Origin of the sequence: Zobellella taiwanensis (assembly GCF_003012795.1) — a bacterium.
Lineage (GTDB): Bacteria > Pseudomonadota > Gammaproteobacteria > Enterobacterales > Aeromonadaceae > Oceanimonas > Oceanimonas taiwanensis.
The window spans coordinates 1-54,268 of the sequence record NZ_PXYH01000014.1 but is presented as its reverse complement, the minus strand read 5'-3'; the positions used below and the strand labels follow the sequence as shown (position 1 = coordinate 54,268).

General features: G+C 62.4%; 58 protein-coding genes (1 of these 58 cut by a window edge). 25 read left to right on the top strand and 33 right to left on the bottom strand.

The genetic code is table 11. The features are described 5' to 3' along the window. A protein-coding gene (locus C7I36_RS11070; RefSeq protein WP_106453774.1) for a bifunctional allantoicase/(S)-ureidoglycine aminohydrolase crosses the window boundary here: on the bottom strand, nucleotides 1-744 show its 5' portion. 108 nt of this gene lie to the left of the window's left edge; the window shows 744 of its 852 coding nt (coding positions 1-744); its start codon is at nucleotides 742-744; its stop codon lies beyond the left edge, outside the window. A 172-nt stretch (nucleotides 745-916) separates the two neighbouring features. Between C7I36_RS11070 and C7I36_RS11065 the strand changes: the two genes are divergently transcribed. Next, complete coding sequence (locus C7I36_RS11065; RefSeq protein WP_106453773.1) at nucleotides 917-1,810, top strand: LysR substrate-binding domain-containing protein; 894 nt, start codon at nucleotides 917-919, stop codon at nucleotides 1,808-1,810. Here the strand turns inward: C7I36_RS11065 and C7I36_RS11060 are convergent. The 7 genes from C7I36_RS11060 to bioH form a co-directional block, all read right to left on the bottom strand. After that, nucleotides 1,785-2,486, bottom strand: coding sequence for a GntR family transcriptional regulator (locus C7I36_RS11060; protein WP_106453772.1), 702 nt, complete (start codon nucleotides 2,484-2,486; stop codon nucleotides 1,785-1,787). The two genes, C7I36_RS11065 and C7I36_RS11060, sit on opposite strands and share 26 nt — an antisense overlap. 96 nt (nucleotides 2,487-2,582) lie before the next feature. Beyond that, nucleotides 2,583-3,257: an aspartate/glutamate racemase family protein gene (locus tag C7I36_RS11055; RefSeq protein ID WP_106453771.1), complete on the bottom strand. Its 675-nt coding sequence runs from the start codon at nucleotides 3,255-3,257 to the stop codon at nucleotides 2,583-2,585. Between the two features lie 111 nt (nucleotides 3,258-3,368). Further along, nucleotides 3,369-4,757, bottom strand: a complete 1,389-nt coding sequence (locus C7I36_RS11050) for an NCS1 family transporter (RefSeq protein WP_106453770.1) — start codon at nucleotides 4,755-4,757, stop codon at nucleotides 3,369-3,371. A 91-nt stretch (nucleotides 4,758-4,848) separates the two neighbouring features. Further along, on the bottom strand, nucleotides 4,849-5,583 hold the full coding sequence (locus C7I36_RS11045; protein ID WP_106453769.1) for an aspartate/glutamate racemase family protein: 735 nt from the start codon (nucleotides 5,581-5,583) through the stop codon (nucleotides 4,849-4,851). Between the two features lie 379 nt (nucleotides 5,584-5,962). Continuing rightward, nucleotides 5,963-6,679 (bottom strand): YebC/PmpR family DNA-binding transcriptional regulator, encoded by a 717-nt coding sequence (locus tag C7I36_RS11040; RefSeq protein WP_106453768.1) that lies wholly within the window; start codon nucleotides 6,677-6,679, stop codon nucleotides 5,963-5,965. A gap of 94 nt (nucleotides 6,680-6,773) precedes the next feature. Beyond that, entirely contained in the window at nucleotides 6,774-7,091 is a 318-nt protein-coding gene (locus C7I36_RS11035) for a hypothetical protein (RefSeq protein ID WP_106453767.1), read from the bottom strand. A gap of 61 nt (nucleotides 7,092-7,152) precedes the next feature. Then, entirely contained in the window at nucleotides 7,153-7,929 is a 777-nt protein-coding gene (gene bioH, locus C7I36_RS11030) for a pimeloyl-ACP methyl ester esterase BioH (RefSeq protein ID WP_106453820.1), read from the bottom strand. A gap of 27 nt (nucleotides 7,930-7,956) precedes the next feature. Between bioH and C7I36_RS11025 the strand changes: the two genes are divergently transcribed. Both C7I36_RS11025 and nfuA read left to right on the top strand, forming a co-directional pair. Then, nucleotides 7,957-8,652, top strand: a complete 696-nt coding sequence (locus tag C7I36_RS11025) for a phosphoribosyltransferase family protein (protein WP_106453766.1) — start codon at nucleotides 7,957-7,959, stop codon at nucleotides 8,650-8,652. 71 nt (nucleotides 8,653-8,723) lie between these two features. Next, entirely contained in the window at nucleotides 8,724-9,302 is a 579-nt protein-coding gene (nfuA, locus tag C7I36_RS11020; RefSeq protein ID WP_106453765.1) for a Fe-S biogenesis protein NfuA, read from the top strand. Between the two features lie 309 nt (nucleotides 9,303-9,611). Here the strand turns inward: nfuA and gpsA are convergent, their stop codons facing one another. The 3 genes from gpsA to C7I36_RS11005 are packed head-to-tail and all read right to left on the bottom strand — an operon-like array spanning nucleotide 9,612 to nucleotide 11,557. Beyond that, nucleotides 9,612-10,616: an NAD(P)H-dependent glycerol-3-phosphate dehydrogenase gene (gene gpsA, locus C7I36_RS11015; protein ID WP_106453764.1), complete on the bottom strand. Its 1,005-nt coding sequence runs from the start codon at nucleotides 10,614-10,616 to the stop codon at nucleotides 9,612-9,614. Further along, on the bottom strand, nucleotides 10,616-11,095 hold the full coding sequence (gene secB, locus C7I36_RS11010) for a protein-export chaperone SecB (protein WP_106453763.1): 480 nt from the start codon (nucleotides 11,093-11,095) through the stop codon (nucleotides 10,616-10,618). Before secB ends, gpsA begins: the two co-directional genes overlap by 1 nt. A gap of 33 nt (nucleotides 11,096-11,128) precedes the next feature. Beyond that, on the bottom strand, nucleotides 11,129-11,557 hold the full coding sequence (locus tag C7I36_RS11005) for a rhodanese-like domain-containing protein (protein WP_106453762.1): 429 nt from the start codon (nucleotides 11,555-11,557) through the stop codon (nucleotides 11,129-11,131). Between the two features lie 220 nt (nucleotides 11,558-11,777). Between C7I36_RS11005 and gpmM the strand changes: the two genes are divergently transcribed. Both gpmM and envC read left to right on the top strand, forming a co-directional pair. Then, nucleotides 11,778-13,310: a 2,3-bisphosphoglycerate-independent phosphoglycerate mutase gene (gene gpmM / locus C7I36_RS11000; protein WP_106453761.1), complete on the top strand. Its 1,533-nt coding sequence runs from the start codon at nucleotides 11,778-11,780 to the stop codon at nucleotides 13,308-13,310. Nucleotides 13,311-13,347: 37 nt separating this feature from the next. After that, nucleotides 13,348-14,580 (top strand): murein hydrolase activator EnvC, encoded by a 1,233-nt coding sequence (envC, locus tag C7I36_RS10995; RefSeq protein WP_245880099.1) that lies wholly within the window; start codon nucleotides 13,348-13,350, stop codon nucleotides 14,578-14,580. Here envC and C7I36_RS10990 read toward each other — a convergent pair. Both C7I36_RS10990 and C7I36_RS10985 read right to left on the bottom strand, forming a co-directional pair. Then, nucleotides 14,566-14,817: a hypothetical protein gene (locus tag C7I36_RS10990; protein ID WP_106453759.1), complete on the bottom strand. Its 252-nt coding sequence runs from the start codon at nucleotides 14,815-14,817 to the stop codon at nucleotides 14,566-14,568. The genes envC and C7I36_RS10990 overlap by 15 nt on opposite strands. 50 nt (nucleotides 14,818-14,867) lie before the next feature. Next, on the bottom strand, nucleotides 14,868-15,398 hold the full coding sequence (locus C7I36_RS10985) for a gamma-glutamylcyclotransferase (RefSeq protein WP_245880098.1): 531 nt from the start codon (nucleotides 15,396-15,398) through the stop codon (nucleotides 14,868-14,870). A 146-nt stretch (nucleotides 15,399-15,544) separates the two neighbouring features. On the opposite strand from C7I36_RS10985, the gene C7I36_RS10980 reads away from it, so the two are divergent. After that, nucleotides 15,545-15,922 (top strand): acetyl-CoA sensor PanZ family protein, encoded by a 378-nt coding sequence (locus C7I36_RS10980; RefSeq protein ID WP_106453757.1) that lies wholly within the window; start codon nucleotides 15,545-15,547, stop codon nucleotides 15,920-15,922. Between the two features lie 71 nt (nucleotides 15,923-15,993). Beyond that, nucleotides 15,994-17,370 (top strand): class II fumarate hydratase, encoded by a 1,377-nt coding sequence (locus C7I36_RS10975; protein ID WP_106453756.1) that lies wholly within the window; start codon nucleotides 15,994-15,996, stop codon nucleotides 17,368-17,370. Between the two features lie 107 nt (nucleotides 17,371-17,477). Here C7I36_RS10975 and glpX read toward each other — a convergent pair whose 3' ends face one another. The 6 genes from glpX to ftsY all read right to left on the bottom strand — a co-directional run bounded on the left by glpX (nucleotide 17,478) and on the right by ftsY (nucleotide 23,657). Next, nucleotides 17,478-18,485, bottom strand: a complete 1,008-nt coding sequence (glpX, locus tag C7I36_RS10970; RefSeq protein WP_106453755.1) for a class II fructose-bisphosphatase — start codon at nucleotides 18,483-18,485, stop codon at nucleotides 17,478-17,480. Between the two features lie 32 nt (nucleotides 18,486-18,517). Then, a complete protein-coding gene (gene can / locus C7I36_RS10965) occupies nucleotides 18,518-19,168 on the bottom strand; it encodes a carbonate dehydratase (protein WP_106453754.1) in 651 nt (216 codons plus the stop codon). A gap of 82 nt (nucleotides 19,169-19,250) precedes the next feature. Then, the gene (rpoH, locus tag C7I36_RS10960; RefSeq protein WP_106453819.1) at nucleotides 19,251-20,108 is read right to left on the bottom strand and encodes an RNA polymerase sigma factor RpoH; all 858 of its coding nucleotides are present in this window, start codon (nucleotides 20,106-20,108) and stop codon (nucleotides 19,251-19,253) included. A gap of 175 nt (nucleotides 20,109-20,283) precedes the next feature. Further along, nucleotides 20,284-21,237, bottom strand: coding sequence for a permease-like cell division protein FtsX (ftsX, locus tag C7I36_RS10955; protein ID WP_106453753.1), 954 nt, complete (start codon nucleotides 21,235-21,237; stop codon nucleotides 20,284-20,286). Next, nucleotides 21,234-21,899 carry a cell division ATP-binding protein FtsE gene (gene ftsE, locus C7I36_RS10950; protein WP_106453752.1) on the bottom strand — a complete coding sequence of 222 codons (666 nt, stop codon included), beginning with the start codon at nucleotides 21,897-21,899 and terminating at the stop codon, nucleotides 21,234-21,236. The genes ftsX and ftsE overlap by 4 nt, the downstream gene beginning before the upstream one ends. Continuing rightward, nucleotides 21,900-23,657: a signal recognition particle-docking protein FtsY gene (gene ftsY / locus C7I36_RS10945; RefSeq protein WP_106453751.1), complete on the bottom strand. Its 1,758-nt coding sequence runs from the start codon at nucleotides 23,655-23,657 to the stop codon at nucleotides 21,900-21,902. Nucleotides 23,658-23,789: 132 nt separating this feature from the next. Between ftsY and rsmD the strand changes: the two genes are divergently transcribed. Continuing rightward, complete coding sequence (rsmD, locus tag C7I36_RS10940; protein ID WP_106453750.1) at nucleotides 23,790-24,389, top strand: 16S rRNA (guanine(966)-N(2))-methyltransferase RsmD; 600 nt, start codon at nucleotides 23,790-23,792, stop codon at nucleotides 24,387-24,389. Then, entirely contained in the window at nucleotides 24,386-24,670 is a 285-nt protein-coding gene (locus C7I36_RS10935; protein ID WP_106453749.1) for a DUF1145 domain-containing protein, read from the top strand. The genes rsmD and C7I36_RS10935 overlap by 4 nt, the downstream gene beginning before the upstream one ends. Nucleotides 24,671-24,717: 47 nt before the next feature. Here the strand turns inward: C7I36_RS10935 and C7I36_RS10930 are convergent, their stop codons facing one another. Beyond that, the gene (locus C7I36_RS10930; protein WP_106453748.1) at nucleotides 24,718-25,038 is read right to left on the bottom strand and encodes a putative signal transducing protein; all 321 of its coding nucleotides are present in this window, start codon (nucleotides 25,036-25,038) and stop codon (nucleotides 24,718-24,720) included. A 573-nt stretch (nucleotides 25,039-25,611) separates the two neighbouring features. On the opposite strand from C7I36_RS10930, the gene sseA reads away from it, so the two are divergent. Then, on the top strand, nucleotides 25,612-26,472 hold the full coding sequence (sseA, locus tag C7I36_RS10925) for a 3-mercaptopyruvate sulfurtransferase (RefSeq protein ID WP_106453747.1): 861 nt from the start codon (nucleotides 25,612-25,614) through the stop codon (nucleotides 26,470-26,472). Between the two features lie 34 nt (nucleotides 26,473-26,506). Here sseA and C7I36_RS10920 read toward each other — a convergent pair whose 3' ends face one another. Both C7I36_RS10920 and fabR read right to left on the bottom strand, forming a co-directional pair. Beyond that, complete coding sequence (locus C7I36_RS10920) at nucleotides 26,507-26,872, bottom strand: YijD family membrane protein (protein WP_106453746.1); 366 nt, start codon at nucleotides 26,870-26,872, stop codon at nucleotides 26,507-26,509. A gap of 23 nt (nucleotides 26,873-26,895) precedes the next feature. Beyond that, nucleotides 26,896-27,507 (bottom strand): HTH-type transcriptional repressor FabR, encoded by a 612-nt coding sequence (fabR, locus tag C7I36_RS10915; RefSeq protein WP_106453745.1) that lies wholly within the window; start codon nucleotides 27,505-27,507, stop codon nucleotides 26,896-26,898. Nucleotides 27,508-27,650: 143 nt separating this feature from the next. On the opposite strand from fabR, the gene C7I36_RS10910 reads away from it, so the two are divergent. From C7I36_RS10910 to C7I36_RS10900, 3 genes are all read left to right on the top strand, one after another. Next, entirely contained in the window at nucleotides 27,651-28,769 is a 1,119-nt protein-coding gene (locus C7I36_RS10910) for a fatty acid desaturase (protein WP_106453818.1), read from the top strand. 169 nt (nucleotides 28,770-28,938) lie between these two features. Continuing rightward, complete coding sequence (locus C7I36_RS10905) at nucleotides 28,939-30,288, top strand: sodium-dependent transporter (RefSeq protein ID WP_106453744.1); 1,350 nt, start codon at nucleotides 28,939-28,941, stop codon at nucleotides 30,286-30,288. A gap of 38 nt (nucleotides 30,289-30,326) precedes the next feature. Continuing rightward, nucleotides 30,327-30,656: a DUF1820 family protein gene (locus tag C7I36_RS10900; RefSeq protein WP_106453743.1), complete on the top strand. Its 330-nt coding sequence runs from the start codon at nucleotides 30,327-30,329 to the stop codon at nucleotides 30,654-30,656. A gap of 30 nt (nucleotides 30,657-30,686) precedes the next feature. Here C7I36_RS10900 and C7I36_RS10895 read toward each other — a convergent pair whose 3' ends face one another. The 4 genes from C7I36_RS10895 to C7I36_RS10880 all read right to left on the bottom strand — a co-directional run bounded on the left by C7I36_RS10895 (nucleotide 30,687) and on the right by C7I36_RS10880 (nucleotide 35,120). Then, complete coding sequence (locus C7I36_RS10895) at nucleotides 30,687-32,759, bottom strand: S9 family peptidase (RefSeq protein ID WP_106453742.1); 2,073 nt, start codon at nucleotides 32,757-32,759, stop codon at nucleotides 30,687-30,689. Between the two features lie 69 nt (nucleotides 32,760-32,828). Further along, complete coding sequence (locus tag C7I36_RS10890) at nucleotides 32,829-33,143, bottom strand: YdbL family probable chaperone protein (protein ID WP_106453741.1); 315 nt, start codon at nucleotides 33,141-33,143, stop codon at nucleotides 32,829-32,831. 10 nt (nucleotides 33,144-33,153) lie between these two features. Continuing rightward, the gene (locus C7I36_RS10885; protein ID WP_106453740.1) at nucleotides 33,154-33,336 is read right to left on the bottom strand and encodes a YnbE family lipoprotein; all 183 of its coding nucleotides are present in this window, start codon (nucleotides 33,334-33,336) and stop codon (nucleotides 33,154-33,156) included. Beyond that, on the bottom strand, nucleotides 33,333-35,120 hold the full coding sequence (locus C7I36_RS10880; protein ID WP_106453739.1) for an intermembrane phospholipid transport protein YdbH family protein: 1,788 nt from the start codon (nucleotides 35,118-35,120) through the stop codon (nucleotides 33,333-33,335). Before C7I36_RS10880 ends, C7I36_RS10885 begins: the two co-directional genes overlap by 4 nt. Nucleotides 35,121-35,220: 100 nt before the next feature. Here C7I36_RS10880 and C7I36_RS10875 point away from each other — a divergent pair, with 100 nt between their 5' ends. After that, a complete protein-coding gene (locus C7I36_RS10875) occupies nucleotides 35,221-35,577 on the top strand; it encodes a DUF2500 domain-containing protein (RefSeq protein ID WP_106453738.1) in 357 nt (118 codons plus the stop codon). On the opposite strand, the gene C7I36_RS10870 is transcribed toward C7I36_RS10875, so the two are convergent. Continuing rightward, nucleotides 35,558-35,983 carry a DUF411 domain-containing protein gene (locus tag C7I36_RS10870; protein WP_106453737.1) on the bottom strand — a complete coding sequence of 142 codons (426 nt, stop codon included), beginning with the start codon at nucleotides 35,981-35,983 and terminating at the stop codon, nucleotides 35,558-35,560. The genes C7I36_RS10875 and C7I36_RS10870 overlap by 20 nt on opposite strands. Nucleotides 35,984-36,139: 156 nt before the next feature. Between C7I36_RS10870 and C7I36_RS10865 the strand changes: the two genes are divergently transcribed. Beyond that, on the top strand, nucleotides 36,140-36,529 hold the full coding sequence (locus C7I36_RS10865) for a SirB2 family protein (RefSeq protein WP_106453736.1): 390 nt from the start codon (nucleotides 36,140-36,142) through the stop codon (nucleotides 36,527-36,529). A gap of 6 nt (nucleotides 36,530-36,535) precedes the next feature. Here the strand turns inward: C7I36_RS10865 and C7I36_RS10860 are convergent, their stop codons facing one another. Beyond that, entirely contained in the window at nucleotides 36,536-38,068 is a 1,533-nt protein-coding gene (locus C7I36_RS10860) for a M14 family zinc carboxypeptidase (RefSeq protein WP_106453735.1), read from the bottom strand. 199 nt (nucleotides 38,069-38,267) lie between these two features. Between C7I36_RS10860 and C7I36_RS10855 the strand changes: the two genes are divergently transcribed. Then, entirely contained in the window at nucleotides 38,268-39,227 is a 960-nt protein-coding gene (locus C7I36_RS10855; protein ID WP_106453734.1) for a helix-turn-helix transcriptional regulator, read from the top strand. Between the two features lie 69 nt (nucleotides 39,228-39,296). Further along, nucleotides 39,297-40,388: a cell division protein FtsZ gene (ftsZ, locus tag C7I36_RS10850; RefSeq protein WP_106453733.1), complete on the top strand. Its 1,092-nt coding sequence runs from the start codon at nucleotides 39,297-39,299 to the stop codon at nucleotides 40,386-40,388. A 213-nt stretch (nucleotides 40,389-40,601) separates the two neighbouring features. On the opposite strand, the gene C7I36_RS10845 is transcribed toward ftsZ, so the two are convergent. Next, nucleotides 40,602-41,723, bottom strand: coding sequence for an endonuclease/exonuclease/phosphatase family protein (locus C7I36_RS10845; protein ID WP_245880097.1), 1,122 nt, complete (start codon nucleotides 41,721-41,723; stop codon nucleotides 40,602-40,604). 104 nt (nucleotides 41,724-41,827) lie between these two features. Here C7I36_RS10845 and C7I36_RS10840 point away from each other — a divergent pair, with 104 nt between their 5' ends. The 3 genes from C7I36_RS10840 to C7I36_RS10830 all read left to right on the top strand — a co-directional run bounded on the left by C7I36_RS10840 (nucleotide 41,828) and on the right by C7I36_RS10830 (nucleotide 43,718). After that, nucleotides 41,828-42,130 (top strand): DUF3634 family protein, encoded by a 303-nt coding sequence (locus C7I36_RS10840; RefSeq protein ID WP_106453732.1) that lies wholly within the window; start codon nucleotides 41,828-41,830, stop codon nucleotides 42,128-42,130. 89 nt (nucleotides 42,131-42,219) lie between these two features. Continuing rightward, on the top strand, nucleotides 42,220-42,891 hold the full coding sequence (locus C7I36_RS10835; protein ID WP_106453731.1) for a hypothetical protein: 672 nt from the start codon (nucleotides 42,220-42,222) through the stop codon (nucleotides 42,889-42,891). Between the two features lie 146 nt (nucleotides 42,892-43,037). After that, on the top strand, nucleotides 43,038-43,718 hold the full coding sequence (locus C7I36_RS10830) for a cytochrome b/b6 domain-containing protein (RefSeq protein ID WP_106453730.1): 681 nt from the start codon (nucleotides 43,038-43,040) through the stop codon (nucleotides 43,716-43,718). A 53-nt stretch (nucleotides 43,719-43,771) separates the two neighbouring features. On the opposite strand, the gene C7I36_RS10825 is transcribed toward C7I36_RS10830, so the two are convergent. Further along, nucleotides 43,772-44,233 (bottom strand): c-type cytochrome, encoded by a 462-nt coding sequence (locus C7I36_RS10825; RefSeq protein ID WP_106453729.1) that lies wholly within the window; start codon nucleotides 44,231-44,233, stop codon nucleotides 43,772-43,774. A gap of 401 nt (nucleotides 44,234-44,634) precedes the next feature. Between C7I36_RS10825 and betI the strand changes: the two genes are divergently transcribed. The 4 genes from betI to C7I36_RS10805 all read left to right on the top strand — a co-directional run bounded on the left by betI (nucleotide 44,635) and on the right by C7I36_RS10805 (nucleotide 50,193). Further along, nucleotides 44,635-45,240 (top strand): transcriptional regulator BetI, encoded by a 606-nt coding sequence (gene betI / locus C7I36_RS10820; RefSeq protein ID WP_106453728.1) that lies wholly within the window; start codon nucleotides 44,635-44,637, stop codon nucleotides 45,238-45,240. Continuing rightward, on the top strand, nucleotides 45,231-46,694 hold the full coding sequence (betB, locus tag C7I36_RS10815) for a betaine-aldehyde dehydrogenase (RefSeq protein ID WP_106453727.1): 1,464 nt from the start codon (nucleotides 45,231-45,233) through the stop codon (nucleotides 46,692-46,694). Before betI ends, betB begins: the two co-directional genes overlap by 10 nt. 249 nt (nucleotides 46,695-46,943) lie before the next feature. Beyond that, nucleotides 46,944-48,626 carry a choline dehydrogenase gene (gene betA, locus C7I36_RS10810; protein WP_106453726.1) on the top strand — a complete coding sequence of 561 codons (1,683 nt, stop codon included), beginning with the start codon at nucleotides 46,944-46,946 and terminating at the stop codon, nucleotides 48,624-48,626. A 352-nt stretch (nucleotides 48,627-48,978) separates the two neighbouring features. Further along, a complete protein-coding gene (locus tag C7I36_RS10805) occupies nucleotides 48,979-50,193 on the top strand; it encodes a choline transporter (protein WP_106453725.1) in 1,215 nt (404 codons plus the stop codon). 41 nt (nucleotides 50,194-50,234) lie between these two features. Here C7I36_RS10805 and C7I36_RS10800 read toward each other — a convergent pair whose 3' ends face one another. Both C7I36_RS10800 and C7I36_RS10795 read right to left on the bottom strand, forming a co-directional pair. Further along, nucleotides 50,235-50,540: a DUF1294 domain-containing protein gene (locus C7I36_RS10800; protein ID WP_106453724.1), complete on the bottom strand. Its 306-nt coding sequence runs from the start codon at nucleotides 50,538-50,540 to the stop codon at nucleotides 50,235-50,237. Next, a complete protein-coding gene (locus C7I36_RS10795; protein ID WP_106453723.1) occupies nucleotides 50,537-52,330 on the bottom strand; it encodes an ABCB family ABC transporter ATP-binding protein/permease in 1,794 nt (597 codons plus the stop codon). The genes C7I36_RS10800 and C7I36_RS10795 overlap by 4 nt, the downstream gene beginning before the upstream one ends. 151 nt (nucleotides 52,331-52,481) lie before the next feature. Here C7I36_RS10795 and zntB point away from each other — a divergent pair, with 151 nt between their 5' ends. Continuing rightward, nucleotides 52,482-53,453 (top strand): zinc transporter ZntB, encoded by a 972-nt coding sequence (zntB, locus tag C7I36_RS10790; RefSeq protein WP_106453722.1) that lies wholly within the window; start codon nucleotides 52,482-52,484, stop codon nucleotides 53,451-53,453. A gap of 103 nt (nucleotides 53,454-53,556) precedes the next feature. Here the strand turns inward: zntB and C7I36_RS10785 are convergent, their stop codons facing one another. Then, the gene (locus C7I36_RS10785; protein WP_219899645.1) at nucleotides 53,557-54,138 is read right to left on the bottom strand and encodes a BCCT family transporter; all 582 of its coding nucleotides are present in this window, start codon (nucleotides 54,136-54,138) and stop codon (nucleotides 53,557-53,559) included. Nucleotides 54,139-54,268: the final 130 nt, after the last annotated feature.

The window sequence follows — 54,268 nt, the reverse complement described above, 5'->3', positions numbered from 1 at the left end:
CTGGGGGCAGAAGGCGCGCAGCCACATGTAGTCGCCGGCTTCCACTTCCACCCAGTCCTGGTTCAGGTGGTACACCGCCTTGCCTTCCAGCACATAGAGGCCGTGCTCCATGACGTGGGTTTCGTCGAAAGGGATGACGCCGCCGGGCTGGAAGGTCACTATGTTGACCTGCATGTCGTGACGCATGTCGGCGGAGTCCACGAAGCGGGTGGTGGCCCAGGCGTCGTTGGTGTCCGGCATCGGGGTCGGCGCTATGTCGTTCTCGTTGGTGACAAAGGCTTCCGGCACCTCGATGCCGTCCACGAATTCATAGGCCTTGCGGATCCAGTGGAAACGTACCGGCGCATCGCTGTTGTTCTTCAGGCTCCAGTTGGTGCCGGGCGGCAGGAAGGCATAGCCGCCGGTCTGCATCTGGTGCACTTTGCCTTCCAGGGTCAGGGTCATTTCCCCTTCCACCACGAACAGTACGCCTTCGGCGCCGCTGTCCAGCTCGGGCCTGTCGCTGCCGCCCTGGGGGGAGACTTCCATGATGTAGTGGGAGAAGGTCTCGGCAAAGCCGCTCATCGGCCGGGCGATAACCCACAGCCGGGTGTTGTCCCAGAACGGCAGGAAGCTGGTCACGATGTCGCTCATCACGCCCTTGGGAATGATGGCATAGGCTTCGGTGAAGACGGCGCGATCGTTGATCAGCTGGGTCTGGGGCGGCAAGCCGCCGGTGGGGGCATAGTAGGTATTACGGGCCATGACATCTGTCCTTTCATTATGCAAAGTGGTTGGTCTGCGCCAACGGTTCAGCAGGGGTCTTGACGAGGGCTGCTGTTTAAATCCTGAACACCCCGATTGTAGAGCAGGGACGTTTGATTTATAAATTAAATAATTGAATGGTAACTAGTGGCTTTGTCACTGAATGGAAGGCATGAATCTGAGTACCACCCTGGACCCCGTGCTGCTGCGCAGCTTTGTCGCCGTGGTCGACACCGGCAGCTTTACCCGCGCCGCCGACAGCACCCACCTCACCCAGTCCACCGTCAGCCAGCAGGTACGCAAACTCGAATCCCAGCTTGGCTGCGAGCTGCTGCATCGCAAGGGGCGCTATGCCACCGCCACCCTGGAGGGAGAACGGGTGCTGAGCTATGCCCGCCGTATCCTGCACCTGATGAACGAGGCGGTGGCCCAGACCAGCCTGAGCGCCGAGCAGCAGAAGATCCGCCTGGGGGTACCGGAAGATTTTGCCACTCACGCCTTTATGCCCACCCTGTCGGCCTTCGCCGGTGAGTATCCGGGCACCCGGCTGGAGGTCAGGAGCGGCCTGTGCAGCGATATCTGGCGGGGCTTTCAGCAAGGCGACCTGGATCTGGCCCTGGTCAAACAGCGCCAGGGGAGCGCCCCTGGCCTGGCCAGCTGGCCCGAACCCCTGTGCTGGATCGACAGCCTGCAAGGCAACAGCCTCGACAAGCACCCCATTCCCCTGGTCACCTTTCCCATCGGCGGCCTTTACCGCAGCGAAATGGCCCACACCTTCGACAGCCTGGGCCTGCGCTGGCGGCTGGCCTATGTGAGCACCAGCCTGTCGGGCATCAGCTGCGCGGTGGAGGCCGGCCTCGGCATCTCGCTGCTGCCCCGGCGCCTGGTCACCGAACGCCACCGGATCCTGGACGAAACCCGCGGCCTGCCGCCGGTGCCGGCGCTGGAGCTGACCCTGCACGCCCAGGACAAGCTCTCGGCCCACAGCCGGATCCTGGCGGAGCGGTTGATCGCGGCCTGCAATAACACCTTCGAGCCGGTCAGGGCTGCGCAAAAATGGCCTTGAGGTCCACGTCCTCTTCGCCGGCAGGCTCCAGCTGCAGCTGGGCTTCGATCTCGTTGAGGTGGTCGATCATCAGCCGTACCGCCTTGTCCACCTGGTGAGCACCAATGGCGCCGATAAGGCCGTCATGTTCACTGCAGGATACACCGGCATGACGGGCCTTGCCCTTGAGCGGCCCCGGCCCCGGATAGAGGGCGATGATCAGCGACGAGCGGGGAATAATCTCGTGCAGAAAGGAGGTCAGCACCGGCTTGTTGGCCAGCTTGCCAATCAGCAGGTGGAATTCGCCGGACAGCCGGATGCGCAGGCTCTGCTGCCCTTCGGCAAAGGCCTGGTGCTCCCGCGCCACATGCTCCTGCAGCAACCGCTTGTCCTGGGCCGTGCATGTACTCGCCAGCTCCCGCACCAGTTCTGCCTCAATCAGCCGGCGGGCCTGGAAGATCTCCCGCGCCTCCTCGGGCGAGGGCTCGGCCACGAAGGCTCCACTGTTGGGCACCAGGTTGACCAGCTTGTGGTGGGACAGCTGCAGCAACAGCTTGCGCACAAAGCCCCGACTGAGGCCGAAGGTTTCACTCAGATCTTCCTCTTTCAGGCGGGTACCGGGCAGCAGCTTGTGGGCCACGATGGCTTCCCAGATACGCTGATAGACGCTGTCGAGATCGTTGTTTTTATTGCTCATCCTGTCTGTCCTGTGTCCCGGCCTCCCCGAATTGCCCACAGATTAGCACAGCCGAATATTGTCAACAATAAAGCCACAGCTTGTTAAAAAATACCCTCAGACCCTGCTGGCCCGCAAGGCGGCTGCCATGGCCGCCTGCACCGGCACCACCAAGGGCACCTCAAATGACGACTGCAGACGCTGGCCCGCCGCAGACAAGGGACCGCCTCCCATAATCACCGCACCGGCGCCATCCTCGACCACCGCCGCCGCTATGGCCGAGTACAGGGCCTGATCCAACCGGTGCGGGCAGTCCAGCAGCGCCTGCGGCTCCCCCGGTGTCACCCGCACACCCTGATAGAGCCGGCCATAACCCAGGGCGGAGGCCTTGTCGCCGAAGCCGGCCAGCAGATCCGCGGCCGGCGTAATGGTAACGATACTAAAAGGGCGCCCACCGCAGGCAGCCTGGTGAAAGGCTTCTTCTCCAATACCGAATACCGCACGCCGGGTCCGGGCGCGCAGGGCCGCCAGGCCGGGGTCGCCAAAGGCGGCCACCACCAGCGCCGTTACCCCGGGCCGGGCGGCGGCGGCCAGGCCCAGGGCCAGCACCCCGGCCTCGGCCAGGCGCAGATCTTCGGTGGTCGTCAGCAGGGGCGGCGCCGTAGTATTGGTCAGACCCAGCACCCGGCCCCGGCCGGCCAGCTCACGCCGTGCCAGGGCAGCCATGGCACGGGTCTGGCGATGGTCCGAATTGGGGTTGATCAGCGCTATGGTGGCGGGCCGGGCAAGCATGGGCGGTCTCCTGTGGGCCGGCCGGCGGCCGGGCGGATAAATAAAAACGCCAGTGTAGCCGGTAGGGCGGAGAACGAACACCGGCCCCGCCAAGAGGCGGGGCCGGTCGGGTCAAGGATGGAAACGGCGGCAGAGTTGCCAGTGGCACATCAGCAGGTAGTAGATGATGCCGGCGGGCAGCAGGCTGGCGTACCAGGACACGGAAGAGAAGGTCAGGGCCACGGCGGCACCGGCCAGGGCGGCAAGCACGGCGCCGTAGTTGACGCCACGGTAGGGCCCGTTTTCGTCATAGAGCTTGTCCAGATCCAGGGTTCGCCGGCGGAGGATGAAATAGTCCACCACCATCACCGCGAAGATGGGGCCGAGGAAGGCGGAGTAAATTTGCACAAACAGCTGCAGGCCGGCGGAGGATTCATCCTTCACCAGCTCCCAGGGGAAGGTGCAGAAGGCCAGCAGCCCCACCAGTATGGTGGAGGTGCGGAACTTCAGCTTGAACACGTCCATCAGGATATAGGTGGGCGGCACCACATTGTTGAGCACATTGGTGGTGACCTGGGCAAAGGCGATGAACAGCAGGGTGATCACCAGCAGCGGGGTATTGTCGACGGCGTTGGCAAAGACCAGGATGGGGTCGGATACCCCGGTGGCACCGGACACCATCAGGCCGATCAGTCCCATGAACAGGGTGCAGGGCAGGATGGACATGGCATAGAGGATGGTAAGCAGGCCGGGCCCGGTGCCTTTTTTCAGTTCGCGGGAATAGTCGCTGACATTGAGCATCATGGTGCTGTAGATGCCGAGGAACAGCATGGTGGCGCCCCAGAACGGCAGGCCCCAGGTCCCTTCCACATTCACCAGACTGGTGGCGATCTCGTCGCCGTAGCGGTTGATCACACTCCAGAACATATACACCAGCGCCACCAGAATGAAGCCGCTGCCCACATTTTCCAGCCACTTGATGCCCTGGAAGCCGAAAATGGACAACCCTATCTGCAGGAACTGAAACAGGATAAAGAACAGTACCGGGCTGTCGAATCCGAACAGGGTGGCCGACACCGCGTTCAATGCGCCTGCCCCGATCCAGCTCTGAAAACCGTACCAGACAATGGCCGGTACCGCCCGCACCAACCCCGGAAAACGGGTGCCGGAAAAACCGAAGGCGGCGCGCGCCTGCACCATGAAGGGAATGCCGTACTTGTAGCCGGCAGCGCCGTTCAGGGCCAGGGCGATGCCGATCACGAAGCAGCCGATGGCAATGGCCAGGGTTGCCTGCAGCAGGTTGAGGGTGCCCACTATGCTGGAGCCCATGGTAAAGGTGCCAATCGATACGCAACCGCCAAACCAGGCCAGCAGGTAGGAAATCCGGCCCATGATGCGGTGTTTCTGGGGGGCCAGGGATTCATCGCCCGCCTTCTTGTCGGGCTGGGCACCGGCGGCCGGTGGATTGCCGGCATGGCCCATCAGTACGGCGTTGTCGGTGTTCATTGGTTGAATTGCCATTGATTTTTCCTCGGTATTCCATCACTGGGGATAGGCTATCCCCCTCCTCCACCGGCCCCCTCCGGGCCGGCATGCCCTGCCCGTACCGGGCTCAGGCGATACGCCGCTCTCCGCCAGGGCCAAACACGCCGGAACGGGGCCAGCCGAAGGTCAGCACCTTGCTGGTCCCCAGCCTCATGTCCACCATGGCTTCGCACAGTTTGACCGCGGCCAGGGTGCCATCGATCACTGGCATACCGATTTCCCGCTCGATGCGCTCTCGGTACTGGGACATGCCGGCACAACCCAGCACTATGGCCTCGGCCTTGTCCTCCTCCCGTGCCCGCAGGCACTCGGCGATCACCTTGGCAATGGCCGCCTCAGGCGAATGAGCCAGATCCAGCACCGCCATGGAGGTGGTACGCACCTTTTTACACTGTTCGCCAAAGCCATAACGGCCGACCAGGTGCTCGGTCATAAAACGGACCCGGGGCGCCGTGGTCACCACGCTGAAGCAGGCACCGATCATGGTCGCCAGGTGAAAAGCCGCTTCGGCAATGCCCAGCACCGGCTTGTCGGTCAGCTCCCGGGCGGCATAAAGGCCGGGATCGCCGAAACAGGCCAGCACATAGGCGTCGATTTGCTGCTCGCTGTCGCCCCGGGCGATTTCTGCCAGAAGCCCCGGCACCGCCAGGGCTTCGTCATAGAAGCTCTCGATGGAATCAGGTCCGCTGGCGGGGCTAACCGCCAGAATTTCGGTATCCGGCCTGGCTACCGAATCGGCCAGCCGCTGCAGGGCATCGGTAAACGACTGGGTGGTATTGGGATTGATGATCTTGATCCTCATGGCGCCTTCCTTGTTCACATTAAAAGCTAAAAATCGTTAACGATTAAATACTAGATCTGTATTTTTAATTTTTCAAATATGTTATCCAAATTAACAAAGATCGTAAAAAACAAGGTGTCGCGCATAACCGCCGGTACATCAGCCCTAGATAAAAGAGCTAATAAATTGAATTTAAAGGATTTTTATTTTAATGCATACTGAACAGCCACTCTTCACTGCACAGGCGGCATGCAAAAAGAACATCAAAACGCCACTTTATGGTGCACCAACAATAAGAAAATTGTTATCGAAATGATCAGGAATGATCTTCAGGCATAAAAAAACCCTCCACCGGGAGGGTCTGTCGACATAGGGGCCATCGGGCCCCGTTGGCCGGGGATCAGTATTCGGCGTTGTGGTAGACGTTCTGCACGTCATCCACGTCGTTGAGCATATCGAGGAATTTCTCCAGCTGAGCCACATCGTCGCCGCTGATCGGAGTCGTGGTTTGGGGCACGAACTGGATGGCGTCCACCTCGAAATCAATGCCCTCGAAGGCCTCGGCCAGCGCCTGCTTGGCCTTGAAATACTCGGTATGAGGGGCGAACACGGTGATGCGGCCGTCTTCGTTCTCGATATCGGTCACGTCCACGTCGGCCGCCATCAGGGCTTCCAGCACCGCATCCTCGTCATCGCCCGCAAAGGCCAGAATGGCGCAGTGATCGAACATGTGGCTGACCGTACCGGAAGTGCCCAGCTTGGCCTTGACCCGGTTGAAACACTGGCGCACATCACCAATGGTCCGATTGGGGTTATCGGTCAGGCAGTCCACAATCACCATGCAGTTGCCCGGGCCAAAGCCTTCGTAGCGGGCGGGAGAAAAATCCTCGCCGGCGCCGCCCTTGGCCTTTTCCAGCGCTTTTTCAATAACATGAGCCGGCACCTGGTCCTTTTTGGCACGCTCGATCAGGCCGCGCAGGGACAGGTTGCCGTCAGGGTCTGCTCCACCTGACTTGGCGGTAACGTAGATCTCGCGGCCATATTTGCTGTAGACCTTGCTCTTGGCGTTCGCCGTTTTGGCGATGGATTCCTTGCGGTTTTGATAGGCTCTGCCCATGGGATAGTCTCAATTGCTCATCATAAAGAGCGCGAATTTTACACACACAGCGGCGGCAGATCCATGACCGCCCGGCGAATACGGACCCCGGAATTCAGGCTTCCACGTCCAGTTCACCGCCGGCCTGGCCCGCCTGGGCATGATAGCGCCGGGCAATGACGTTCATCCGCCGGCTCATGGCGGGATTGGCCCCCACCCAGCAGACGCCGTTGTGCACCCCGAGCCAGGCTTCGAAGGCCGCCTCGCGTCGGCTGCGATCCCGGTCCTTGTCCCGCTGGCGGATTGCCACATAGGGCTGCACCGCCTTGATCACCGGGATCACAGGACGGCGGATGTTGTCGGCCTGGGCCGCTTCCGTGGTGGGCTGCGCCAGGTTAGGCGCGACATTCGGCAGTATTACAGGTATCGCCATCTTCTCCTCCTTGGGCCCGGCTCATGCTTATTATGACCGCTGGCGATGGTTTTTCCTCCCGTTATTCCCGTCGCCCCTGCCGGTGCAGAAAGCGGCGGATATGACCGGCCGTGGCCTGGGGATGGGAAATAAAGGGGGCATGAGAAGCTTTTTCCTCTATATGACTGTGGCTGTGGGGCGCCAATGCGTCGGCCAGGCGGGCACTTCGCCTCGGCACCAGGCCATCGAGCCGGCCGTAAAGACGCAGCCAGGGCGTGCTCAGCTCAGCCAGCCGGGCACGCAGATCCACTTCCGCCAGCAGGGCGAGGCCGTCGGCCAGCGCGGCGGGATCCGGCGCCGGCCGGCTGGCCAGGCTGTCGCGCAAACGGCGGATATCCTCCCGGGCATGCTCGCTGCCCATCGCCTGCAGCGCCAGGAAGCGATTCACCACCTGCCGATGATCCTGCGCCAGTTGCCGCTCAAATTCCGCCAACACCTGGGGCTTGATCCCGGGCCAGTCCTCGCCGGCCAGAAAACGCGGCGAGCTGGCCAGGGTGATCAGGCTGTCCACCCGCCCGGGTGCCTGCAACGCCGCCTGGGTGGCAACCAGTCCACCCAGAGACCAGCCCAGCCAGGCGGCGCGCTGCGGCGCCACCGCCAGCACGTTGTCGGCCCAGGCGGCCAGGGAAGCCCCCGGCAGGGCCGGGCTGTGGCCGAAACCGGGCAAATCCACCAGATACAGGCAAAACTCGCCCTCCAGCAGTTCCGCCAGTCCCTGCCACACCGCCCCGTTCATGCCCCAGCCGTGCAACAGCACCAGATCCGGGCCTCGCCCGCGCCGTTCTACATATAAACTCATCATAGGATCCCCGTTGAATGCCAAGCCATGATAAAGCGCCTGCTCTCCCGCTTACAATCCGGTCCGCTCTGGTGGGGCCAGTGCCTGCTGTGCCGGCAGGATTGCGATCGGCAGACGCTGCTCTGCCACCCCTGCCGGGAGGAGTTGCCGGCACTGGACTCGCCCTGCCCCGGCTGCGCCCTGCCGCTGACCGCCACCGACGCCCATTGTGGCCATTGCCAGCGCCGTCCGCCCCCCTGGCAGCGCATGCAGGTGCTGGCCGACTTCGTGCCGCCCTATACTCGCCTGATCCACGACCTCAAATATCATCAACGTCCCCTCAACGGCCGCTTGCTGGGCAGACTGCTGGCAGAGCGGGCAGCGCCGCCACTGCCCCAGGCGATACTGCCGGTGCCGCTGCACTGGTGGCGCCAGTGGCGACGGGGTTACAACCAAGCCGAGGAAATCGCCCTGGGAGTAGCCCAGGTCCTGTCGATTCCGGTCGAGACCGGTCTGCTGCGCCGGATCCGCGCCACCGCCTCCCAGACCCAACTCAGCCGCCGCCAACGGCGGCACAACCTGCAGGACGCCTTCCGGCTCAAGCCCGTCCCCTATCAGCATGTTGCACTGCTCGACGATGTCATCACCACCGGTGCCACCATGTCCGAGCTGACCCGACTGCTGCACCGCCAGGGCGTCGCCTGCGTCGAGGCCTGGGCCGTCTGCCGGACTCTTGAGCACTGACGGCTATTCAAGGCCCGGCAACAGGAGTATGATAAAAGTTGAGTTGTTTAGTCAGGTTTACGAGGATAGCAATGATTACGATTTCCGAAACCGCCCAGGGACACTTCCGCAAGTTGCTGTCACAACAGCCGGAAGGCACTAATATTCGCGTCTTTGTGGTCAACCCCGGTACTCCCAATGCCGAGTGCGGAGTCTCCTACTGTCCTCCCGACGCCGTGGACGAGGACGATGTGCATCTGCCCTTCGACGGGTTTAAAGCCATTGTCGACCAGCAGAGTGTTACTTTTCTGGAAGCAGCCGAAATCGATTTCGTCAGCGACCAGATGGGCTCCCAACTGACCCTGAAGGCCCCCAATGCCAAAATGGCCAAGGTGCCGGACAACGCCCCCCTGGCCGACCGGGTCGAGTATGTACTGCAGTCCCAGATCAACCCGGGCCTGGCCAGCCACGGCGGCAAGGTGGTGCTGACCGAGATCACCCCCGACGGCCTGGCCATACTGCAGTTCGGCGGCGGCTGCAACGGTTGTTCCATGGTCGATATCACCCTGAAGGAAGGCATCGAGAAGCAACTGCTCGAGCTGTTCCCGGGCGAACTGACCGGGGTGCGCGACGCCACCGAACACCAGCGCGGCGAGCACTCCTACTACTGAGTCGCCGGCAGCAATCAATACAAAGGGGAGCCTCGATGGCTCCCCTTTTGTTTACATTCCATCAACGCCTTCAAGCTTCCAGCCGGACTTTATAGTCACAAGTCCGGTTGTCCGACTTGATGCGGAGAAGAGGCAGCAGGGCTACCTCCGCCGGCCCTCCGCGCCAGGGAGGGCGCGGCGGAGCCCCCATGGATGGGTTTACGGCGTGCCGGAGGAGTAGTGCGCTTTGGCCGATGTGCTACGCCTTATCAACAATCACCGTATACTTGCGACCAAGAGTCAGGCATCAAGCTTCCGGCCCAAGCGGCGTCACTCCGCCTTGCGATCCCGGCTCAGCAGGGCCAGGGCGGCTTCCTTGGCGTTCTTGCCTTCATACAGCACCTGGTAGACCTGCTCGCAGATGGGCATTTCCACCCTGTGACGGGCGGCCAGCTGGTGTACCTCGGCGGCGTTGCGGTAGCCTTCCACCACCTGGCCAATCTCGGCCATGGCGGTGTCCACGCTCTTGCCCTGGCCCAGGGCCAGGCCGAAGCGGCGGTTGCGGGACTGGTTGTCGGTACAGGTGAGCACCAGATCTCCCAGCCCCGCCATACCCATGAACGTATCCTGCTCGGCGCCCAGGGCCACCCCCAGCCGCTGCAGCTCCACCAGGCCACGGGTGATCAGCGCGGTACGGGCATTGGCACCGAAGCCTAGGCCGTCTGCCAGGCCGGCACCGATGGCGATCACGTTCTTGACCGCGCCGCCCAGCTGCAGTCCCACCATGTCATCGTTAAGGTAGACCCGGAAGGAACGGCCGCAGTGCAGCAGATCCGCCAGTTCCCTGGCAAAACCGGCATCGGTGGAGCCGAGGGAGATGGCGGTGGGCAGGCCCATGGCCAGCTCACGGGCAAAGGTGGGGCCGGACAGCACCGCCAGCGGGATCTGTTCGCCCAGTATGTCCCTCGCCACCTGTTGCAACAGGTTGCCGGTAGCCGGATCCAGGCCCTTGGTGGCCCAGGCAATGCGGCTGTCGGGCCGCAGGAAGGGCTTGAGCTGCCGGAGCAGGTCCGCGAACACATGGCTCGGCACCACGATCAGCAGGTCGCGGCTGGCCCGCACCGCCCGCTCCAGGCTGGCCTCGGGCTCAAGGCTGGCGGGAAAGGGAGCATCGGGCAGGAACACCTTGTTGCAGCGTTCGGCGGCCAGAGTCGCCACCTGCTCGGGCCTGTGGCTCCAGAGCAGGGTACGGTGGCCATTACGCGCCAGCGCAATGGCCAGGGCCGAACCATAGGAGCCGGCACCCAGAACCGAGATGGCGGCGTCCTGTTTCATCAGGCATTCGCCTGCTGCTGGGCGGCCCGCTGGACGTGGGCGGCGAACAGGGCGTCGAAGTTTACCGGCGCCAGGTTCAGTTGCGGGAAGGAACCCTTGTTCACCAGGCTGGACACTGTTTCCCGTGCATAGGGGAACAGGATGTTGGGGCAGAAGGAACCCAGGCAATGGGCCAGCTGCGGCTCGGCCATGTTGCCGATGGTGAACACACCGGCCTGCTGGATTTCGCACAGGTAGACGGTTTCCGCCTCACCCATTTTGCAGGTCACGGTCAGGGTCAGTACCACCTCGAACACGTTGTCGCCCAGGCGGGCGCTCTTGGTGTCCAAATCGAGCTTCACTTCCGGCTTCCACTCTTTCTGGAATACCAGCGGGGTGCCCGGTGCTTCAAAGGACAGATCCTTCAGATAGATACGCTGGATCTGGAACTCTACCTGTTGTTGCGCCTGAGTGTCGGCACCGTTTGCTGCTTCAGCCATGAAGATATCCTTATAATGAATGGGTGGTAGAAATTATCGCTTGGTCACCGGCAGGTTCTGGCTGCGCCAGTCGGCCATGCCGCCGCGCAGGGCGAACACCTGCTTGAAGCCGGCCTTGGTCAGCAGGCGGCCGGCGCTGCTGGTGGTCATGCCGGTTTCGCACACCAGCACCAGGGGTTTGTCCTTGAACTTTTCGATAAGGTTCAGATTATTGGCCTTGAGCTGACTGTTGGGCAGGTTGATGGCGCCGGCCACGTGTCCCTTGCGAAACTCCTCCGCCGGACGGATATCAACCACCGCCGCATCCTGCTTGTTAATCAGCAGTACCGCCTGCTGGGCGGGCACTATCTGCACCTTGGTCAGCTTGGACATGATGGTCATGTAAATCACCGTCGAGGCCAGGCCCAGCCAGACCATGGTCAGCAAGGGATGACTGGCGGCAAAATCGAGATACTCTTGCATGATGTTACTTCTTTTGGCTCACAATACGGAAAGGTCCGAGTATACATGGGGCCTCATTAAATAGCAGCAGCCACGGCCAGCATCAATAGGCGCCGCCTGTGATCGGCATCGGAAATACCGGCCTTGAGTCGCTGGCGACGAAATCGACGATTGTAGTAATATGACAATAATTTCAGCTTTATTCACTTCGACCTTCAAATAACAACATAGGATTATCACTATGAACTCGACCAAAAAACCCCTGGTTCTGATCATCATGGACGGCTGGGGTTACAGCGAAAAGACAGAGCACAACGCCATTCACACCGCCCGCACCCCGGTTCTCGACCATCTGATGCAAACCCGCCCCTCGGTACTGATCTCCACCTCCGGCCACGACGTCGGCCTGCCCGACGGCCAGATGGGCAACTCCGAAGTGGGCCACGTCAACATCGGCGCCGGCCGTATCGTCTACCAGGATCTGACCCGCATCGACAAAGCCATCGCCGACGGCGACTTCTTCACCAACCCGGCGCTGACCCAGGCGGTGGACGGTGCCAAGGCCAGGAGCCGGGCGGTGCACATCATGGGCCTGCTGTCACCGGGCGGCGTGCACAGTCACGAAGACCAGATCGCGGCCATGATCAAACTGGCCGCCGAGCGCGGGGCCGATGAAATTTACTTACATGCCTTTCTCGACGGCCGCGACGTGGCACCCCGCTCCGCCCAGGCGTCCCTCGAGCGCTTCGAGGCCCTCTTCGCCGAACTGGGCAAGGGCCGCCTGGCCTCCCTCGTCGGCCGCTACTTCGCCATGGACCGCGACAACCGCTGGGATCGAGTGCAAAGCGCCTACGACCTGCTGACCCAGGGCAAGGCCGAATTCCAGTACGACTCCGGGGTGGACGCCCTGCAGGCCGCCTATGCCCGGGAAGAGAACGACGAGTTCGTCAAGGCCACAGTAGTGGGTGAGCCGGTCGCCATGCAGGACGGCGATGCTGTCGTCTTCATGAACTTCCGCGCCGACCGCGCCCGTGAAATCACCCGCGCCTTTGTGGATGAGGACTTCACCGGCTTTGAGCGCAGTGCTCGACCGAGCTTAAGCGACTTCGTCATGCTCACCGAATACGCCGCCGACATCCATACCAGCTGTGCCTATCCGCCCGAGCAGCTGGAAAACACCCTGGGCGAGTGGCTGGCCAAGCACGACAAGACCCAGCTGCGCATTTCCGAAACCGAGAAGTACGCCCACGTGACCTTCTTTTTCAACGGCGGCATCGAGGACTGCTTCCCGGGCGAGCAGCGCACGCTTATCCCCAGCCCCAAGGTCGCCACCTACGACCTGCAGCCGGAGATGAACTCCGCACAGCTCACCGACAAGCTGGTCGAGGCCATCGAAAGCCGGCAATTCGACGTTATCATCTGTAACTACCCCAACGGCGACATGGTCGGCCACACCGGGGTGTTCGAAGCGGCGGTCAAGGCCTGCGAAGCGGTCGACCACTCCATCGGCCGGGTGGTCGCCGCCCTGGAAAAGGTGGGGGGCGAATGCCTGATCACCGCCGACCACGGCAACGCCGAGCAGATGGTCAATCCCGAGACCGGACAGGCGCACACCGCCCACACCAACCTGCCGGTGCCGCTGATCTACGTCGGCCGCGATGCCACCCCGGTGGAAGGCGGCAAGCTGTCGGATCTGGCCCCCACCATGCTGAGCCTGATGGGTATGCAAATCCCCGAGCAAATGACTGGCAAGCCTCTGATGGTTCTGAAATAATCAGGGCCCTATGGGCTTGCACAGACTGATTGTTTCGATGTTGCTGAGCACCGGCCTGATGGCCGGTGCTTTCGCATGGGCGGATGACGGTGCCGAGCTCAAGAAGGTGCAGGGGCAAATCGCCAGCCAGCGGCAGGATGTCCAGCAACAGCAAAAACAGCTGAAGGCGCTGCAACAGCAGCTTGCCCGGGATGAAAAAGCGATTTCCGCCCAGGCCCGTGAGCTGAACCAGACCCGCAACCGGCTGACCGAGCTGGAAACCACCCTCGCCCGCCTTGAGCGGGAACACGAAGAGCTGAACCGCCAGTCGCAACGCCAGCAACAGCTGCTGGCGGAACAGCTCAGGGCCGCCTACCAGAACGGCCGCCACGATTATCTCAAACTATTGCTCAACGGCCAGGACAGTACCGACATAGACAGGCTGCTGCACTATTACGCCCACCTCAACCAGGTGCGGGCCGACGCCCTCAAGGAACTGTCCCAGACCCGGGAACGGCTGGCCGACAACCGCCGCCAGGCAGAACAAAGCCGCAACCAGCTCAACCAGTTGCTGGCCCGGCAGCAGACCGAGCAGCAACAGCTCGAGGCCCAGCAGGCCAAGCGCAACGACACCGCCAAACAGCTTAACGCCAACCTGCAGCAGGGCAACCAGCGCCTGACCAGTCTGCAGCAGGCCGCCAACCAGCTGGAACAGCAAATCAAGGCGGCTCAGGAAAGGGCCGCACGGGAGCAGGCCGCCCGGGAAAAAGCCGAACGGGAGCGGCAGGAGCGCGAGCGTCTGGCCCAGGAGCGGGCCGAGCGGGAGCAAACCCCAACGTCGGTCCCGGCCGGCGGCTCGGGTCGAACCCCGGTCGTCGCCAAGCCCAGCGGCAATTTCGGTGGCCTGGCCAAGGGCAGCCTGCCCTGGCCGCTCAATGGCCAGTTGGTACACCGCTTCGGCACGGCCCGCACCAGCCAGCTCACCTGGAAGGGACTGCTGATTGGCGCCCCCGCCGGGCGGGACGTGCGGGCCGTCGCCAATGGCCAGGTGGTATACGCCGACTGGCTCAACGGTTTTGGCATGGTAATGGTCATCGATCACGGCAAGGGCTATATGAGCCTCTACGGCCATAACCAGTCCCTGCTGCTCGGCCCCGGAGACAGGGTCAGCGCCGGCCAGACCATCGCCCTCAGTGGTGAAAGCGGCGGCCAAAGCCGATCTGGACTGTATTTCGAAATTCGCTACCAGGGCCAGGCCATAGACCCCCTGCCCTGGCTAGCTCGTCGCTGACTCCAGTTCGCCAATCAGCCACAACGCCTCATCCCGGCCATTGCCACACACATCCGCCGCCGGCTTGAAACGACCGCATACCGCCGGTCGCTCGGGGTGCCCAAACAGGGCACAGCGCATGTCCGCCAGCAAATGCGGGCAGGCTTCGCCGGCGGGCTTGCCTTGCGGCCTGCCCGGCAGGGGACCACTGATACTGGGGGCGATGCAACAGGCACCGCAACCGCTTCGACATTCCATACCACACCTCGCCATTGGGGCAGGCAGTATAGCCTGTTCCCGCCGCCGCTTCAGTCCTGCTCGGGCAGCGCGGCCACCAGGGCGTCCACATGGGCATCCCGGGCATTCAAAGCCGCCAGGGAGAGAGCCAGGTTGATCAGGTAGTCCCGGTTGCTGCCGCTCGGACCCCGCGCCCGGGCGATTTGACCGGCCATGGCCGCCAGCGGCGCCTCCCCCAGAAAGGCGGCATTGTCGGCGGTAGCCAGGTAAACAAGCCCTTCCTCCACGCCGCCGCCATCCAGGTGCAGTTCGACCTTTTCCCGCAGGTAGCCGTTCTTCTCGCGCAGATCCAGGGCGCCCAGGGTATCGGGTTCGATGCGATAAGCCATGCCGTGGCAGCGCGCCCCCGGCTCCCGCACCAGGGTGACCACCCGGCCGGGCGCTTCGGCCGTGCCCCTATGGTCGTGGGAGCCCTGCCAGAACCGCCGTGCCCAGCCCTCGATCCAGGCCGGGCGGCGTTCCAAAAAGGGAAAATCCGCCTTCCAGATAAGAGAACCGTAACCGAACAGCCAGAAGCTGGAATGGCGGTCAAAATGGGTCATGTGACGGTTGATTGCTGTGGTGTCTGCACTCATGGCGGACGCCGACCTCCTGTTGCCTGAAATGACAGGGCCATGATGCAACGGCCATCGCCCCTTGTCGATCCCGGCCATGGTAAACTCAGGATTTTATGGCCAAGGAAAAGACAATGCGCCTGACTGTACACTGCCTCTCCCGACTGCCCGAACAACACCGCCACCACGCCGAGCTGATCCTGCAGGGCCGCTCCCTGCCTACTCAGGGCAAGCTCTACCTCACCACCTTCAACGACAGGGCGGTCGCCCTGGCCTGGCGCCGGGACGAAAACATCGATTTTATCGCGGTACGCGATATTACCCGCCGCCGGGGCATAGGCCGGGAGCTACTGCACCAGCTAAAGCTGGAGGCCAAGGCGGCCGGCCTGGCACGACTCGACTGCGATCCGGCCCAGGCGCCAGAGGGGGAACGGGAGAGCCTTGCCGCCTTTTTGCACAGCCAGGGCTTCCGGCCCCGGGAGGCGGTGCTAAGCTGTTGTCTGTATGAATAAAGGCTGAAAAAATCCCGGCACAACAGCACCTTGTTTTTGCCGCCCCGGGCCAATAACAGAAGGAAAGGGTAATGAAGATGAGAACCGAACGGGACTCCATGGGCGACATCCAGGTGCCTGCCGATGCCCTCTATGGTGCCCAGACCCAGCGCGCCATCAACAACTTCCCTATTTCAGGGCAGCCCATGCCCGCGGCCTTCATCCGTTCCCTGGCTCGGATCAAGGCGGCCTGCGCCCATGCCAACGGTGAACTCAAGCGGCTGGAGCGGGACAAGGCCGACGCCATCATCAGGGCCGCCGAGGAAATCATTGCCGGTGGTCATGCCGCCGCCTTTCCCATCGACGTCTACCAGACCGGTTCCGGCACCAGCACCAATATGAACGTCAACGAGGTACTGGCCCGGCTGGCTGCCGCCGACCTGGGGCGGGATGTGGGCGCCAATGACGACGTCAACATGGGGCAGAGCTCCAATGACGTCATCCCTTCCGCTATCCATGTCAGCGCCGCCCTTGCCCTCAGCCGCGAGCTGCTGCCCGCCCTGCACCAGTTGGAGCAGGCCATCCTCACCAAGGCCGAGCAGTTGCAGGATCAGGTGAAGACCGGCCGTACCCATCTGATGGACGCCATGCCGTTGCGTTTCGACCAGGAACTGGGCGGTTGGGCCACCCAGGTGCGCCATGGCCGGGAACGGCTGGAGGGATTGCAGAGCCGGCTGCAGCAACTGGCCCTGGGCGGTACCGCCATCGGCACCGGCATCAACGCCGATCCGCGCCAGGCCGAACTGGCCTGCGACTACCTCAACCGCCACACCGGCCTCGACTTCTGTCCGGCGGACGACTACTTCTACAGCCTGAGCAGCCAGGACACGGCGGTGGAGCTGTCCGGCCAGCTCAAGACCCTGGCGGTGGCGCTGATAAAAATCGCCAACGATCTGCGCTGGATGAACTCGGGCCCGCTCACCGGCCTGGCCGAAATCCAGCTGCCGGCGCTGCAACCCGGCTCCTCCATCATGCCCGGCAAGGTCAACCCGGTGATCCCCGAGGCGGTAGCCATGGTCGCGGCCCAGGTGATCGGGCTGGATACCGCCATCACGGTGGCCGGCCAGTCCGGCAACTTCCAGCTCAATGTGATGCTGCCGCTGGTGGCCAACAACCTGCTCACCATGCTCCGCTTGCTGGCCAACGGCGTTCCCCTGCTGGCCGATACCATTGCCGGCTTTACCGTCAACCGGGAGCGAATTGAACAGAGCCTGGCCAGGAATCCCATACTGGTGACGGCGCTGAACCCGGAAATCGGCTATGCCAGAGCCGCCGATATTGCCAAAAAGGCCTATGCCGAAAACAGGCCCATACTGGAGGTGGCGCTGGAGGAAACCGAGTTGTCGGAAAACGAGCTGCGCCGGCTGCTCGACCCGGCCGCACTGGCCCGGGGCAGCCGTCAGGAATAGGGCCCGCCCAGGGATCCGTGGTCGGCTCTTGTCTAACCGCATCCGGCCTTCACGCCAGAACAAAAAAGGGATGCGTCCGCATCCCTTTACCCATGGCGATTTCGCCGTTACAGGATAATGTCCTGCAGGCGCTGATCCTTGCGTGACAGAATATGGGTCGAGCGAATGCGGCGTATGGTACGCGACTTGCCGCGGATCACCAGGGTCTCGGTGTGGGCATAGTGGCCGTCGCTGCTGATGCCTTCCAGCAGATCGCCCTTGGTAATGCCGGTGGCGGAGAAGATGACGTTGTCGGTGCGGGCCATGTCCTCGAGCCGGAGCACCTTGCCGACCTCGATGCCCATCTGCTCGCAACGGGCGATTTCCTGCCGGCCCAGCTCAAGGCTTTCTTCGTCCGGACCTTTCACTTCATAGCGCGGCACCAGCCGGGCCTGCATGTCGCCGTCCAGGGCGCGCACCACGGCGGCGGAAATCACGCCTTCCGGCGCGCCGCCCACCCCGTAGAGCATGTCCACTTCGCTCTCGGGAATGCAGGCCAGGATGGAAGCGGCCACGTCACCGTCGGGAATGGCAAACACCCGCACCCCCAGGGCCTGCATGGTCTTGATCGCCTTGTCGTGGCGTGGCTTGGCCAGGGTAATCACGGTAAAGCGGGACAAGGGCTTGTTAAGGGCTTTCGCCACAGCCTTGATGTTCTGCTCGAGAGACTTGTCCAGATCGATGGCGCCCTTGGCACCGGCACCGACAATCAGCTTTTCCATGTACATGTCGGGGGCACGCAGGAAAGCCCCCTTCTCGCCCACCGCCATCACCGCCAGGGCGTTGGACTGGCCCATGGCGGTCATGCGGGTACCCTCGATGGGGTCCACCGCGATATCCACCTCATCGCCGCCCTTGCCGACCCGTTCGCCAATGTAGAGCATGGGCGCCTCGTCGATCTCGCCCTCGCCGATCACCACCTCGCCGCTGATTTCGATTTCATTCAGCACATGACGCATGGCCGCCACGGCGGCGCCGTCGGCAATGTTTTTGTCGCCCCGGCCCAACCACTTGTAGCCGGCCAGGGCCGCCGCTTCGGTCACCCGGGAAAATTCAATGGCCAGTTCACGTCTCATGGAGTCTTCCTAAAATAATGCAAGTTGTGTCGCTATTTACCCAGAATGCGCTGGCGGAAGATGCGGTAGACATCGGGAATCTGTTCCACGCCGGTTACACAGACGTCGAGATCATGCAGCTTGCCGTCCTTGATGCCGTATACCCAGCCGTGCACCGACAGGGCCTGGCCCTGTTTCCAGGCATTCTGCACTATGGTGGTGTGACACAGGTTGGCCACCTGTTCCACCACGTTCAGTTCGCACATGTAGTCTTCCCGGGTCTGCTGATCCGCAATGGCACTCAGCGCTTCCTCGTGCTTGTGGCAGATGTCCTTGATGTTGCGCAGCCAGTTGTCGATAAGACCCAGTTCCTTGTTCTGCATGGCCGCCAGCACCCCACCGCAGCCATAGTGGCCGCAGATGATGATGTGCTTCACCTTGAGGACTTCAACGGCGTATTGTACCACCGACAGGCAGTTGAAGTCCGTATGCACCACCAGGTTGGCCACGTTGCGATGCACGAAGACATCGCCGGGCAGCAGGCCGGTGAGCTGGTTGGCGGGCACCCGGCTGTCGGAACAACCGATCCACAGGTACTCGGGCGCCTGCTGCAGAGCCAGCTGCTCAAAAAAGGTGGGATCTTCCGCCTTGATTTTTTCGGACCATTCCCGGTTGTTGTCAAACAGATGCTTCAGTATTTTCATGGGGGCTGTCCTGCTTTCGGATGGTTGAATCGCTTACGGAAAAAAGGCCCCGTCGGGGCCTTTTTTTATTATAACGCTGGGCTCAGGCGTCCATGGCCGCCTTGAGTTTTTTCAGGGCGGTTTTCTCCAGCTGGCGAATGCGCTCGGCGGAGACGCCGTATTCGTCGGCCAGGCTCTGCAGCGTGCTCTTGTCGTCTTCATCCAGCCAGCGGGCCTGGATAATGCGCCGGCTACGATCGTCCAGGGCATCGAGGGCAGCGCGCAGGCGGCGATTGGCGGCCTGCTCCCAATTGGCTTCTTCCACCTGATGGGCTACGTCGGAACTCTTGTCTTCCAGGTAGTGTACCGGCGAGAAACTGGTGTCCTTGTCGTCGTCATCGGAGGCCAGGTCGAAAGCCTGATCCTGGGCGCTCATGCGCGACTCCATTTCCAGCACCTCGGCCGGCGAGACGCCAAGATCTTCGGCGACGGTGTTCACTTCCTGCTGGTTGAACCAGCCCAGGCGTTTTTTGGACTTGCGCAGATTAAAGAACAGTTTGCGCTGGGCCTTGGTGGTGGCCACCTTGACCACCCGCCAGTTACGCAGCACGTATTCGTGGATCTCGGCCTTGATCCAGTGCACAGCAAAGGACACCAGCCGAACACCGACTGTGGGATCGAAGCGCTTCACCGCCTTCATCAGGCCGATATTGCCTTCCTGGATCAGGTCCGCCTGGGGCAGACCATAGCCCGCGTAGCTCTTGGCGATATGCACCACAAAGCGCAGGTGCGACATGATCAACTGCCGGGCGGCGCTCAGATCGCCGTCGTTCTGCAGCCGTTCGGCCAGGGATTTCTCTTCCTCGGCGCTGAGCACGGGAATGGTATTGACTGCCTGGATATAGGCCTCCAGGCTGCCCTGGGGAACCAGGGCGAAGTGGCGCTGAAAATCTGTCGTCATCAAACTCTTGTTCATTACATGACTCCGTATCAAACGGCTGCGTTCGGCACCCTGCAATGACATGGGTTGTCTGGCTGCGCGCATACGCGCTGCGCAAAATTTATGGATCCGGGCCCGAAAGTCAAGGGGCGCCCCGCAGTATTGCCCCAATAAGACCACAGTCGGGCCCATGAGTTCAACCCGGCTCTATGGCCCGGATATGGCGGCGCACCGAAAAGCCCGAAGCCAGCAGGCTGAGCAGGGTGCCCGTCAGGATCAGCAGCAAGCTTTCCCGCATTCCCAGCCCCAGCAGATGAAAATTGCTCTGGTACAGGGCCGCCAGCGCATTGACCTTGTGGCTGAGCCAAAACACCATCACCAGGGTCAGCCACCAGGCCAGCAAGCCGCCGATAATGCCATACCATAGCCCCACATAGAGAAAGGGCCGCTGGATAAAGCCGTCGGTGGCGCCCACCAGCTTCATCACCTCGATTTCATAGCGGCAATTGAGGATATTGAGCCGCAGGGTATTGCTGACCACCAGCAGCACCCCGGCCAGCAGCAGTACTGCCATGCCGATGACCGCCTGACGCAGCAGATCCACTATGCCCGACAACCGGGCCAGCCAGGCCATGTCCAGCCGGGCGTTAGCCACAGCCGGTTCGGCATTCATGTCGGCCAGCAACAATTCGGCCGCATCGGGCGCCCGGCCGGTCTCGGACAGGTTGAGGATGAACACCGCCGGCAAGGGGTTGTCTTCCAGCAAGGGCAATGCCTCGGCAAAACCGGCGGCACCACTGAAATCGGCCAGCCCCTGCTCGGGACTGATATAGCTGACCTGGTCTATCTCCTCCATGGCCGCCAGCCGCTGCTGCAAATCGGTGACCTGGGCCGGCTCCGCCTCCTGGCGCAGGTAAAGACTGATCTGGGCCTTGCTTTGCCAGAATTGACTGACCGATTCGGCATTTTTCAGCAGCACATAGAAGCTGGCCGGCAACGCCAGGCTAACCCCCAGCACCGCTATGGTCATCAGCGAACTGAGCGGGGTTCGCCACAGCTCGCCCAGGCTGGCAAACAGCTGGCGCAGGTGGTCCACCCAGTACATGGCCAGGCGCCGGTGCCAGGCCAGTTTGTGTTCCTGCTGGCTCATTGCTCATCCTCCACCAGCATGCGACCCGCATTGAGGGTCAGGGTACGGTAACGCAGGGAGTTGATCAGGCCGGTATCATGGGTGGCGATCAGTACGCTCACCCCCACCCGGTTGAAGGCCTCGAACAGATGCAGTATTTCCATCGACAGCTCCGGATCCAGATTACCGGTGGGCTCGTCCGCCAGCAGCAGCGAGGGCTTGTTGACGATGGCCCGGGCAATGCCCACCCGCTGCTGCTCCCCCCCCGAGAGCATGGGCGGGTAGTAGCGGTCCTTGCCGTGCAGACCCACCTTGTCCAGGGCCGCCGACACCCGCCGGCGGATATCCTGGTGGCCATAGCCCTCGATCACCAGCGGCAGGGCGACGTTGTCGAACACGGTGCGGCCATTGATCAGGTGGTGATCCTGGAAAATCATGCCGATGCGCCGGCGCACATAGGGAATGTCGCCGCGGCGGATGCGGCTCACGTCCTGGCCGTTGAAGTACACCCGGCCATCGGTAGGCCTCTCCATCACGCTGATCAGCTTGAGCAGGGTACTCTTGCCGGCGCCGGAGTGGCCGGTCAGGTACGCCATCTCGCCTTTTTGCAGGTGAAAGCTGACCTTTTGCAGGGCCTGAAAGCCCCCGCTGTATACCTTGCTAACCTGATCGAAGCGGATCATTTAGTCTTCCCGGCTGAAGAGAGCATCGATAAATTCTTTCGCGTCAAAGGGGCGCAAATCGTCGATTTTTTCGCCCACACCGATATAGCGGATGGGAATGCCGAACTTGTCGGCCACCGCGAAAATCACGCCGCCCTTGGCGGTACCGTCCAGCTTGCTCAGGGTGATGCCGGTAATGGGCACGGCCTCGTTGAAGATCTTGGCCTGGCTGAGGGCATTCTGGCCAGTGCCGGCGTCCAGGGTCAGCATGATTTCGTGGGGCGCGGCGCCGTCCACCTTCTGCATCACCCGCACGATTTTCTTCAGTTCCTCCATCAGGTGCGCCTTGTTCTGCAGACGACCCGCGGTATCGGCAATCAGCACGTCTATCTTGCGTGCCTTGGCCGCCTGCACCGCGTCGAAGATCACCGAAGCGGCATCGGCGCCGGTATGCTGGGCGATCACCGGTATCTTGTTGCGTTCGCCCCACACCTGCAGTTGCTCCACCGCCGCGGCGCGGAAGGTGTCGCCCGCGGCCAGCATCACCGACTTACCCTCGGCCTGGAACTGGCGCGCCAGCTTGCCGATGGTGGTGGTCTTGCCCACACCGTTGACGCCCACCATCAGGATAACGAAGGGCTGGTGCCCACCGTCGATTTCAAGGGGCTTGTCCACCTTGGCCAGGATCTCGCCCATTTCTTCCTTCAGCAGTTCATACAGCGCCTCGCCGTCCTTTAACTGGCGCCGGCTGGCCTGGCGGGTCAGGTTGTCGATGATCGACATGGTGGTTTCCACCCCCAGATCGGCGGTGAGCAGCTGGGTTTCCAGCTCCTCGAACAGCTCGTCGTCGATCTTCTTGCCCCGGAACAGGCCGAAGAAGCCGGAACCCAGGTTCTGCCGAGTCTTGAGCAGGCCCTGCCTGAGGCGGGCAAAAAAGCCCTGTTTGGGTACCTTGGCCGCTTCGGCTTCTTCCGCCGCCTGGGCCTCGGCCGCCAGCCTCGCTTCTTCCGCCGCCTGGGCTTCGGCGGCCAGCCTCGCTTCTTCCGCCGCCTGGGCCTCGGCCGCCAGCCTCGCCTCTTCCGCCGCCTGCGCTTCGGCCGCCAGCCTCGCCTCTTCCGCCGCCCGGGCCTCGGCCGCCAGCCTCGCCTCTTCCGCCGCCTGGGCCTCGGCCGCCAGCCTCGCCTCTTCCGCCGCCTGGGCCTCGGCCGCCAGCCTCGCCTCTTCCGCCGCCTGGGCCTCGGCCGCCAGCCTCGCCTCTTCCGCCGCCTGCGCTTCGGCGGCCAGCCTCGCTTCTTCCGCCGCCTGCGCTTCGGCCGCCAGCCTCGCCTCTTCCGCGGCCTGGGCCTCGGCGGCCAGCCTCGCTTCTTCCGCCGCCTGCGCTTCGGCGGCCAGCCTCGCCTCTTCCGCCGCCTGCGCTTCGGCCGCCAGCCTCGCTTCCTCCGCCGCCTGGGCCTCGGCCGCCAGCCTCGCTTCTTCCGCCGCCTGTGCTTCGGCCGCCAGCCTCGCCTCTTCCGCCGCCTGGGCCTCGGCCGCCAGCCTCGCCTCTTCCGCCGCCTGCGCTTCGGCCGCCAGCCTCGCTTCCTCCGCCGCCTGGGCCTCGGCCGCCAGGCGGGCTTCGGTTATTGTACGTTCATTCAGCGCCTCTTCCACTTCCGTCCCGGCGCCGACTTCGGTTTCCGAGGCGATCACCTGCTGTTCTGAAATCTGTTGTTCCTGGGTATCCTGCTGCTCTGCTTTCTTGCCAAAGCCCAGCCAGGAGAAAAAACCTTTTTTCGCCATCCTGCCAATACTCACTTTTTTATCGGGACGATTAGGGCTGGCCGTTAACCGGCCGCTTATTTAGAATATCCGCCCCTTATGGGTGCAAAAACCGCCTTATACTAGCACTTTATTGAAATACGGCGAAACGCGATGGCAAAAGCAAAACCGGCAAGAAAACCGGCCTCGGCCGGGGGCCAAATCCGCCTGATCGGAGGCCAGTGGCGAGGTCGCAAGCTGCCGGTACTCGACAGCGAAGGGCTCAGACCCACCACCGACAGGGTGAAGGAAACCCTGTTCAACTGGCTGATGTTCGACGTCCGTGGCTGTCGCTGTCTCGATCTCTTCGCCGGCAGCGGCAGTCTGGGATTCGAGGCTTTGTCCCGCGGCGCCGCCGAGGTGGTGCTGGTGGAGAAGGATCCCAGGGTGGCCCGGCAACTGCAGCACAACCTGGCCAGCCTGCCCGGAGCCCGGGGGCAAGTGCTCAATACCGATGCCCTCGCCATGCTGCAAGCGGCCGCGACCCCCTTCGATCTGGTGTTCCTGGATCCCCCCTTTCACCGGGAGCTGTTGGCCGAGACCTGCCGCCTGCTTGAACAGGGCGGCTGGCTGGCCGACGACGCCAAACTCTATATCGAACGGGAACAGGGCTCCCAGGCCCTGTCCCTGCCCGCCAACTGGCGGCTGCTGAAAGACAAGCAGGCCGGCCAGGTCTGTTACCAACTCTACCAAAGGGAGCAAGTGCAAGAATGAAGGTGTTGAATCTGTTGATGCGGCTGGTGATGCTGGTGTTCTGGGTCGGTATCGCCTATGCCCTGCTCGGCCCCGGTATAGAGGAAGCCGGCTCCATGCCGATGATACTGGGCGGCGTGGTACTGGTTATGCATTTGCTGCAGATGCTGATGCTGCGCCAGGTCGCCAGCCTGCTGCACCCCTCCGCCAGGGACTACCTGGAAGTGCTGGTGTTTGGCTCTTTCGCCATGCACCACCACCGTACACGCCTAAAAGCACTGACCGAGCAGCAAAAACGCTGACCCTTGCACACCGCCGCAGACCCGGGGAATCACGGCGTGCGCGGCGGTCAGCCTTGCGTATCCTCTGGCACGCTGCCGCAATGCCAGCAGACTTCAAAGCGGGCGCCGTTTTCCTCTCCACACCGGTCGCAGCGCCATGGGCACCCGTCCTGCTGCTGATAGGCCCGCACAAACTCCCGCGCCCGTTGCCAGTGCGGCATTTTTACCAGCAGGGTCACACAGGCTGCGTCCATCGGCAGTTCGCCCAGCGCCCCCGACAGGGCTTCTCCTTTCAATAGTACCGCCATGCCACGGCTTTCCAGCGCACCCTTGAGGGTGTGCGCTTCCAGGCTGTTGGCTGCTTCGAATACCGCTATCCAGTCACTCATTGCCCCGCCCGACCATAGAAAAAGGGGGTGACGTCATGTCACCCCCTTTTGGGTTGTCGTATGGTTAATCCTTAAACCAAGTTGCTCCCTGCAATCCCTGACATTACCTTATCCTTAAGGTGTTCCTCTTCCCGATCCGTCGGTGCGTCCTGGTCTTCCTGACCGCAGTTCATCCTGAGCTGCTCGACTGTCTCCGTCCTGGGAGGTGTCCTTTACCGCATCCTGCGGTGTTCCTTTCGCCTTTCCTGGCAGCCCGTCTTCCTGACAGACTTCCTTGCTCCTTGCCCTACTAACTATAGAGAAGTTTCTTTTTCCCTCAAGCTGTGCCAGACCAAAAAAATTGCACCCGAAAACGAAAAAACCCACGGAATATCACTAAGCAATTGAAATATAAACACAAAAAATAACATCCTGGTCTTTTCATGATGCATGAAAACGTTTTCTCCCACAGCAAAAGTAAGAGATCTCGCACACACATAGGGGCGGATTACCCGATTATTCTCCTGCGCCAAAAACGCTGGCTCCCCTGCGGTGAGCCACTTAGGATAACCGGATATGACAAGGGAGGTTTTTATGCATTCTTTACACATTCCCACACCCCTGGTCGAGCCCGACTGGCTGGCGCGGCACTTGGGGCACCCGGAGTTGATCATACTGGATGCCAGCTGGCACATGCCGGCCAGCGGACGCAGCGGCAAGCAGGAATGGCGCCGGCAACGCCTTCCCGGAGCCCGTTTCTTCGACTTTGATCAGGACATCAGGGACAAGGCATCGTCCCTGCCCCACATGCTGCCCGATGAAGCCCACTTCGCCGAGGCCGTTGCCCGCCTGGGCATTGGCAATCACAGCCGGCTGGTCATCTACGACAGCCTGGGCATATTTTCCGCACCCCGGGCGTGGTGGATGTTCAGGGCCATGGGGCATCAGCAGGTGGCCGTACTCAACGGCGGCCTGCCGGGTTGGCAACGGTTGGGCCTGCCCCTTGAGCAAGGGGAGCCCGAACTCCCCTCGCCCACCCGCTTCCAGGCCCATCGCCAGCGACACTGGATTGCCGATGCGGACGACGTCGCCCGGGCCCTGTCGCGAGCGGACTGTCGGGTGCTGGACGCCCGCAGCCGGGAAAGGTTCAGCGGCGAGGCGGCGGATCCCAGGGCGGGCGTCCGCCCCGGACATATGCCCGGCGCCCTTTGCCTGCCCTTTGGCGAGCTGCTTACCGCAGATGGCCGCCTGCCGCCACCGCAACAGCTGCGCCGGCAACTGGCCCCCTTGTTGTCCCCGGAGCACTCCTTGATCTGCAGTTGTGGCTCGGGCGTGACCGCCGCCATACTGGCTTTGGCAGCCACCCTGGCAGGTCATGAAAAGGTCGCCGTTTATGACGGCTCCTGGGCGGAATGGGGGAGTACCTCAGACCGGCCGATCACTCTCGGCCACTGAAAAAATACCCGCCGGGCGGCGGGTATGGAGTGGTTTACTTGTCCGCGGCGGGCCGGGCCGCCACGCCCATCTTCAGCGCCAGCCAGATCACCAGCACCAGGGAGATCATCACCGACAGGTAGTTGGTCCCCATTTCCGGGAACTGGGTGCGCAGAAAAGCGGAATAGCCGAACACGCCGATCAGGAAGCTGAGCAGGGTGCACAGGGGGGTATCGCCTTCCATGGGGACGCTCAGATACTCCTGATAGAGCATATGGGCGGCAAGCACCAGGGCGATAATGGGGAACACAGAGAACGCCAACTCACTTACGCTGAGGGTGGCCAGAGTGGCGTTGCCACAGAGTCCCACCAGCAGCGCCAACAAGATAGGTTTACGGCGAATTTGCTTATTTCCAGACATAGTCATCCTTCCTAATGTAGGGCCTAGAGCCGTTTTGCCTTGTTATATGCATCCGCGCCCTTGGCAATGATGCGCAGCTGCAAAATCATGCGCTCGGCCAGTACCTCGCGCTCTTCGTCGTTCATGTCCAGCGCTTCGGCACCGGCACTGAACACTATGGTGACCATCGCCTGGGCCTGCGCTTCGGCATAGCTGCGGCTGGTGTGCTGTTTTTCTTCCAGATAGTCGGTCAGTTCGGCGGTAAAATGCTGGATTTCACGGGCTACCGCCTGGCGAAACGCCGCCGAAGTGCCGGACCGTTCCCGCAGTAGCAGGCGAAACACATCCGGGCTGCTGTCGATAAACTCCATGAAGGTCTTTACCGAAATCTGGATCACACTGCCACCGTCGGCGATGCGCTGGCGCGCCTGGCGCATCAGTTGGCGCAGGGTCAGGCCGCCTTCGTCGACCAGGGTAAGCCCCAGTTCTTCCATGTCCTTGAAGTGACGATAGAAGGAAGTCGGGGCCAGTCCCGCCTCCCGGGCCACCTCGCGCAGGCTGAGGCTGGAAAAACTGCGCTCCGCGCTCAACTGGCGAAAGGCTGCCTCAATCAGCGAGCGCCGGGTCTTTTCTTTTTGTTCTGCGCGAATGCCCACGGCACACCAGGGTCCAACTCGTTAATGGCCGGATCATACCTTTTTGTGTGAACCCGGTCAGCCCCGATTGGTCAATTTATGATTGACCCTTAAACGGTGAACCATGAAAATGGTGTACAGTTGTTCGCTCAATGGATATCAAGATGCGTAAACCTCCCCTGTTATGGACCAATGCCATCCTCTTTGCCAGCACCGGGCTGGCGGCGGCGATACTGGTTCCCTGGTACGGCCTGACCCAGGGCTACGACGGCTGGCAATGGCTGGCCATGCTGCTGTTGTTCAGCTATAGCTGCCTGTCGATCACCGCCGGCTATCACCGCCTGTGGGCGCACAAAGCCTACGAAGCCCACCCGGCCATCCAGTGGCTGTTCGCCCTGGGCGGCGCCCTGTCGCTGCAGAATTCCGCTTTCCGCTGGTGCGCCGACCACCGCCGCCACCATCGCCATGTGGACGACCTGGACAAGGATCCCTACTCCGCCAAACGCGGCCTGTGGTTTTCCCACATGGGCTGGATGCTGCGCGACTACCACCCGGAAGACGACAGCAACATTCCCGACCTCAAGCGCAGCGCCATATTGCAGTTCCAGCACCGCCATTACCTGGCACTGACCCTGGCCATGAACATCGGCTTGCCGGTACTGCTCGGCCTGTGGCACGGGGATCTCTGGGGCATGCTGCTGATGGCGGGCGTACTGCGCCTCTTCCTCGGCCACCATGTTACCTTTTTCATCAACTCCCTGGCCCACTACTGGGGACGCCAGCCCTATACCAGCAAGAACACGGCGCGGGACAACGACATCCTGGCGGTACTGACCTTCGGCGAGGGGTACCACAACTTCCATCACCTGTTTGAGTACGACTACCGCAACGGTATCCGCTGGTGGCACTACGATCCCACCAAGTGGCTGATCCGCTTCCTTGGCTGGCTGGGCCTGGCAAAAAAGCTGCGCACCTGCCCTCAGGAAAGGATCGAACAGGCCAGGCTGGAGCGCCGGCTGGAAGTGGCACGCCAGAAAATACTGCACCGGCAGCAGACCGCCGACACCGAGCAGTGGCTGGCGCTGCTGCACAGCGAATACGAACGCCTGCTGGCCCAGCTCAAGGATTACTACCAGGTGCGCAAGTCCCTGCTCGAGCTCAAGCAAAAAGCGGCGCGCTGCAAGTACGAGGAACTGCGGCTCAAGCTGAGCTGCGACGAGCTGAAAGCCGCCTTTACCATCCAAAAGCGCAACTGGCTGAAGCTGACCAGCCAGTTCGCCTAGCCAAGGGGCGGGGATTTCCCGCCCTATTTTTTGCTGCCAAAATCGTCCATTTCGGCCTTATCCCCCGGCAGGTCCAAATTCCTTTGACAAAAACTCCGGAAAAAACCATAGTCTTCGCCATTTTTTATCGGCAATAACTGTATTGCCAACGTTACAGCAGGAGCCAGACGTGGAAGCAAGGGCGCAGTTCAGCAGCAAGCTCGGGTTTGTAATGGCCGCCGCCGGCTCGGCCATTGGCGTGGGCAATATCTGGGGCTTCCCCACCCAGGCGGCGAGCAACGGCGGCGGTGCCTTTTTGCTGGTCTACCTGCTGATGATTTTCCTGCTCGGCTACCCCATGCTGGTGGCCGAAATCACGATAGGCCGCCATGGCCAGGCCGGCCCCTTTCGCGCACTGCAACAACTGAGCGGCAACCAGGCGGCCCGCATCATCGGCGGCCTGGTGGGGCTGGCGGCGGTGGTGACCGTCAGCCTCATTTTCACCTTCTATGCCATTGTATCGGGCTGGTTTGTCGCCTACGCCCTGGAGCCCCTGGCCCGGATAGCCGGCACCGCCCCCGCCGCCGACTGGCTGACCGGCTTTTCCACCTCCCGCAACCTGGTGTTTACCCTGCTGTTCGCCTTGCTCAGCCTCTATGTCGTCAGCCGGGGCCTGGAGCAGGGTATCGAAAAGTGGTCCCGCCGACTGATGCCGTTGCTGCTGGCAATGCTGGTACTGCTGACCGGCTACATGCTGCTGCAGCCGGGTGCCGGAGCCGGACTCAGGGCCTATCTGGTTCCGGATTTCTCCCGGGTACTCCATGGCGAGGTGTTGATTGGCGCCCTGGGCCAAAGCTTTTTCTCCCTTTCCCTGGGCGCGGCGGTGATGATGCTGTACGGCTCCTATCTGAGCCGCCAGGCCAGCATTCCCGCCCTGGCTGCCCAGGTCACCCTGCTCGATACCAGCGTGGCCTTCCTCGCCGGCCTGCTGATCCTGCCCGCCATGTACGTAGCCCAGCACAACGGCGTGGAGATCTTTGCCGCCGATGGCAGCCTGCTCAGTTCCGACACCCTGGTGTTCTCGGTCCTGCCGGCGCTGTTCAACACCATGGGGGCGGCCCAGTATCCGGTGGCCCTGGCCTTTTTCGTATTGATGATAGTGGCGGCGCTGACTTCCTCTATCTCCATGCTGGAAGCACCGGTATCCCTGGCCATGGAGTCCACCGGCCTGTCGCGACTCAAGGCCACCTGGCTGATGACCGCCCTGTGCACCTTGATAAGCGTGGTGATAGTGTTTAATTTTGGCAGCCTGTTCGGACTGGTGATTACCCTCACCACCCAGTACGCCCAGCCGCTGGTCAGTCTGTGCATCACCCTGTATGCGGGCTGGGTATGGCAACGCAACCGGGTGCTGGCGGAGCTGAAGGCCGGCTGCCCCGGGCTGGAGCAGGGCCTGTTCTGGAAAATCTGGCCCTGGTACGTGCGGCTGGTGTGCCCGGTGCTGGTGCTGGTGGTGATTATCCAGTCGGTGGGTGGCTGACGCCGCCCTTGAAGCCAGACGGAGTGAGTCTCAAAACCATGAAAACAGCCGAGCTGTTATACCGCGTGCAGTTCATCAACGCGGGCAAGCATTATGAAATCTATGTACGGGAAGTGACCCAGGGCGGTCTGTTCGGCTTTGTGGAGCTGGCCGACTTTGTGTGGGACACCCGCACTTCCCTGCTGGTAGACCCGGCGGAGGACAAGCTGAAAAGCGAGTTTGCCGACGTCAACCGCACCTATGTGCCGCTGCACCAGATCCTGCGCATCGACGCGGTGGAAAAACGCGGCGCCGCCCGGCTGACCGAGCTGGGCGACAAGGTCACGCCTTTCCCCACCCCCATTTACACCCCCAAGCCGGGCAGCTGATGCCGCCAGGGCCCTGTGGCCCTGGTTTCCCTAGCCGGCCATCAGCCGGGCGGCCAGTTCCTCGTCCGCCAGCGCCAGCAGGAAGGCGTATTCCCTGGCCAGCTCATGATAGGACTCGAAGCGCCCCGATTTTCCGCCATGGCCGGTGTCCAGGTCGCAGTGCAGCAGCAACAGATTGCCGTCGGTTTTCAGTTCCCTCAGTCTGGCCACCCACTTCGCCGGCTCCCAGTACTGCACCTGGGAATCGTGCAGCCCCGTGGTCACCAGCATATGGGGGTAGGCTCGGGCCGCCACCTGATCATAGGGGCTGTAAGACTTGATGTAATAGTAAAACTCAGGCTGTTGCGGATTGCCCCATTCATCGTATTCCCCTGTGGTCAGCGGCAGGGACTCGTCCAGCATGGTACTCAGCACATCCACAAAGGGAACCGCCGCCACCACGCCCCGGAACAGTTCAGGCGCCATATTGACCACGGCGCCCACCAGCAGGCCGCCGGCGCTGCCACCGGCGGCGAAAATCCTGCCGCTGTGGCCATAGCCCTGACATACCAGTTCACGGGTCACATCGATAAAGTCGTTGAAGGTATTCTGCTTGCTGAGCAAACGGCCCTGCTCGTACCAGTGACGCCCCAGTTCCTCGCCGCCACGCACATGGGCGATGGCATACACAAACCCCCGATCGAGCAGACTCAGGCGGGCACTGCTGAAATCCGGATCCAGGCTGGCCCCGTAGGCGCCATAACCGTATACCAGCAGCGGATTGCTGCCGTCGCGCTTGAACTTGTCGGCCCGGTACACCAGCGACACCGGTACCCGGGCACCGTCCCGGGCCTGGATCCAGAGACGCTCGCTGCGATAGGCCTCGGGATTGAAGTCCTCACCGGCATACTGGCGCTTGAGCTCACGCCGCGCCAGGGTCTCCATGTCCAGCTCATAGAGGGTCACCGGCCGGGTCATTGAGCAATAGCCATAGCGCAGCCGGCACGATGCCGCCTCCGGATTGATGTCCAGCCAGCACACATAGGCCGGATCATCAAAGCGGATCTCGTGCTCCCGCCCGTCACGACGATGGATGAGGCGCAGCCGCACCAGCCCCTGGTGTCGCTCCTCCAGCACCATCCAGTCCCGGAACAACAGCACCTCCTCCAGCAGCACCTGCTCCCGGGCCGGGATCAGGGTCCGCCAATGACGCCGATCACCGTCCCTGGCCTGATACAAACCGAAATTGGCACCATCCTTGTTGGAGCGCACATAAAAGCCGCCCTGATCGTGATCCAGTTCGTATTCATGGTGACGTTCGCGCTCCAGGAACAGCACGGGGGATGCCGTCGGCTCGTCCAGCGGCAGCCAGCGCACCTCGCTCGACACCGTGCTCCAGGCGGCGATAAAGAGGTAATCCTCGCTGCGGCTGCGATAAATGCTGGTGTAAAAGGCCGGATCCCGCTCCTCGTACATCAGCACATCCTGCTCCTGGGGAGTGCCCAGCCGGTGGCGATAAACCTGGTAGGGCAACAGGGTATTGTCGTCCTGTTTCACATAGAACAGGGTCTTGCCGTCCTTGGCCCACACCAGGTTGCCTGAGGTGTTTTCCAGCAGGTCCTCGTAAAGCTCGCCACTGGCCAGCGACTTGAAGCGGATCTGGTACTGGCGGCGGGACACAAAATCCTCGGCGAAGGCCAGGGTCTGCTGATCCGGGCTGACCGCCAGTTGGCCCTGCTCATAATAAGCCTGCCCCCGGGCACGCTCGTTGCCGTCAAGCAGCAGTTCAACCCGGTGCGGCTCGCCGTCCGGGTAGCGCTCGACCAGGCCATATTCCTCTCCTTCCCGGTAACGGGTACGGTACCAGTATCCCCGCTTGAGGTAGGGCACCGAGCAGTCATCCTGGCGCAGGCGGGCGGTCATTTCCCGGTACAGCTGCTCTCGCAGGCCGCCGAGGGGGGCCAGTACCTGCTCGCAATAACGGTTTTCCCGCCGCAGGTGCGCCAGCACCTCGGGATCCCGCCGTTCGTCATCACGCAGCCAGTGGTAGGGATCGGCCCTGTGGTCGCCATGGGCCTGGTGAAGGTGGGGAAGCCGCCGCGCGGCCGGAGGAGTTGTCTGCACATCGATACCTGTTGCCTGGAAAAACCGGACCCCATGCTACCACTGGCCGGCATCGCCTCCTATGGCGGCCTACTTGCGCCGCCAGCTGCCATCGGCCAACTGGACGTACTGGCCGCCCGGGGTGCGTTCGATATTGAGCTGACCGGCCCGGCTCTGGACCACCGCCAGGCTGGTGCCGGTTTTGCGCGCGATTTCCTGATAGCCTTCCAGCCGTTTGCGATTGATATCGCCGACAATGACATTGACCTGGGGGCTGCTCTGCACCGCGCCCACCAGGCCGTTCAACTGCTCGCCAATCAAGCCCTGCTGCTTGGCCTGTTGCAGGTCCAGCGCCCAGGCCGACCAGCTCAGGGTCACCGCCAAAATCCAAGCCAACCACCGCATCTCAACCCCCTTAGAACAATTCCTGCTCTTGTTCGAACAACTGCTCCAGCTCGCGGTCGACCCGCACCCGGATTTCATGATCCACCCTGACGTTCAGGTTCACCGTAATGGGTTTGTCGGGCACCATCACCTCCACCCTGGGCGTACAGGCGGTACCCAGCAGGGCGCCCAGCAGGATCGCTGCGTATTTCATTTATCGGTTCCCCCCTCCAGCCGGGCCGGCAGCCGTTCCCCGAGATCCCGGGCAAAGCGCAGGCTTTCCAACAACTCTAACAGGTTTTCCCGGTGCTGATAATTGAAGTTGACCGGGTGCATTCGGCCCATCACCGGAGCCCGGCCTCGCAGCCGACTGGTGATCACCGCCTCGCCCGCGGCGTCCATCGATACCTCCGCCGCCAGCTCCTGGTACTGCAGGTCGGTCAGCAGCCCCAGGGTCAGGCCGAGGGACAGGTTGCTTTCGGCAGAGGCCTGCAGCGCCTCGCCGGGCCGGTAGGAAATCCAGCCCGGATCGCCCCACAGCTGGCCTCCGCTTACGCTGCCCCGACCATCAAACACAAAGGGAAGGCGACCATGCAGGCGGCCGTCGCCGGTCAGCCCGGGCACCGCCGCCCGGGTCAGCAGTTCGGCCAGGGCAATATCCCTGAGGTGCAGTTGTCCTCGCAGGGGCGGCGCCAGGGCCATGGGCGACAACGCCAGTTGCCCCCCCAGCAATTGTGCGGTCAGGCCGCTCAGCCAGAGCCCATCCTGGCGCCAGCTGAGGGCGGCATGGATTTCCCGCACCGGCACGCCGATATCCAGCTCGCCGATGGACAGGCCGCCGCCGTCCCGGCTCAACAGCCGCCCTTGCCGCCAGTCCAGGATAAACGTTGCGGCCACCGGCTCGGCACGCAGCTCCCGGTAGGCCATGCGACCGCCTTCCAGTGCCAGTTGCAGCGTCAGCGGACGCGCCGGATCCGGCAGGTCCTCCGCCCGGGCAGACAGGATCACCTCACCCGCCTCCACCACCAGGTCCGCCGGCATGGCCAGCCAGGAACCCAGCCAGGCCCAAAGCCCGGCCAGCGACAGGGATTGGCGCGGCAGTACCAGCGACCAGCCGGTGGCCCGCTGGCGCCAGTATCCGGCCAGGCGCAGTCCCGGGGCCAGTTCCAGAGCCAGATCGCCTACCCGCCCACTCTCCGCGTTCAATTGCAGCGAGGCCCCAGGGAACGCCTGTCTGGCCCAATGCCCCCCCTGCCATGCCAGTTCCAGCGACCAGGGACCGGCCAAGGACTGGCTGCCCACGGGCGACAACACCAGGTTGTCGAGCGTCAGGTCACGCCAGCCCAGGCGGGGTATGGTCAGCCGGGAGTCAGGCAGCAGCCGCCAGCCGCCGGTCGTTTCAGCGAGCCGGATATCTAGCCGCACCTCGCCCACCAATGGCCTGGGCAGGGTGGAACTCAGCGCCACCACCAGGGGACGCCCGGGCTGCCACCCCCCGCTGACCGCCAGAGGCTGGTGGTTCATCGCCGGCGTGAACAGGCCGCCGGGCAGTTGCCCCTGCCAGCGCCAGCCCTGTTCATGGGGCTCCAGTGCCAGCACCAGCTCGCCGCCGCCGGTACGCCAGTGCAGCGCCAGCTTGCGCCCCTGGTGGCGCAAGCCGGCGGGCCCGGCAAGTTCGCCACCGGGCAGGTGCAGGCGCAACTCGTCTATTTCAAAATCGATGGGCGGCAGGGTCAGCAGCAAGGACAACGCATCCCGTTCCCCCTCCAAGCCACTGTTGCCACTGCGCGAACAGGTCAGGTCCAGGCTCAGCCGCTGCAGCCGGCCGCTGATCCGCCCCTGCTGCCAGCGCAGGCTGAACCCCTCGGCAGACTCGTTCGGGCAATCCGGCACCCGGGCTCGTGCCAGCCCGGCCTCGGCGTCCAGCCAGGCGGGCGGCCATTGTGCCTGTACGGCGCAGGACAGCAGCAACAGGGCGGCTCCCCAGAATACACGCATGTTTTTCGCCATGGTCGGTTGATCACGCTATCGATCAAATCAGCTTGCGTCGCCTCGTACAAGCATTAAGCTGGAGCCACACGCAAGGGGGTCGGATGATATGGACAAACTCGTTCTCTGGGGCATTATTGCCGTCGCCACCCTGGTGATCGGACGCCAACTGTACGTGCACTTGCACAACAATGCCCAGGCTCAGCACAGCCTGAAGGCGGCCGTGGCCAGCAAGCACACCCGGGAGTTCATGGGCCGCACCAGCCCGCAGGAAACCGAGCTGCCACCGCCGCGAGTGGATTATTATGTGCGCTTCAGGCCCCTTGCCGGCGGCGATGAGCGGGAGTTCAGGGTCAGCGAACACCTGTTCGAACAACTGACCCCGCAAGATACCGGCACCCTGGTGATCCAGGGCAGCCGCTTTATCGCCTTCGAACCGGATCAGGTTATCCTGGATAGCGACTGAAGACGGCGGTGTTGCCTTCTTTATCGAAGCTCAGGACCTCATAGGGCGTACCCGAAATATCCATGCCGGGCGCACTGGCCGGCATGCCGGGGATGGTCAGGCCTTGTACCTCCGGTTTCTGCTCCAGCAGCCGCTTTACGTCCGCCGCCGGCACATGGCCTTCGATCACATAGCCGTCGATATGGGCAGTATGGCAGGATGCAAGGCCCGGCTTGAGCCCAGCCCTGGCCTTGATGGCCCCCATGTTTTCCGTATTCACCGCCGTGACCTCAAAACCGGAAGCCTGCATGTGCTCAATCCAGTCCTGGCAGCAGCCGCAGGACTCGGATTTGTACACCGTCATCGGCGCCGCAAGCAGGGGACCGGCCAGCAGGGCGCCGGCCAGGCCGAAGTACCATTTGTTCATCTTGTTCACCTTTCACTGTTACAAATCCGGACGCGGCAGCCAGACTAGCATGCGGTCGGCCGAGGCCGCTTTGATCTTCCTCAGTATTCAGCGCCGCGGCAACGCGCTATGCTAGCCGACATTCGCGCTTAACCCATTGTCTTTGCAGGAGTCCCTATGTCCTATCTCGCCGTCAAACACGCCCACATGATGTTCGCCCTGATCAGCGTCACCCTGTTCATGCTGCGTGCCTGGCTGGCCGTTCCTTCGCCCGCCCGCATCAACAACAAGGTGCTGAAGATAGTGCCCCATGTCAACGACACTCTGTTGCTGCTGTGCGGTATCTGGCTGGCAGTGCAGATCCGGCAAATTCCGTTCGACAACAGCCCCTGGCTCACCGCCAAGGTCATCGGCCTGGTGCTTTATATCGTGGTCGGCACCATCGCCATCAAGCGCGGCAAGACCCAGGGCCAGCGCCTGGCCGCCGCCCTGGCATCCATCGCCATTTTCGCCTACATCTACGGCGCCGCCGTCAGCAAGTCCCCCCTGTCCTGGCTGGCGCTCTAAGCCGGCTCAGGGCAAGCGCACCGGGAACACCGGAAACTCGCCCGGCCGTAGCCATTGCCAGCCGGGCTCCTGATACAGCGCGTTGGCGGAACGCGGATCCAGCATCAGCGCGGCCAGGGGCGCCAGCGGCTGATCCATGGGCACCAGCAGATCCCCCGCCCCCAGGGTGACCTGGCGCGCCTCAACCCTCACCTCGGCCCGAACCTTCTCCCGTACCCCCGGTCGGGCCTTGGGCTGGGGCAACAATTGCTCGACAACCAGGCTTTGCGCCTCCAGCTCCCGCGGCTCCCGCACCGTTTCAAAGGCAATATGGTGCCGCGCCAGCCAGTCCGCCATGCGTTCCCGCTCCCGAGTCACCGCGTAGGCGTCGGCCAGCCGGATCGGCGTCCGGGTGACGATGGCGTCGTGATTGGCAAAGCGGTGCAGTTGCCGGTGGCCGTCGGCAAAACGCACCAGGGGCAGGCTCACCTCAGGCTCGTCCCGGTTCTCCTCGAAGCTCACCCCCATCCACAGGGTGCGACCGTCCCCGGTGCCGGACTGCCACTGCTGGCGGGCCCGGCGCGACAGGCTCACCAGCTGTTCACTCTCGTCCGCCACCAGCTCCAGCATGGTCAGGATGCTCAGGTGCTGCTTGCGCACCCGCTCGGCGATGTTGCGCGGCGTGGGGTAGCGGCCGTCCTTATTGTCCAGCCGGTTTTCCACCAGGATGGAAACGCGCCCCTGCATGGCCGCATAGTTGCGCAGGTTGGTGATGCCCAGGCCGCCCCGGGCCACCGACTGGTTGATGTCGGTGATCTCGCCCCGGTAGCGCACCGCCGCCAGGCCCGCGTCGGACACCCGCTCGATCAGGGCAGGCAACAGCCGCTGCTCGGTATAGTCGCGCAGGGGCCCGTCGATATTGGGGTTGTTGCCCATGTCGAACTGGGCCTCCACATCGGTCATCCAGCCCTGCTCCCGGGTGAGCACCCGCTTCCAGATGCCGGACTCGTGGGCATCGTACACCACGTCCGGATCGAAGCGATGCAGGGCGTCCACCAGCAGCCGGGTCTCCCCGGCATTGAGCGCCACATAGTCGATATTGGTGTTGTCGTTGTTGGCGTTATGGCGTGTCGAGAGATCCCGCCCGTCCGGGTTGGCCATGGCCACCAGCACCAGGTTGAGCCGGTCCAGCAGCGCCGGGTGCTGGCCTGCCACCAGCTCCCGTGCCAGCTGCTGGATGGCTTCGGCGCTGGAGGGCTCGTTGCCATGCTGGGAGCCAAGGAGCATCACCGTCGGCTTGTCCTCCTCGGCGGCCTGATCCCGCAGGAAGGCGGGCGACTCGGACATCAGCAGCGCCTCTATCGGCCGCCCCCCGGCCGAGGTACCAAGCGACACCAGCCGGGCCCTGGGCGACAGGCTATCCAGCCCGGCTAGGTAGCGGCTGATGTCGCGACTGGCGGGCAGGGTCAGAAATTTTCCGTTTTCAAAGGGGATCGGCGGCACGGGCTGGGCCCAGGCCAGGCTGGCGCACAGCACCAGCAGGGACGCTAGAATCTTCATGCGACTCCGGACAAGATAGTTTTATTTCAATTACTTATAGTCACACCTCCCGAAAAAAGACAACCCTGGCCAGCGTCAGGATCAGACCGTCAGAACGAGTTTGTAGAAAAATAGCGACACTCGCTCCCGAAAAAGTTGCGACAGAAGTTGTCACACCTTCTGCCTAGGATAAAATCATCCCAAGCAAGAGGGCAAAACCATGAGTAAGAAACTGCTGAGACAATTGACCCTGGCGCGCTGTGTTCCTTATCGTCCGTACAAGCTGACCGCTCGCCAGCTGCAAGAAAAACTGGAAGAAGAAGGTATTCAGGTCAGCCTGCGGACCGTGCAGCGGGATCTGGAAGAAATGTCCGGCATGGGCCTGTTCGATCTCACCTCCGACGATCGCAGCAAGCCCCATGGCTGGTGCTTCGAACGCAATGGTTTGAACGATTTCGCCAACTTTATGCCGCTCGGCCTGGCCATGGCGCTGAAAACCTGGAACGACCAGGCCGCCGACCTGCTGCCTGCCAGCGTGCTGGCGGAGCTCAACCCCATCATCGACAAGGCCACCCAGGTGATCAACGACAGCCAGAGCGAACTGGCCAGCCGCTGGATGGAGAACGTGGTGCAATTGCCCAAGCCGTTCCCGGGCAGCCCGGAAATGCGCCGGGCCACCACCATCCGCGATGCGCTCTGGCGCGGCCGCAAGTTCAGCGCCGAGATCAAGCGGGTGATCAAGGGCCGCACCGTCTGGCTGCGTTACGAGCAGGTCAACCCGCTCGGCATCGTCACCCGCAAGGATGGTCCCATGCTGCTGTGCACCGTATCGGACATGGATCCCAAGATCTACGGCATCCCCTTCGAGCATATCAAGGAAGTGGAGCTGACCAGCCGTCCGGTCACCCAGCCGCGGGAGTTCAGCGTCAACAAGCTGATCCGTGAAAAAGGCTACCAGGAAGAGGCGGAAACCATCCATTTCGTCGGCCGCATCACCAATCCGGGCCGCGCCTTGCTGGAAGAAACCATTCCCGGCCACAACCCCAGATTGACCCGCTACGACAAGCAGAGCATGATGGTGGAAACCGAAGTGAAGGATTCGCCGGAATTTCGTCGCTGGCTGACCGACATGGCGGGAAAAGTAGAAATACTGGCGCCGGAATCCCTGAAAAACCGCTGACCAGAAGATAAACAAACTGACCCCGGGGGCTGACTGGTTCAGCCCTTTTGTTTTGCCACGGAGTACAGGATGAGCGATATCCTTTTTGAACCCGCCGAACCCGATTGCGACGCCATTCATATCAGCGTGGTGGGCGTTGGCGGCTGCGGCGGCAACACCGTCAACCTGCTGGCCGACAGCAGCCTGCCGCTGCATGTGGACATAGTGGCGATGAACACCGACGCCAAGGCCCTGCAGCAGAGCCGGGTCGGGACCCTGCAACTGGGCAAAATCCTCACCCGTGGCCTGGGGGCGGGCGCCGAGGCGGAAGTGGGCCGGCGTGCCGCCGAGGAAAGCCTGTCCGAGATCCGGGCCCAGTTGAGCGGAGCGGACCTGTGCTTTATCACCGCCGGCATGGGCGGCGGCACCGGCACCGGCGCCGCCCCCGTGGTCGCCCAGGTGGCCCGCGAGCTGGGCATCATGACCGTCGCCATCGTCACCCGCCCCTTCGGTTTCGAGGGCAAAAAACGGGCACTGGCCGCCGAGCGGGGGCTGGAAGCACTGGCCGAGCAGACCGATGCCCTGCTGGTGCTGCCCAACGATTACCTGCTGCGGGTACTGGGTGCGCGCACCCCGCTGCTGGCCGCCTTTAGCGAAAGCAGCAAGGTCATCCAGAACGCGGTCAAGGGGCTGGCGGACATCATCGGCCAGACCGGCCTTATCAACATCGACTTCGCCGATGTGCGCACCATCATGCGCCAGCAGGGCAAGGCGGTGATGGGCATCGGCCTTGGCCACGGCGAAAACAAGGTTGAGGACGCCACCCTCCAGGCCCTGAACAACCCGCTGCTGGAAAAGGTGGAGCTGGAGCGGGCCCGGGGCGTGCTGCTCAACGTGGTGGCCTCGATGGACATTGGCCTGGACGATTTCCAGAAAATCGGCGACCGGGTGGCGGATTGCGTGGGGGAAGAGGCCACAGTGGTATCCGGCATCAGCCTGGATCCCAACCTGACCGACAGCATCCAGGTCACCATGATCGCCACCGGCATCCAGCCGCCCAGGGAGACCCTGGTCGCCGGCAGCAACCCGGAAGCCGGCATCCATCCGGCCCGTGCCGAGCAGGACACTGGCCTTAAAGACGGCCTCGATATTCCCGCCTTCTTGCGCCAGCGCCAGCAGTAGGCACAAAAAAAGGGCAAGCCGGTCAGGCTTGCCCGCAATGAAGAATATCAGCGAATTATCCGGGTCACCAACCTGGATAACTGAACTTCGAAAGCAATCTAGGGTCTCGAGCGCTATTTAATCTCCAATAATCGCCAAATCCCAGCATTGATTCGCCAATGTTTGATATCGCTCCCGTTATTGGCCGGCACCGGCGTCAAAGCGTGAGCCTTCTCACACCGCAATATCGACCCAAACCAGCCGGTGATCGGAGCTGGCGGTGCGATCGGGCCGACCGCGCCGGTCCCAGAACCAGCCCTGCGGATCCTGCTCCGGCGCCAGCCAGCAGACCCCGCTGGCCAGGGCCTTCAATCCGGCCCCGGGCAGCACATAATCCAGCCTGAGGCCCTGGCTGTGGGTCCAGTAGCGGGGCGGCCCCCGCCGCTTCACCGGCGGTCGCAAGGCCAGGGCCCCTTCGGAACCGGGCCGCAAGCGCCCCAGGGCCACTTCCCGGTTGAGCGCCGGAGAGGCCAGCAGATGCCGGATGGCCTCCCGAAAACCGCTCCCATCCCGGGGATCGGCGTTCAGATCGCCCAGTATCACAAAGTCGGCACCGTTGGCCAGGCCGCCGCGCCCGCCGGCATCATCCACCAGATAGTCTCCCCGGCCGGGACAGATATAGTCATGCCACAACCGCAGCTCATCATGGTTGCGGCAACTGTTGCGCCGTTCGGGCCCTTCGTCGATGGGCGGCACCGGATGGCTGGCCAGCAGGTGCAACCGCCGTCCGCCGGGCAACTCGACCGGCATGTCCAGGTGGTTCTTGGACGACAACGGCAAGACGGCGAGCGCCGCCGGCGCATAATAGGGCCCGCTTGCGTCGCGCGGCAGCCGGGCGCCGGGCATGTCCCGCCATAAAAAGCGGCGGAAGCTGCGCGCCTGCTCCTGGCACAGCGGATAGCGGGACAACAGGGCAAAACCGTACTGGCCATGGAAGGCGCCAAACCCCAGGCCGTCTCCGGGCAGGGCGGGCTCGCCACCGCCGTGCAGGGACAGGGGCGCCAGCAGTCCGGTATTGGTGGGCACCAGGCAGGCGTGGGGATAATCGATGCCGTCCGCGCCCGCTGCCAGGTAATCACGGCAAAAACGGTGCAAATGCCCGGGCTCGTTCCCTTCGCCGTCATGATCGAACTCGTTGAGCAACAGGATATCGGGGCGGATCTGCCGGATAATGGCCGCCAGATGGCGCAACTGGCGGCTGCCCGGCCCGGCGATTTCATTGGCCAGCTGGCCCGGATGGCGACGATCCAGCGCCACGTTGAAGCTGGCGACACGAATTTTCGTAATGGGGTTCATGGGTTGCTTGCCTTTACCGCTCAAACTGTCATCATTTGCCCCTGAATCTAGGGACCCTCTCATCCGACTCTGCTGTGTAACGCTGCTTTTCAGGGAAGAAAACAATGTTTGGCATTCTGGTTGTCACCTCGGCCGCACTGTTCGGCCTGCTGTATGTGCTGCGCCGGCGGCAGGAAAGTTTTTGCATCACCATCGAAGGCATTCATCTCAATGTCAAGCGCGGACGGCCGCCCCAGGCGCTGCTGAGCCATTGCCAGCAGCTGGTGCGGGACGCTCGCACCCTCAAAGGGACCATCCGCGGCATCCGGCGCGGCGGCCAGGTGGAGCTGAGCTGCTCACGCAGCATCCCCGCCTCCTACCGCCAGGACATTCGCCTGTTCTGGCAAAATCAGCCGCAGCCGGGCTGAATCCGGGAGCGATTTGGCCGCCGGCCCTTGACCTGGGCCCGGTTTCCCGGTTTGCTGGGGGAGAATATTCCATTGCACGAGAGCCCGTCATGAAACTCTATCCCCTGTTGCTATGCACCCTGCTCGCAGCCTGCGCCAGCGAGCCGCCCGCCAAGGACCCATCGGAGCAGGCCAGCACTACTCCGGCCCCCGCGGCCGAGCAGGCCGGCCCCATCGAGCCCAAGGGCGAATTTGCCCTCATCGACATCCGCCGATCCCAGCAGGCGATGGACGCCATTACCGACGGCAAGCCGGACACCATCAACGACATACTGAAAAGTCCCAACGACTTCGCCCCGCCGGTGCTCTACCTGATGTCCGCCATCATGTTCGACAACAACTACCAGGATCAGGCCACCTTCTGGTACTACGCCGCCCAGCTGAGGGCCCGCAGCGACGCCAACAAGTCCGGCGACGAAACCACCCACGGCGCCGTGACCAAGCTCAACCAGCGCTTCGGCCAGCGCATCGGCCCCTATTCCCTGAGCAACCCGGACCGCCTGCAGGCGATTGTCGGACAAGTACTCGAATGGGACAGCCAGCAAAGCCGCAACTACGATCCCCGCTGGGTCGCGCTGCAGGGCAGGGACGTGCTCACCGAAACCGAGGTGAACTTCGCCCCCCAGGAAAAGTGGCAGGAAATCGACGCCCTTACCCGCAGCCAGTATCGCCAGGGGCTGGAGCAGGCCCTGGCCGAAATGCGCACCCGCACACCCGAATAATCCCGCCTTTTTGCCGTTTCCCGAACATCCCGATCTTTATCGGGATGTTTTATTTTGGCACTCTGGGGTACTCCTTTAGGAGTAACCACCAATAACAATCAGATTGTTCTGACTTTGCAGCAACAGATGTCACAGGAGATCCCATTATGAACACCTCCCCTCACCCACAGGTCAAGGTCTGGGACTGGTCAATCCGGCTGTTTCACTGGAGTCTGCCGGTGTTGTTGTTCCTGCTGTGGCGTTCCGCCGGCGAGGATCTCGACCGGCACATGCAACTGGCCCAGATCCTGCTTTCCCTGTTGCTGTACCGCCTGATCTGGGGATTCATCGGCACCCCTTACGCGCGTTTTGGCCATTTTCTCTATCACCCGGGCCGCATCGCCGGCTACCTGGGCGCCGCCCTCGGCCCGTCCAAGCCGGTTTACCTCAGCCACAACCCGCTGGGCGGCGTCATGGTACTGGTGCTGCTGGGCAGCCTGCTGCTGCAGGGCGCCACCGGCCTGTTCGCCACCGATGACATCTTCTACACCGGACCGCTTTACGATCTGGTCTCCGGCGGCACCGCCGAACAGATGACCCGCTGGCACAAAAGCTGGTTCTACCAGGGGCTGCTGGTACTGGTGGGGCTGCATGTGCTGGCCATAGCGCTTTACCGGCTGCGCGGCGAGGGCCTGGTCAAGGCCATGATCACCGGCCACAAGGAAGTCCCCGAGACAAGGGCGGCGGACGCCCTGGATCAGGCCGGGGAAGCCTTTCCCTGGGCACGTTTCGTGCTGGCGGCCACCCTGTCGGTGGCCGCGGTATGGTCCCTGTTCAACCTGGCCTGAGGCCCGGCCAACATAAAAAAAGGAGCCTCCTGGCTCCTTTTTTTATGTATCGCTTACTTGCGGTAGTCGTCGTGGCAGCTTTTGCAGCTTTGCAGCACCTTGGTCACCACGGGACGGGCCTTGGCGGCGTCGAAATCCGCTTCACCGGACACGGCAATCAGATCCTGCAGGGCAGAACCAAAGGCCTGGCCCTTGGCCTGGAAGCCGTCCATGTCGTCCCACGCCTTGTCGAGCAGGTTGCTGGTGGATTCGCCCCGGGTTTCGGGGAAGTAGGTATCCCCCAGCAGGCTGGCGGCATTACCCAGGTTCAGGGCCCGCTGGTGCAGGGCAGCGGCATCAAAGTCGACCTCGCCCTTGACCATGGCTCCCATGACGCTGGTCTGGGCGCTCATCACCTGATAGATGGACTGGCGGTATTTGACCGCATCGTCCGGCTTGAACAGGTTGGCCTGGGCAGCCACAGTGGTGGCAAACAGGCCGGTGACGGCGGCGAGGATCAGGCGTTTTTTCAACATTGCTGTGCTCCTTGGTATGAGGCTGCTCAAACGTCAGCCGTTTTAATTAGCGCTTAACGATATTACAGAGCCTGCCCCGGATCCACCACCAAGGGGGTAAATAGAGCTTCAAACGGAAAGTTTCACTTCCCCCTTCACAGGCTCCAGCCGGCAACCCATTCCACCCCAACATTTAGTTAGTGAGCGATACAATAAACAGCTTAAAGTCCCGAATAACTCAGTAGACTCCTTCCAAAAAACCTTTCAAAAATCACCGATAAATCCTCAAAAAAACCCTAAAAAACACATATAAAAGCAAAAAACACCATATTTATACTGGGACAGCAAAAAACAAAAGCACTTGATCATTCCAGCACTAACATTTAGGCTTTTTATTAATTGAACAGTCAATCAATCAAATTATGCCTATCGTCGGAATACAGGAAACACGCAAACAGCAGTTGATCGAGGCCACCCTGGCCTCGGTGGCCGAGTACGGTTTGCAGAACACCACCATCAACAGCATCAGCCGGCTGGCGGGTATGTCGTCGGGCATCATCAGCCACTACTTCGGCGGCAAGCAGGGGCTGATTGAAGCGACGGTCAAACAGTTGCTGGAAGAGCTGAAACGGGCGCTGCTGGCCAAAACCGCCGGTGGCCCCATGAGCCCGCGCCAACGGCTGATGATGATAGTGGAAGCCAACTTTACCGAGTTTCAGCGCTCGCGCCCGGCCACCAAAACCTGGCTCAGCTTCTGGGCCCAGGCCATGCACGATCCCGGCCTGGCCCGGCTACAGCACATCAACAACCAGCGGCTGCTCAGCAACCTGCGCTATTCCTTCCGCCGGGTAATGACACCGGACCAGGCTGCCGACGCCGCCCGCCAGACCGCCGCCCTGATCGACGGCTTCTGGCTGCGCAGTGCCCTGAGCGAATCGCCGGAAGCCGACTTCCGCCACGCCGAAGCCCTGTGCAAAACCTTTATCGACAACCTGTTACAGCATGACGGAGTCAACGCATGTCATTGACGCGCTACCAGAATTTTATCAACGGCCGCTATGTGGCCAACCAGTCCGGCGACACCTTTGAGGTGGTCAACCCCGCCACCGGCGAGGTCATCTATGAAGTGGAAGTGGCCGACGAACACATCAAGGCGCTCGCCATCGACTCGGCCCGGCGCGGCTTCGCGCAATGGTCGGCCATGACCGGCATGGAGCGGGCCCGCATTCTGCAACGGGCCGTGGCCCTGCTGCGCGAGCGCAACGACGAGCTGGCCCGTATCGAGGTGCTGGACACCGGCAAGCCCTGGCAGGAGGCCTCGGTGGTGGACGTGGTCACCGGCGCCGACAGCATCGAATTCTTCGCCGGGCTGGCCCCTTCCATTGAAGGCAACCAGCAGAGCCTCGGGGGCGATTTCTACTATACCCGCCGGGAGCCGCTCGGCATTTGCGCCGGCATCGGTGCCTGGAACTATCCGCTGCAGATCGCCTGCTGGAAATCCGCCCCGGCCCTGGCCTGCGGCAACGCCATGATCTTCAAGCCCTCGGAAGAAACTCCCCTGGGGGCGCTCAAACTGGCTGAGATTTTTATCGAGGCCGGGGTGCCCGCCGGGGTGTTCAACGTGGTGCAGGGCGACGGCGCCGTGGGTGCCTGGCTGACCGGCCACCCGGACATCGCCAAGGTGTCCTTCACCGGCGAGGTGGGCACCGGCAAGAAGGTGATGGCCGCCGCCGCCGGCTCGCTGAAGGAAGTGACCATGGAGCTGGGCGGCAAGTCGCCGCTCATTATCTTCGACGACGCCGATCTGGACGACGCCGTTTCGGCCGCCATGCTCGGCAACTTCTACACCCAGGGCGAGATCTGCACCAACGGCACCCGGGTGTTCGTGCATAAGGACATCTACCCGGCCTTTATGGAACGGCTGCTGGCGCGCACCCGCAACAACATCAAAGCCGGAGACCCGCTGGATCCGGACACCAACTTCGGCGCCCTGATCTCCAGGGCCCACTACGACAAGGTGCTGGGCTATATCCGCAAAGGCGTGGAAGAAGGCGCCACCCTCGCCCACGGCGGCGAAGCCCTCCGCCCGGCCTCGGCCCCCAACGGCTACTTCGTGGCGCCCACCATTTTCACCGATTGCCGCGACGACATGACCATCTGCCGGGAAGAGATCTTCGGTCCGGTGATGTCGGTGCTGACCTTCGAGCACGAGGACGAGGTGGTGGCGCGCGCCAACGACACCGACACCGGCCTGGCCGCCGGCGTCTTTACCAAGGACATTCGCCGGGCGCACCGGGTCATCCACCGGCTGCAGGCGGGCATCTGCTGGATCAACGCCTACGGCGCCTCCCCCGCCGAGATGCCGGTGGGCGGCTACAAGCTGTCCGGCATCGGCCGGGAAAACGGCCTGGCCACCCTGAATCATTACACCCAGCTGAAGGCGGTGTACGTGGGCATGAACAAGCTGGAAAGCCCGTTTTAACAGGTGGCCCGTAGGGTCGACTTCAGTCGACCAGGGAAGCCGCCGGCCACTGGACTCCCGCCTGCGCGGGAGTGACACCGACAACGTCATACCCGCGAAGGCGGAGACGATCAGCGATATAAGGTGACGGAAGGCGTCAGCCAAGCCGACCGTGACATGCCATGGATGGCATGTCCGAGCTTACAGGGATGAACTTGTAGCGTGTCGGCGTGCTGTGCCTTCCGGTACCGAGCGATTCGAGGTAACGCAATGCAAAACCAATTCGACTATATCATCGTGGGCGCGGGCTCCGCCGGCTGCGTGCTTGCCAACCGCCTCACCGAGGACGGCCAGCACACCGTGCTGCTACTGGAAACCGGCGGCAGCGACAAAAGCATCTTCATCCAGATGCCCACCGCCCTGTCCATTCCCATGAACACCAAGAAGTACGCCTGGCAGTTCGAGACCGAGCCCGAGCCCTTCCTGGACAACCGCCGCATGCACTGCCCGCGCGGCAAGGTGCTGGGCGGCTCTTCCTCCATCAACGGCATGGTCTATGTGCGCGGCCACGCCCGCGACTTCGACGAATGGCAACAGCACGGCGCCGAGGGCTGGGACTACGCCCACTGCCTGCCCTATTTCAAGAAGGCCGAAAGCTGGGCCTTTGGCGGCGACGACTACCGCGGCGACCAGGGGCCGCTCGGGGTCAACAACGGCAACCGGATGCAAAACCCCCTGTACCAGGCCTTTGTGGACGCCGGGGTGGAAGCCGGTTACTTCCACACCCCCGACTACAACGGCCGCCAGCAGGAAGGCTTTGGCCCCATGCACATGACGGTGAAAAACGGCCGCCGCTGGTCTACCGCCAACGCCTACCTGCGCCCGGCCATGGGCCGCCCCAACCTGACCGTGGTCACCCACGCCCTGGTACACAAGGTGCTGCTGGAGGGCAAACAGGCGGTGGGCGTGCGCTATGAGCGCAACGGCCGGGTACAGGAAGTGCGGGTAAGCAAGGAGGTCATTCTCAGTGCCGGCTCCGTCGGCTCGCCGCACCTGCTGCAGCTCTCCGGCATCGGCGCCAAAGAGACCTTGGCCGCGGCCGGTATCGAGCAGAAGCACGAGCTGCCCGGGGTAGGCGAGAACCTGCAGGATCACCTGGAGTTCTATTTCCAGTTCCGCTGCAAACAGCCCATCTCCCTCAACGGCAAGCTGGATCTGTGGAACAAGTTCCTGATCGGCAGCCGCTGGCTGCTGAAAAAAGACGGCCTGGGCGCCACCAACCACTTCGAGTCCTGCGGTTTTATCCGCTCCAAGGCCGGGGTGGAATGGCCGGATCTGCAATACCACTTTCTGCCTGCCGCCATGCGCTACGACGGCCGCGAGGCCTTCGACGGCCACGGCTTTCAGGTGCACATCGGCCACAACAAGCCGAAAAGCCGGGGCTATATCAAGGCGGCAAGCGCCGATCCCGGCATGGCGCCGCGCATTCGCTTTAATTACCTGGAGCACGAAGACGACCGCGAGGGCTTTCGCGCCTGCGTGCGGCTGACCCGGGAGATCATCAATCAGCCGGCGATGGATCCCTACCGAGACGCGGAAATCCAGCCCGGTGAACACATTCACACCGACGAACAAATCGATGCCTTTGTGCGCCAGGCGGTGGAAAGCGCCTACCACCCCTCCTGCTCCTGCCGCATGGGCACCGACGAGCTGGCGGTGGTGGACCCCGAAACCAAAGTGCGGGGCATAGCGGGCCTGCGGGTGGTGGACTCGTCCATCTTCCCTACCATTCCCAACGGCAACCTCAACGCTCCCACCATCATGGTGGCGGAGCGGGCCGCGGATCTGATCCGGGGCAAGGCGCCGCTGGCCGCCTCCGCAGCGGAAGTGGGCATGGACCAAGAGTGGCAGCGCCGCCAGCGGGCCAACAGCCCCAAGCGCGATCTGGTCTGAAGAATCGTGAAAAGTATTGAGCGTCCTTTCAGTCTTTAACTATCGCAATCGGTGGCGCCACGCCGCCACCGGCCCCGCGATACTTAAGGCCTGACTTGCGTCTCACATTGTTGCTCGGAGTACGAACGAGGAGGATGGCGGGTACAGCTAAGCCGACCCTCCGCTTCAGGGACGAAGCGGCGGAGCGTACAGGGATGTATTCACAGCGTGTCGGCGTGCTGAACCCGCCAGCCTCCGGATATTCCGGCTCTGCCAGCAATGGGGCGCAGGTGGACTGCTCCTTGTGTTGTTCAACCAAAGGAGAAGTACCCGTGTTTTTTATCGATATGGAAATAAACGGAGGGGTTAACGCATGACCGCTCTACTGTCCGCAGGGATCCTGTTCACTTTCGCCGCCATCGCCCTGATCCTCTATAAATGGGGCAATATCCGCTGTATCGGCGTGACCCCGGTGCGCACCTTCACCTTTATCGCCATCCTGTTTACCTCCGGCCTGGATGTGGGGCTGATCATGTTCCCGCTCACCGAGTTTGCCGGCTATGCGGATCTCACCGCCAGCCCGGAATACGGCTTTGCCAACCCGCTGGCCATCGAGTTCGGTTTCTGGGGTTTTTTGATCTGGGGTTTCTACTTCGTCACCTGCTTTTATTTCTGCGTGATCGAGCCCAGGGTCGGCTTTTTCGAGCTGCCCTTGGTCAAGCTGATCAACAATGTGGTGATCATCGGCACCTGTGCCTTTACCGCCTTCCTGCTGCTGAGCAACCTGCCCTGGTATGTACCCGGACTGGGCGACGGCGAAACCATAGTGGCCGGTTTCTACCTGGTGGTACTGCTGGTCATTGCCGCTTCCGTCTACTCCAGCACCAGCCTGCGCTATGTAAAAATCCTGAGCCTGGGCACCAGCTGGCTGTTTATCGGCCTGATCGCCCTGATGTGGGTCGGTGCCTTTGCCGGCAACGGCGGTATCGGCGAGTTCGCCGCCACCTTTGCCCTGGTGGGCGACTACTTCGGCAACATCCACCGCTTTGTGCTGCCGCTCAATGACTATCACGAGTTCTACCTGTTCTGGTGGTTCTCCTGGAGCATCATGATCGGCCAGTTCACCGCCCGCTTCGTCGGCGGCCTGCGCACCTGGCAGTTGCTGGCGGCCATGCTGGCGTTTCCGTCCATGGCCATCGCCACCTGGTTCAGCGTGCTCTACTACTTCCACGACCATGGCCTGACCACGACAGGCTTCTACAACTGGGCCATGGTGGCGGTGGGCATCACCATGGTGATCAATTCGCTCGACTCGCTGATCCGGCTGTATACCGACAACCTCAACCTCACCGTGGCCCGGCTGGGCAAGGCACGCTACTTCCTTGGCAACCTGCTGGCCCTGTGCGGCCTGACCCTGCTGTTCCAGCTCGATTTCCTGCAAATCCAGTGGGTCGGCGCCCTGGTCATCGGCCTGTTTTTCGCCTGCGGCGGCTACATCCTCGTCAACAAGCGCGACACCGTGCTGGCCATCGCCAGCTCGCCCAAGGCCAACCGCATCGACTACAGCAAGATAGAGCTGGCCAACTAAAACAACAACGGCACCCCAGGGTGCCGTTGTTGTCTGCAGCCCTATCCGGCAATCCGTGCCGCCAGGCCGTCCGACACCGCAAGCAGCCAGCTCACGCCACCCAGATTGGCGGCCACCGCCAGCCAGAATACCCACAGGAAGGAACGCTTGCGCGACTTGTGCCTGAGCCAGTGCTGGCCCAGCCAGGCACCGGGCCAGCCCCCCAGCAGCGCCAGCATGTGCAGGGTGCGCTCGCTTATCCGCCAGTGACCGTGCATGGCGGCACGCTTGTCCCACCAGTACAGGCCAAAGGTGACCAGGCTGAGGGCGGCATACCACAACGCCAGCCCGGCATAGACCTTGATCATGCCGGTTGCTCCTGTTGTTTCTGTTGCAGCCGCCACAGCTGGGCATACAGACCCTCTTTTGCCAGCAACTGCTCGTGGTTGCCCTGCTCGGCGATGCGGCCGTCCTGCATCACCAGAATATGGTCGGCGTCCACTATGGTGGACAGCCGGTGGGCGATCACCAGGCTGCTCTGGCCCCGGGACACCTCGCGAATGGCCTGCAATATGCTGCGCTCGGAGCGGCTGTCCAGCGACGAGGTGGCCTCGTCGAACACCAGTATCGGCGGCCGCTTTAAAATGGTGCGGGCAATGGCCACCCGCTGTTTTTCGCCGCCGCTCAGTTTCAGCCCCCGCTCCCCCACCAGGGTGGCGCTGCCTTCCGGCAAGCTGGCAATAAAGTCGCTGAGGTGGGCGAGGCGAATGGCCTCGTTCACTTCGCTTTCGCTGGCGTCGATGCGGCCGTAGCGAATGTTGTCGTAGATGGAGGCGTTAAACAGCACCGTATCTTGCGGCACTATGCCAATGGCCCGGCGCAGGGACGCCTGGCTCACCTGCCGAATATCCTGCCCGTCGATCAGAATGGCGCCCTCGTTCACCTCGTAAAAGCGAAACAGCAGCTTGACCAGGGTGGACTTGCCCGAGCCGCTGGCCCCCACCACCGCCAGCTTTTGCCGGGGCTGAAGGGTAAAGCTGAGATCGTGCAGAATTTGCCGGTCGGGCCGGTAGCCAAAGCTAACGTGGCGAAACTCGATTTCTCCCCGGGTTACTTCAAGCTCAGGGGCATTTTCCGCATCCTTGATCTGCGGCCGGCGGCGCAGCAGGGCAAACAGCCGCTCGATGTTGGCCAATGAACCTTTCATCTCCCGGTACACAAAACCGAGAAAATTCAGCGGCAGAAACAACTGCATCATAAAGGCGTTGATCAGCACAAAGTCGCCCAATGTCATGGTGCCCGCCACCACCTGCTGGCCGGCCAGTATCATCATGGCGGTCATGGCCAGGGCGATGATCAGCGCCTGACCACCGTTCAGGGCAAACAGGCTGAGCCGGTTGTTGCGCCGGGCCCGCTCCCACTCGGCCAGATCGTCGTCGTACCGGCCCGCCTCGTACTGCTCGTTGTTGAAGTATTTGACCGTTTCAAAGTTGAGCAGGCTGTCCACCGCCCGGCTGTGGGTTTGCGAGTCGGCCTTGTTGGCGGCGCGCACAAAGCCGGTGCGCCAGTCGGTGGCCACCACCGACCAGGCCACGTACACCACCACCGCCCCCAGAGTAATAAGCGCAAACCACACCGAGTAGTTGATCAGCAGCAGCGCCGTGACCAGACCAATTTCCAGCAGGGTGGGCACAATGTTGAACACCATAAAGCGCAGCAAAAAGCCCACCCCGGTCACCCCCCGCTCTATGTCCCGGGACAGGCCGCCGGTGCTGCGGTTGAGGTGAAAGTCCAGCTCAAGCCGGTGCAGGTGATTGAACACACTCAGGCCAATGCGGCGCATGGCCCGCTCGGTCACCCGGCCAAACAGGGCGTCGCGAATTTCCCCAAACAGCACGTTGGCAAAGCGCACCGTGCCGTAGGCCAGCAGCAGCCCCAGGGGCAGCGCCACTACCGTGCTGACGGCGGTGTCCATGCCATCGACAATGTGCTTGAGAATAAAGGGCAACCCCACGCTGGCCAGCTTGGCCGCCACCAGGCAGCACAGGGCCAGGGCGATACGGCCCTTGTAGTCCAGCAGGTAGGGGATCAGGGTTTTCAGGGTACGGACATTGATGGCGGCATCATCCATCTCCGGATGCCAGGAGCTTCGGCGCATAATTCAGTCTGTTGCGGGAGAATGAGCGTCATCATACTCCCCTTTGACGCAGCAGGCAGCCGCATCCCCCTTGGCAAAAATGTTAAGCTTCGCATGAACCCGCCTTTACCTTGCGATAAGCTGAACCTTTCACAGGTAGGGAGAAAGGCCGATGGAACCATTGCCGGAACAATGCATTTACCGCCTGCAGCTCAGCAGCAAGGGCGGGCTGGAACCCTTGCCGGCGGAGGCCGAGCTGCCGGCCACCACGGCGGCGCCGGTGTGGCTGCATCTGGACTACGAGCAGCCCCAGGCCGCCGACTGGCTGCGTAATTCCGAGCTGGTCAGCGAGGCCGCCCGCGAGGCGCTGCTGGGCCAGAGCAGCCGGCCCAAGCTGGTACGCCAGGGCGACAACCTGCTGCTGACCCTGCGCGGCATCAACCACAACCAGGGCAACAGCCCGGAAGAAATGGTGGCGCTGCGCATCTACATCACGCCCTCGCTTATTATCAGCAGCCGGCACCGGCCGCTGCTGTCGGAACAGGACGTGTACGAGCTGCTGGGCAGCAGCGATGAACAGGTCACCCTGGGCGACTGGCTGGTGGAGATGTGCGACGCCCTCACCGACCGGGCTGGCGAGTTTGTGGAAGATCTGCACGATCAGATCCTGGAGCTGGAAGAGCAGATCCTGATGCGGGAGCTGCCCACCAACGGCCGGCTGGGCCGCATTCGCAAGCAGCTGATTTTGGTGCGCCGCTATCTTTCCCCCCAGCGGGATCTGATCGCCCGGCTGGCCAGCGAAAAAATCGGCTGGCTCAACGACGACGATCGCCGCCGCCTGCTCGACATTGCCGACCGGCTGCGCCGCTGGCTGGACGATCTCGACGCCGGCCTGGCCCGCACCGCCGTGCTGGCGGACGAGGTCAATAACCTGATGACCGAAGCCACCAACCAGCGCGCCTACCAGATGTCGATCATGGCACTGATGTTTCTGCCCGCCAGCTTTCTCACCGGCCTGTTCGGCATCAACCTGGGCGGCATGCCGGGGGCCAATCACCCCGCCGCCTTCTGGATTTTCTGCCTGAGCCTGCTGGCCCTGGGCGCCGGCCTGGCGGTGTGGCTGCGGCGCAACCGCTGGTGGTAAGCGAATCCTAAAAATAAAGGTGCCGCTTCAATATAGAAGCGGCACCTTTTGCGAGGATTCGAAAATGAATCAAGCTTCATTTACATAAGCAACAAGCCCATGTTCAAACTTTCTTGGCCATCGCCGGAGAAGCAACACCTTCAGAAGTTTCACATCTTTTATCCGCTGATGCTATCACGTCCTCACTCAACCCCTTATAGGTGGAATAACACATTACCAGCATCAGCACAGAAAGCGGTAGCGCAGTTGCAACCAAGGCAGACTGCAGACCTGAAAGCCCACCGGTCATAATAAGAACAATAGAAATCCCGGCGATAACCACTCCCCATACAACTTTGGTCACACTGGTGGGGTTAGGATTGCCATTTTCACTAATCATTCCCAGTACAAACACGGCAGAGTTTGCCGATGTCACAAAGAAAACCATCACCAGAACCATGGCCAGAACACTCAACAGAGTACTCATGGGGAAGTAGTCGAGGAATTTGAAGAGCGCGGAAGTCACATCGGCCTCAACGGCCTGAGCCAATGCCACCTCACCCAGGTTCTGGATAATATGTATTGCAGAGCCACCCATTACCGCAAACCAGACGAAGGATCCAAGTGCGGGAATAAAAACAGCTCCCAACATAAATTCCTTGATAGTTCTTCCTTTAGAAATACGAGCGACAAAACTGCCTACCAAAGGCAGGGCGGGATCATACTTTGTTAATGAAATTTGAACGGGTGGATCGTCTGTGATCTAATCAGCACCTCTTGCCGAAGGAGCCTGACCATGACCCTGATAGAACACCTTACCCTTGTTGAAGAAACCC

Bases quoted from the DNA above. Each gene is read 5' to 3' on its own strand.
- C7I36_RS11045 (WP_106453769.1), bottom strand. From the start codon at position 5,583: ATGAGGATCAAGATCATCAATCCCAATACCACCCAGTCGTTTACCGAT.
- C7I36_RS10935 (WP_106453749.1), top strand. From the start codon at position 24,386: ATGAAGGTGTTGAATCTGTTGATGCGGCTGGTGATGCTGGTGTTCTGG.
- rpoH (WP_106453819.1), bottom strand. From the start codon at position 20,108: ATGACGACAGATTTTCAGCGCCACTTCGCCCTGGTTCCCCAGGGCAGC.
- betB (WP_106453727.1), top strand. From the start codon at position 45,231: ATGTCATTGACGCGCTACCAGAATTTTATCAACGGCCGCTATGTGGCC.
- bioH (WP_106453820.1), bottom strand. From the start codon at position 7,929: ATGAGTTTATATGTAGAACGGCGCGGGCGAGGCCCGGATCTGGTGCTG.
- C7I36_RS11040 (WP_106453768.1), bottom strand. From the start codon at position 6,679: ATGGGCAGAGCCTATCAAAACCGCAAGGAATCCATCGCCAAAACGGCG.
- nfuA (WP_106453765.1), top strand. From the start codon at position 8,724: ATGATTACGATTTCCGAAACCGCCCAGGGACACTTCCGCAAGTTGCTG.
- C7I36_RS10875 (WP_106453738.1), top strand. From the start codon at position 35,221: ATGGACAAACTCGTTCTCTGGGGCATTATTGCCGTCGCCACCCTGGTG.
- C7I36_RS10930 (WP_106453748.1), bottom strand. From the start codon at position 25,038: ATGAGTGACTGGATAGCGGTATTCGAAGCAGCCAACAGCCTGGAAGCG.
- ftsY (WP_106453751.1), bottom strand. From the start codon at position 23,657: ATGGCGAAAAAAGGTTTTTTCTCCTGGCTGGGCTTTGGCAAGAAAGCA.
- ftsX (WP_106453753.1), bottom strand. From the start codon at position 21,237: ATGAGCCAGCAGGAACACAAACTGGCCTGGCACCGGCGCCTGGCCATG.
- gpsA (WP_106453764.1), bottom strand. From the start codon at position 10,616: ATGAAACAGGACGCCGCCATCTCGGTTCTGGGTGCCGGCTCCTATGGT.
- C7I36_RS10860 (WP_106453735.1), bottom strand. From the start codon at position 38,068: ATGAAGATTCTAGCGTCCCTGCTGGTGCTGTGCGCCAGCCTGGCCTGG.
- C7I36_RS10920 (WP_106453746.1), bottom strand. From the start codon at position 26,872: ATGTCTGGAAATAAGCAAATTCGCCGTAAACCTATCTTGTTGGCGCTG.
- C7I36_RS11055 (WP_106453771.1), bottom strand. From the start codon at position 3,257: ATGCTTGCCCGGCCCGCCACCATAGCGCTGATCAACCCCAATTCGGAC.
- C7I36_RS11050 (WP_106453770.1), bottom strand. From the start codon at position 4,757: ATGGCAATTCAACCAATGAACACCGACAACGCCGTACTGATGGGCCAT.
- C7I36_RS10980 (WP_106453757.1), top strand. From the start codon at position 15,545: ATGCGCCTGACTGTACACTGCCTCTCCCGACTGCCCGAACAACACCGC.
- C7I36_RS10845 (WP_245880097.1), bottom strand. From the start codon at position 41,723: ATGAACCCCATTACGAAAATTCGTGTCGCCAGCTTCAACGTGGCGCTG.
- C7I36_RS10990 (WP_106453759.1), bottom strand. From the start codon at position 14,817: ATGGAATGTCGAAGCGGTTGCGGTGCCTGTTGCATCGCCCCCAGTATC.
- C7I36_RS10825 (WP_106453729.1), bottom strand. From the start codon at position 44,233: ATGTTGAAAAAACGCCTGATCCTCGCCGCCGTCACCGGCCTGTTTGCC.
- rsmD (WP_106453750.1), top strand. From the start codon at position 23,790: ATGGCAAAAGCAAAACCGGCAAGAAAACCGGCCTCGGCCGGGGGCCAA.
- C7I36_RS11060 (WP_106453772.1), bottom strand. From the start codon at position 2,486: ATGAGCAATAAAAACAACGATCTCGACAGCGTCTATCAGCGTATCTGG.
- glpX (WP_106453755.1), bottom strand. From the start codon at position 18,485: ATGAGACGTGAACTGGCCATTGAATTTTCCCGGGTGACCGAAGCGGCG.
- gpmM (WP_106453761.1), top strand. From the start codon at position 11,778: ATGAACTCGACCAAAAAACCCCTGGTTCTGATCATCATGGACGGCTGG.
- C7I36_RS11005 (WP_106453762.1), bottom strand. From the start codon at position 11,557: ATGCAAGAGTATCTCGATTTTGCCGCCAGTCATCCCTTGCTGACCATG.
- C7I36_RS10985 (WP_245880098.1), bottom strand. From the start codon at position 15,398: ATGACCCATTTTGACCGCCATTCCAGCTTCTGGCTGTTCGGTTACGGT.
- C7I36_RS10910 (WP_106453818.1), top strand. From the start codon at position 27,651: ATGCGTAAACCTCCCCTGTTATGGACCAATGCCATCCTCTTTGCCAGC.
- C7I36_RS11035 (WP_106453767.1), bottom strand. From the start codon at position 7,091: ATGGCGATACCTGTAATACTGCCGAATGTCGCGCCTAACCTGGCGCAG.
- C7I36_RS10800 (WP_106453724.1), bottom strand. From the start codon at position 50,540: ATGATCAAGGTCTATGCCGGGCTGGCGTTGTGGTATGCCGCCCTCAGC.
- C7I36_RS10835 (WP_106453731.1), top strand. From the start codon at position 42,220: ATGAAACTCTATCCCCTGTTGCTATGCACCCTGCTCGCAGCCTGCGCC.
- betA (WP_106453726.1), top strand. From the start codon at position 46,944: ATGCAAAACCAATTCGACTATATCATCGTGGGCGCGGGCTCCGCCGGC.
- C7I36_RS10830 (WP_106453730.1), top strand. From the start codon at position 43,038: ATGAACACCTCCCCTCACCCACAGGTCAAGGTCTGGGACTGGTCAATC.
- C7I36_RS10865 (WP_106453736.1), top strand. From the start codon at position 36,140: ATGTCCTATCTCGCCGTCAAACACGCCCACATGATGTTCGCCCTGATC.
- C7I36_RS10880 (WP_106453739.1), bottom strand. From the start codon at position 35,120: ATGCGTGTATTCTGGGGAGCCGCCCTGTTGCTGCTGTCCTGCGCCGTA.
- can (WP_106453754.1), bottom strand. From the start codon at position 19,168: ATGAAAATACTGAAGCATCTGTTTGACAACAACCGGGAATGGTCCGAA.
- C7I36_RS10900 (WP_106453743.1), top strand. From the start codon at position 30,327: ATGAAAACAGCCGAGCTGTTATACCGCGTGCAGTTCATCAACGCGGGC.
- C7I36_RS10870 (WP_106453737.1), bottom strand. From the start codon at position 35,983: ATGAACAAATGGTACTTCGGCCTGGCCGGCGCCCTGCTGGCCGGTCCC.
- C7I36_RS10795 (WP_106453723.1), bottom strand. From the start codon at position 52,330: ATGCGCCGAAGCTCCTGGCATCCGGAGATGGATGATGCCGCCATCAAT.
- C7I36_RS10855 (WP_106453734.1), top strand. From the start codon at position 38,268: ATGAGTAAGAAACTGCTGAGACAATTGACCCTGGCGCGCTGTGTTCCT.
- betI (WP_106453728.1), top strand. From the start codon at position 44,635: ATGCCTATCGTCGGAATACAGGAAACACGCAAACAGCAGTTGATCGAG.
- zntB (WP_106453722.1), top strand. From the start codon at position 52,482: ATGGAACCATTGCCGGAACAATGCATTTACCGCCTGCAGCTCAGCAGC.
- C7I36_RS10805 (WP_106453725.1), top strand. From the start codon at position 48,979: ATGACCGCTCTACTGTCCGCAGGGATCCTGTTCACTTTCGCCGCCATC.
- C7I36_RS11065 (WP_106453773.1), top strand. From the start codon at position 917: ATGAATCTGAGTACCACCCTGGACCCCGTGCTGCTGCGCAGCTTTGTC.
- ftsE (WP_106453752.1), bottom strand. From the start codon at position 21,899: ATGATCCGCTTCGATCAGGTTAGCAAGGTATACAGCGGGGGCTTTCAG.
- C7I36_RS10840 (WP_106453732.1), top strand. From the start codon at position 41,828: ATGTTTGGCATTCTGGTTGTCACCTCGGCCGCACTGTTCGGCCTGCTG.
- C7I36_RS10885 (WP_106453740.1), bottom strand. From the start codon at position 33,336: ATGAAATACGCAGCGATCCTGCTGGGCGCCCTGCTGGGTACCGCCTGT.
- C7I36_RS10890 (WP_106453741.1), bottom strand. From the start codon at position 33,143: ATGCGGTGGTTGGCTTGGATTTTGGCGGTGACCCTGAGCTGGTCGGCC.
- sseA (WP_106453747.1), top strand. From the start codon at position 25,612: ATGCATTCTTTACACATTCCCACACCCCTGGTCGAGCCCGACTGGCTG.
- C7I36_RS11025 (WP_106453766.1), top strand. From the start codon at position 7,957: ATGATAAAGCGCCTGCTCTCCCGCTTACAATCCGGTCCGCTCTGGTGG.
- envC (WP_245880099.1), top strand. From the start codon at position 13,348: ATGTTGCTGAGCACCGGCCTGATGGCCGGTGCTTTCGCATGGGCGGAT.
- C7I36_RS10975 (WP_106453756.1), top strand. From the start codon at position 15,994: ATGAAGATGAGAACCGAACGGGACTCCATGGGCGACATCCAGGTGCCT.
- ftsZ (WP_106453733.1), top strand. From the start codon at position 39,297: ATGAGCGATATCCTTTTTGAACCCGCCGAACCCGATTGCGACGCCATT.
- secB (WP_106453763.1), bottom strand. From the start codon at position 11,095: ATGGCTGAAGCAGCAAACGGTGCCGACACTCAGGCGCAACAACAGGTA.